This is a genomic window from Colwellia sp. D2M02 (assembly GCF_018860755.1).
GTDB lineage: Bacteria > Pseudomonadota > Gammaproteobacteria > Enterobacterales > Alteromonadaceae > Colwellia > Colwellia asteriadis.
Window position 1 is genome coordinate 57,672 of sequence record NZ_JAHKPW010000078.1, and the last position, 43,897, is coordinate 101,568.

At 36.2% G+C, this 43,897-nt stretch carries 35 protein-coding genes and 1 tRNA gene (1 of these 36 running past the window's edge); 17 read left to right on the forward strand and 19 right to left on the reverse strand.

All coding sequences use genetic code 11. The annotated features are described in order from the left end of the window. The 4 genes from KO495_RS15365 to KO495_RS15380 all read right to left on the reverse strand — a co-directional run. On the reverse strand, positions 1-887 hold the 5' portion of the coding sequence (locus tag KO495_RS15365; protein ID WP_215981294.1) for a TIGR03087 family PEP-CTERM/XrtA system glycosyltransferase. Its footprint begins 376 nt before the window's first position; the window shows 887 of its 1,263 coding nt (coding positions 1-887); its start codon is at positions 885-887; its stop codon lies off the left edge, out of view. A gap of 5 nt (positions 888-892) precedes the next feature. Then, positions 893-1,939 (reverse strand): FemAB family XrtA/PEP-CTERM system-associated protein, encoded by a 1,047-nt coding sequence (locus tag KO495_RS15370; protein WP_215981295.1) that lies wholly within the window; start codon positions 1,937-1,939, stop codon positions 893-895. A gap of 74 nt (positions 1,940-2,013) precedes the next feature. Then, the gene (locus KO495_RS15375) at positions 2,014-2,880 is read right to left on the reverse strand and encodes an XrtA system polysaccharide deacetylase (protein ID WP_215981296.1); all 867 of its coding nucleotides are present in this window, start codon (positions 2,878-2,880) and stop codon (positions 2,014-2,016) included. Between the two features lie 4 nt (positions 2,881-2,884). Then, positions 2,885-4,288 (reverse strand): TIGR03013 family XrtA/PEP-CTERM system glycosyltransferase, encoded by a 1,404-nt coding sequence (locus KO495_RS15380; RefSeq protein ID WP_215981297.1) that lies wholly within the window; start codon positions 4,286-4,288, stop codon positions 2,885-2,887. 199 nt (positions 4,289-4,487) lie between these two features. Here KO495_RS15380 and KO495_RS15385 point away from each other — a divergent pair, with 199 nt between their 5' ends. The 5 genes from KO495_RS15385 (at position 4,488) to KO495_RS15405 (ending at position 10,299) form a co-directional block, all read left to right on the forward strand. Then, on the forward strand, positions 4,488-5,123 hold the full coding sequence (locus KO495_RS15385) for an XrtA/PEP-CTERM system exopolysaccharide export protein (protein WP_215981298.1): 636 nt from the start codon (positions 4,488-4,490) through the stop codon (positions 5,121-5,123). A gap of 93 nt (positions 5,124-5,216) precedes the next feature. Beyond that, positions 5,217-6,803 carry an XrtA system polysaccharide chain length determinant gene (locus KO495_RS15390; protein ID WP_215981299.1) on the forward strand — a complete coding sequence of 529 codons (1,587 nt, stop codon included), beginning with the start codon at positions 5,217-5,219 and terminating at the stop codon, positions 6,801-6,803. 2 nt (positions 6,804-6,805) lie between these two features. Next, positions 6,806-7,687, forward strand: a complete 882-nt coding sequence (locus KO495_RS15395; RefSeq protein WP_215981300.1) for an XrtA-associated tyrosine autokinase — start codon at positions 6,806-6,808, stop codon at positions 7,685-7,687. Continuing rightward, positions 7,647-9,254 carry a TIGR03016 family PEP-CTERM system-associated outer membrane protein gene (locus tag KO495_RS15400; protein WP_215981301.1) on the forward strand — a complete coding sequence of 536 codons (1,608 nt, stop codon included), beginning with the start codon at positions 7,647-7,649 and terminating at the stop codon, positions 9,252-9,254. Before KO495_RS15395 ends, KO495_RS15400 begins: the two co-directional genes overlap by 41 nt. Before the next feature lies 1 nt (position 9,255). After that, positions 9,256-10,299, forward strand: coding sequence for an XrtA/PEP-CTERM system-associated ATPase (locus KO495_RS15405; RefSeq protein ID WP_215981302.1), 1,044 nt, complete (start codon positions 9,256-9,258; stop codon positions 10,297-10,299). A gap of 70 nt (positions 10,300-10,369) precedes the next feature. Here KO495_RS15405 and prsR read toward each other — a convergent pair whose 3' ends face one another. From prsR to KO495_RS15425, 4 genes are read right to left on the reverse strand one after another with little or no spacing between them, the layout of a single operon-like run. Beyond that, positions 10,370-11,719, reverse strand: a complete 1,350-nt coding sequence (gene prsR, locus KO495_RS15410; RefSeq protein WP_215981303.1) for a PEP-CTERM-box response regulator transcription factor — start codon at positions 11,717-11,719, stop codon at positions 10,370-10,372. 23 nt (positions 11,720-11,742) lie between these two features. Then, on the reverse strand, positions 11,743-13,773 hold the full coding sequence (gene prsK, locus KO495_RS15415; RefSeq protein ID WP_215981304.1) for an XrtA/PEP-CTERM system histidine kinase PrsK: 2,031 nt from the start codon (positions 13,771-13,773) through the stop codon (positions 11,743-11,745). 41 nt (positions 13,774-13,814) lie between these two features. Continuing rightward, positions 13,815-16,868, reverse strand: coding sequence for an efflux RND transporter permease subunit (locus KO495_RS15420; RefSeq protein ID WP_215981305.1), 3,054 nt, complete (start codon positions 16,866-16,868; stop codon positions 13,815-13,817). A 6-nt stretch (positions 16,869-16,874) separates the two neighbouring features. Next, positions 16,875-17,933 carry an efflux RND transporter periplasmic adaptor subunit gene (locus KO495_RS15425; protein WP_215981306.1) on the reverse strand — a complete coding sequence of 353 codons (1,059 nt, stop codon included), beginning with the start codon at positions 17,931-17,933 and terminating at the stop codon, positions 16,875-16,877. A 264-nt stretch (positions 17,934-18,197) separates the two neighbouring features. Here KO495_RS15425 and KO495_RS15430 point away from each other — a divergent pair. Both KO495_RS15430 and KO495_RS15435 read left to right on the forward strand, forming a co-directional pair. Continuing rightward, positions 18,198-18,274 (forward strand) — tRNA-Arg (locus tag KO495_RS15430). 206 nt (positions 18,275-18,480) lie between these two features. Beyond that, complete coding sequence (locus KO495_RS15435; protein WP_215981307.1) at positions 18,481-20,580, forward strand: TonB-dependent siderophore receptor; 2,100 nt, start codon at positions 18,481-18,483, stop codon at positions 20,578-20,580. A 101-nt stretch (positions 20,581-20,681) separates the two neighbouring features. Here the strand turns inward: KO495_RS15435 and KO495_RS15440 are convergent, their stop codons facing one another. The 10 genes from KO495_RS15440 to rpmH form a co-directional block, all read right to left on the reverse strand. After that, positions 20,682-21,596, reverse strand: coding sequence for a ParB/RepB/Spo0J family partition protein (locus KO495_RS15440; RefSeq protein WP_215981308.1), 915 nt, complete (start codon positions 21,594-21,596; stop codon positions 20,682-20,684). Positions 21,597-21,610: 14 nt separating this feature from the next. Further along, entirely contained in the window at positions 21,611-22,417 is an 807-nt protein-coding gene (locus KO495_RS15445) for a ParA family protein (RefSeq protein WP_215981309.1), read from the reverse strand. A 35-nt stretch (positions 22,418-22,452) separates the two neighbouring features. Then, positions 22,453-23,082 (reverse strand): 16S rRNA (guanine(527)-N(7))-methyltransferase RsmG, encoded by a 630-nt coding sequence (rsmG, locus tag KO495_RS15450; RefSeq protein ID WP_215981310.1) that lies wholly within the window; start codon positions 23,080-23,082, stop codon positions 22,453-22,455. Positions 23,083-23,128: 46 nt separating this feature from the next. After that, positions 23,129-25,018 carry a tRNA uridine-5-carboxymethylaminomethyl(34) synthesis enzyme MnmG gene (mnmG, locus tag KO495_RS15455; protein ID WP_215981311.1) on the reverse strand — a complete coding sequence of 630 codons (1,890 nt, stop codon included), beginning with the start codon at positions 25,016-25,018 and terminating at the stop codon, positions 23,129-23,131. A gap of 431 nt (positions 25,019-25,449) precedes the next feature. Then, positions 25,450-25,917, reverse strand: coding sequence for a flavodoxin domain-containing protein (locus KO495_RS15460; RefSeq protein ID WP_215981312.1), 468 nt, complete (start codon positions 25,915-25,917; stop codon positions 25,450-25,452). A 190-nt stretch (positions 25,918-26,107) separates the two neighbouring features. Beyond that, a complete protein-coding gene (gene mnmE, locus KO495_RS15465) occupies positions 26,108-27,511 on the reverse strand; it encodes a tRNA uridine-5-carboxymethylaminomethyl(34) synthesis GTPase MnmE (protein WP_215981313.1) in 1,404 nt (467 codons plus the stop codon). Between the two features lie 130 nt (positions 27,512-27,641). Next, complete coding sequence (gene yidC, locus KO495_RS15470) at positions 27,642-29,276, reverse strand: membrane protein insertase YidC (RefSeq protein WP_215981314.1); 1,635 nt, start codon at positions 29,274-29,276, stop codon at positions 27,642-27,644. Positions 29,277-29,280: 4 nt separating this feature from the next. Then, positions 29,281-29,529, reverse strand: a complete 249-nt coding sequence (gene yidD / locus KO495_RS15475) for a membrane protein insertion efficiency factor YidD (protein ID WP_215981315.1) — start codon at positions 29,527-29,529, stop codon at positions 29,281-29,283. Beyond that, on the reverse strand, positions 29,496-29,882 hold the full coding sequence (gene rnpA, locus KO495_RS15480; RefSeq protein WP_215981316.1) for a ribonuclease P protein component: 387 nt from the start codon (positions 29,880-29,882) through the stop codon (positions 29,496-29,498). The genes yidD and rnpA overlap by 34 nt, the downstream gene beginning before the upstream one ends. A 42-nt stretch (positions 29,883-29,924) precedes the next feature. Beyond that, positions 29,925-30,059, reverse strand: coding sequence for a 50S ribosomal protein L34 (gene rpmH / locus KO495_RS15485; protein ID WP_068547039.1), 135 nt, complete (start codon positions 30,057-30,059; stop codon positions 29,925-29,927). A 431-nt stretch (positions 30,060-30,490) separates the two neighbouring features. Between rpmH and dnaA the strand changes: the two genes are divergently transcribed. The 10 genes from dnaA to KO495_RS15535 all read left to right on the forward strand — a co-directional run bounded on the left by dnaA (position 30,491) and on the right by KO495_RS15535 (position 42,763). Continuing rightward, on the forward strand, positions 30,491-31,882 hold the full coding sequence (dnaA, locus tag KO495_RS15490) for a chromosomal replication initiator protein DnaA (RefSeq protein ID WP_215981317.1): 1,392 nt from the start codon (positions 30,491-30,493) through the stop codon (positions 31,880-31,882). Between the two features lie 32 nt (positions 31,883-31,914). Beyond that, positions 31,915-33,018, forward strand: a complete 1,104-nt coding sequence (gene dnaN / locus KO495_RS15495) for a DNA polymerase III subunit beta (RefSeq protein WP_215981318.1) — start codon at positions 31,915-31,917, stop codon at positions 33,016-33,018. A 26-nt stretch (positions 33,019-33,044) separates the two neighbouring features. Further along, on the forward strand, positions 33,045-34,154 hold the full coding sequence (gene recF / locus KO495_RS15500) for a DNA replication/repair protein RecF (protein WP_215981319.1): 1,110 nt from the start codon (positions 33,045-33,047) through the stop codon (positions 34,152-34,154). A gap of 72 nt (positions 34,155-34,226) precedes the next feature. Further along, entirely contained in the window at positions 34,227-36,671 is a 2,445-nt protein-coding gene (gyrB, locus tag KO495_RS15505) for a DNA topoisomerase (ATP-hydrolyzing) subunit B (RefSeq protein WP_215981320.1), read from the forward strand. 159 nt (positions 36,672-36,830) lie between these two features. Next, positions 36,831-37,751: a glycine--tRNA ligase subunit alpha gene (gene glyQ, locus KO495_RS15510; RefSeq protein WP_215981321.1), complete on the forward strand. Its 921-nt coding sequence runs from the start codon at positions 36,831-36,833 to the stop codon at positions 37,749-37,751. Continuing rightward, a complete protein-coding gene (gene glyS / locus KO495_RS15515) occupies positions 37,751-39,817 on the forward strand; it encodes a glycine--tRNA ligase subunit beta (protein WP_215981322.1) in 2,067 nt (688 codons plus the stop codon). The genes glyQ and glyS overlap by 1 nt, the downstream gene beginning before the upstream one ends. Before the next feature lie 182 nt (positions 39,818-39,999). Next, complete coding sequence (locus tag KO495_RS15520) at positions 40,000-40,332, forward strand: TraR/DksA family transcriptional regulator (RefSeq protein WP_215981323.1); 333 nt, start codon at positions 40,000-40,002, stop codon at positions 40,330-40,332. A 67-nt stretch (positions 40,333-40,399) separates the two neighbouring features. Continuing rightward, positions 40,400-40,651, forward strand: a complete 252-nt coding sequence (locus tag KO495_RS15525) for a YdcH family protein (protein ID WP_215981324.1) — start codon at positions 40,400-40,402, stop codon at positions 40,649-40,651. Positions 40,652-40,919: 268 nt separating this feature from the next. Next, entirely contained in the window at positions 40,920-41,519 is a 600-nt protein-coding gene (locus KO495_RS15530) for an SH3 domain-containing protein (RefSeq protein WP_215981325.1), read from the forward strand. Between the two features lie 119 nt (positions 41,520-41,638). Next, the gene (locus KO495_RS15535) at positions 41,639-42,763 is read left to right on the forward strand and encodes an acyltransferase (protein WP_215981326.1); all 1,125 of its coding nucleotides are present in this window, start codon (positions 41,639-41,641) and stop codon (positions 42,761-42,763) included. Between the two features lie 46 nt (positions 42,764-42,809). On the opposite strand, the gene lepB is transcribed toward KO495_RS15535, so the two are convergent. Further along, entirely contained in the window at positions 42,810-43,523 is a 714-nt protein-coding gene (gene lepB / locus KO495_RS15540) for a signal peptidase I (protein ID WP_215981327.1), read from the reverse strand. Positions 43,524-43,897 lie beyond the last annotated feature (374 nt).

Below are 43,897 nucleotides of genomic sequence, written 5' to 3' on the forward strand. Positions count from 1 at the left end.
AACACTTCACTGCTTGGGTTACCGCCAACAATACAAAAGATAGCTTGTGGGTTTTTAGCAATAATAAACGGCCAAACGTACTTAACAAACCACAATACTGCATCGACATTCGCCCAGTAATCCATAGCGCCCGTGAAACTAATAAATGGTACGGTAGGTACTGGGCTTTCTGCTGAGAAGTCTGCTTGTGGATCGAAAAAGTCAATATCGACACCATTTAGCACCCCATGTACTGACTTTTGCAGTGCTATCGGTTGTCGTGCGCTAAATAATGCTGCTTCATCGGGAGAAACAAACAAACTGTGAGAAAATTCAGCGCATATTTCATCTTCAACTTGTGCTAATAAACGATATTCACGGTTAAAAAACCACTTAGCGACACCTTGTTTTTTCTGTGCATATTGACGCCACTTATCTGAATCAACATCAACAAAGTCAATCACACGCTCTAACGCACTATAACGACTTTCTTGGCAATATTGCGCCATAGAGGAAGAGTATACAAAAACCTTTGCTATTTTATGCTCAGCGACTATTGCAGAGGTCCACTGCGCCATACGTTTATCATAATAGTAAGGGAGTGTTATGGGCTTGCCAGTAAAAAAGCCTGATAAGCCTTTTATTTTCGAAAAGGTTTTATTTTGATCAAGATGAAAGACAGAAGCACAATATTTATTGAGTCCATCAACATATTGCTTATCGAAAGGATCATCAATAAAACAACCTAAGTGAATGGCATAAGTTTCACTCAGCTTCTTTAAAATATTAAACGAGCGAATTTTATCGCCCTTGTTTGGTGGAAACGGAATACGGTGGCAAAGAAACAATAATGGCTCTTTGACTGAAACCTTATTATTAGTGGAATGAGGTTGCGATTCGTTACTCATCACTATTAGCCCAAATACTTAGATAAAAATGGGCCAATAAACTGACTAACTTTTAAAGGTAGTTTTTGCCACAACTGAATAAACAATTTATATTTTGGGTTGTTAGGACTTAAATTAGGTAGCTCTTGTGCGTTAACTAAGTGGTAATAGTAGTACAGTGACTTAGGCTCCATCCCCCAGTTTTTCTTATACTTAAAAGGGCCGCTATCATTTTTACTTCGACCAAAATCATACCAACGATAACCTTTCTCACTGGCATTACACATTACTTGGTAATACATGAAGTCAGCGCTTTTTAAACCACGAGCACTGTCATTACCACCACCGTAATAAGGTAATACTTGCTCATTAAAGTAAAAATTCATTACCGCACTCGATAATTGATTATTTTTATCTTTAATCACAGCAATATCGATAGCCTCACCAAAAACATCAATAATATGAGTGAAAAAACTCTTACTAAATATTGGTGTACCTAAATTACGATAGCTAGTAGATAATAACTCATAGAAATCTGCTAAATTTTCATGGCCTGATGATAGCGAAAAGTTAAGCTCATTTTTTAATGAGTGACGAATAACTGCACGTTGTTTCTTTTTAATATTCGCTAATATTTGCTCATTATCTTCAGCAAGTTCACAACCAAAAGTGCTATGCGCTTGTTTCAATAACAGATCGGAGTCTTGTTTTTCTTGGTATCTAAGTTCAAGATAATCAACCGATAGCTTATCGGCTAACTGGCAAGCTTCTTTTTCTAACGCTCGCACAATTTCAGGAGAGTCAGCAATTGCACCACCATAAACACAAAAAGGTGTTGAAATAAGTGCATGACCAAATAATTTACTTTTAACTTCAACTAAAGGTAAAACGCCACAAATAACGCCTTCTGTTTCAACATACAAAAAATAGCACGGATGATTAAAACTTTGTTCTATGACTTTTTTCCAGCCACTTAAATGAAAAAAACTTCCTTGCGGATTATTTTTAACGTAAGCATCCCAAGCGCAAGCTTGATCAGAAGTAAGGGTTTTTATTTGGCTGTTAATATTCAAGTTTCCATTCTCTATTTTTAACTGATAGTTATTCGATTAAACGATCATTACGACATATAAGTACGTTTGCTCAGCTACTTGCCCAAGTAAACACTTTTCATAGTGTCCCATTGGTAATCTTCTAATAAGCGCGCCACTTTGCCTTCCATACGAGACAGGTTGATATAGTGACGTAGTTTAGACTTCATTGAGGCACTCGTAATACGTGGCTGGTCTGGATCAATTTCCCACGGGTGAAAATAAAAGCTATAGGGCTGTTGCTCATTTGCTAAATAGTTATTTATACGTTTTTTCGATAACCAATAAGGATACAAGCGAAAATAACCACCGCCACCAATACCAGTATTTTGTTCATTTTTTCGTACTGTTGGAACGGGGATCTCTGAAATACCCTCTGGACGATTATATATAAACCTTGGCCATTCAGGCACACCATATAGATCATGCTCAATCGGGTAAGTACTTGAGCTATACTCAAAGCCTAAATCAGCCAGTATTTGATAGACCCAAGTATTAGTGTCATTAAATGAAAAGCTTGGTGCGCGATAACCAATGATGGCTTGCCCTGCAGCGTCTTCTAAAAGCTGCTTACTTTTCGCAACATCATCTTTAAATTGTTGTGGGTTCATTTCAGTCGCGCGCTGATGAGCATAACCGTGGCTTGCTAATTCATGACCTTCATTAACGATTGCTTTAATTAGTTCAGGGCAACGTTCAGCCACCCAACCTAAGGTGAAAAAGGTACACTTGGCATTTTTTTCAGCAAATAACTCTAACAACCTAAATGTGTTTTTTTCAACACGTAGTTCTAAGTTTTTCCAGTCTGATTTTTGAATGTTATTTTCAAAAGCAGAAACATGAAAATAGTCTTCGACATCGACTGTCATTACTTGTTTTTGAGGCACGTTTAACGTATCTACAATATTACTATTAGACTGCATGTACTTAACGCCCCTTGCCAAACAAGACTACTTCAACGGTACGAATTAAAATAAGTAAGTCTAATAGAAAGCTACGATGCTTAATGTAATACAAATCGTATTTTAATTTTTCAAGTGAGTCGTTCTCAGTTGCACCATACGGGTACTTCAACTGTGCCCAACCAGTTAAGCCAGGCTTAACATTATGACGCTCGTTATAATAAGGAATGTTTTTAATCAGTTGTTGCACGAATTCTGGACGCTCAGGTCTTGGACCAACAAACCCCATATCCCCACGCAATACATTATAAATTTGAGGTAGTTCATCTATTCTATACTTACGTAAATAATTACCTACTTTAGTAATACGGTTATCATTTTCGCTAGCCATTTGCGCACCATTTTTTTCAGCGTCTAAACGCATACTGCGAAATTTAATAATATTGAATGGTTCGCCATCTAAACCAACACGCTCTTGACGATAAAAAACAGGAACATGCATTCCCTCTGTTAGTTTAATTATGATGACCGTAAGCAGCATAATAGGCCAGGTCACTAATAATAAACCTAACGCCATAAAAGCATTAAACACCCAATCTAAGGTGTTGCGCAGATGATTGTTAGAAGCAAAGCCATTTGAATAGATAACCCAACTAGGGTAAATCAGGTTAACCGCTATTTGACCGGTTTCACGCTCAATAAAGTCTAATATTTCGGTAATTTCAATACCGCGAATTTTACATGCAAACAATTCATCAACAGGTAAGTTATTACGTCGCTCATCGCTAGCAACAACAATTTCATCAATTTCATGCTCAAGCGCATAACTCACTAATGAACCATCAAGTGTTATACGTGTTTCTTCTCTAATGCCTTCCTCAGAATCACCTTCCATAACAATAAAGCCATGAACGGTGAAGTCTTGTCTATCGACATCTCGGCGCATTCTCTTTTCAATAATTGAAGCTCGCTGTCCTGCACCAACCACTAAGATTCGGCGCTTGCCAAAACCAAAAAAATCTATTTTAAACGTTAAATAACGAAATGAGCTAACAAGCACGACACTAAATAATGAGGCGATAGCAATTACTTCAATAGGTAAATGATATGCTCCGTAAAATGGGTTGATTAATGTTGCAGCAAAAAATCCTACGGCTACACACATTAGCATCCTACGAAATATGCCACGAAAGCTCTCTCTTAATTTAGAGTTGTAAAGTCCTAAGGCTAAAGAACTTAATTGATTAATTAACGCAAAAATAATGGCGTACAATAATAAAAGACCGTTAGGTATATTATTATGTTCAACTAACCCTAACCACTCATTAAAATAAAGTGCTAAAAATAATGCGCTAACAAACAGTATTTGTTCGATGATAATTAGTGACTTACTTCCGGCGGATAAATCTCGAAATTTTGAACTAGACATGATCGGTCTGATTCCCTCTAACTAATGACTACAGCGTAACCATTTACCGATTAAAAACGACGCTTATTCTAACAAAATAATAACCAATGTTAATTGTTTATTTACATTGGTTAATTTAAATTGCTAAAAATAGCAAAAATGCCATACAATTAGGCTTTGAATAAAAAATAAATTTAACGTCAAAATGAAGGTATTAACCATGGATATACGTTTTACCGAAACAGCCAAAGTTTTCTTGGTGCTTATTACTGCTGCTTTATTTAGCGGCTGTAGTTCAAATACGCTACCTACCGCAACCGTACAGCCCTCAACTACTACAGATATTAATTCATACAAATATTTAATTGGTGCCGGTGATGTGCTTAATATTTTTGTCTGGCGTAACCCCGAAGTTTCAGGCTCTTTTGTTGTCAGACCTGATGGTATGATTACCACCTCATTGGTTGAAGACATTAAAGTCGCAGGAAAAACCCCCACAGAACTAGCTCGTTCAATAGAAGAAACTCTTGCAACTTATCTACGTGACCCGATAGTAACGGTAACCGTTCAAAGCTTTGTTGGCCCTTTTAGCGAACAAATACGTGTTATAGGTGAAGCAGCACAACCCCAAGCAATTAATTACACTCAGAATATGTCTTTACTTGACGTTATGATTCAAGTGGGTGGTTTAACTGAATTTGCTGACGGTAATGATGCCGTATTAATTCGTGTAGAGAATGGTAAGCAAAAACAATACGAAATAATGATTGACGATTTACTGAGAGACGGCGAAATTAGCGCCAATGTTGATATGTTACCTGGTGACATAATTATTATACCTGAAGCGTGGTTTTAATCATTTAGTAACCATCTACAAGCAAGCCTAGCAGAAAGACCCAAGGGTTTTCTGCTATTTATCATATAAAAAACATGGAGTTAAACGTTAGGAATGCAAGAAGTATTTGAAGACATTATTGATTATCTTAAGGGTATATGGCTAAAACGTCGTTATATTATTATTGCGACTTGGCTTATATGTCCTGTTGGCTGGTACTTAGTATCAATAATGCCCAATGTTTATAAATCTGAAGCTCGTGTTTATGTAGATACTCAATCGCTACTACGCCCTTTATTAAAAGGACTCACTGTTGAAACCAATCCAAACATCCAAATTAACTTAATGGTAAAAACCTTATTAAGCCGACCTAATTTAGAGCGAATTGCTCGTATGACTGATCTTGACGTACAAGCCAATACCCCTGAAGAGTTTGAAATTATTATTAAAGGATTAAAAGAAAAAATTAAAATTTCAAGTGGTGGTCGAGAGAACATTTATACTTTATCTATTCAGCATAAAGATCCTGAGATGGCTAAAAACATTGTACAGTCCGCACTAACTGTTTTTATTGAAAATACGCTGGGTGATACTCGTAACGATTCTGACAGTGCTCAAAAATTCTTAGATGCGCAAATTAAAGACCGTAAAAATGAGTTATTAGCAAGAGATGCGCGTTTAACTAACTTCAAACAAAGAAATAGTGACGTTTTACCGGGTCAATCAGGCGGTTATTACAATAAACTCAATAGCAGTAAAGAACAGCTAAAAGCAATAAACCTGGAAATATTAGAAAAAAAGACCCAGCTCGAATCTGCAAAACTACAGTTATCACAATCTGTTAATACTAAAACGACCGAAGGTAATGAAATCAAATCAGAAACCTCAATACAAACTACCTTTGATGATCGTATTAGTGAACTAGAAACTCAACTTGACGGTTTATCTTTACGCTATACCGACAAACACCCCGATGTAGTTGAAGTGACTCGTAGTCTTACTCATTTAAAAAAACAACGCTCGGATGAAATTAAAAAATATCTTGAACTACGTTCAGGTGATGACGGTACATTAAACCGATTAAGTACCAACCCTGTTATTCAAGAAGTGCAAATTCAAATCAATACCTTAGAAAACCAAATTGCCTCTTTAAATGTTAGAGCAAGTGACTATCACCAACAGGTTATTGATCTTGAGGGAAAAATACACACCCTACCTGAAGTAGAAGCTAAATTTAAAGAATTAACACGCGATTACGAACTTAAAAATAAAGAGTACTTACAGTTAATATCACGACGTGCCACGGCACAACTAGCCCAAGAAGCTAATGAAACCACGGATAAAATTCAATTTAAAGTGATAGACCCACCGCGAGCAGCAACCAAACCCTCAGGTCCTGCGCGATTTGTATTATTTGGCGTTGTCACCGTATTAGGTTTAGGTACTGGTGTTGCTTTATCATTTTTAATGAGCCAATTATCTCCTGTGGCAACCTCGGTAACTCAACTAGCTAAAGTCACTGGTGTGCCTATCTTTGGTGTTGTATCAGCAAATGCAAATCTGGGTTTACAAAACTGGAATAGAAAAAAGACCTTCATATTTATCGCCTCAAACATCATGTTACTGTTAGTGTTAAGTGCTTTTATTAGTTATTTTTTATTTCCTGACGCCATTCAAGCACCACTTAAAAGGATTTTTTAGCCATGAGTACTATTGAAAAAGCCTTGGCTAAACAAAAACAAGCTGAGCAATCAAATAATATTAACGACACTAAAGATAATAACGCAATAGAAGAAACTGTTGTGGTATCACCACAAACCGTCGCCAGCGAAAACATAGTAAAGAAAGACAAAATTATACTAAATGGTGAGCGCTTAAATGAACGCGGCTTTATTTATAGTGCGAATAGTACCCACCATATCCAAGAAGAGTTTCGCCATATAAAGCGTAAATTAATCAATAATGCCTTTGGTCTTGCAGCAAAAACATTAAACCATAGCAACCTCATTATGGTTAGCAGCTCAAGCCCCAATGAAGGTAAAACCTATATAGCTATTAACTTGGCGCTTAGTATTGCTTTAGAACAAGATAAAACCGTGTTGTTAGTAGATGCGGATGTATTACGCCCAAGTCTTCATAGAGAATTAGAGTTTGAAAGCAAAAAAGGGTTGTTAGAGTATTTACTTGCCGAGGTAACATCGTTATCAGATATTATTTATAGTACCAATATTGATAACCTAAAACTTATTCCAGCAGGTAAACCTCATCATTTAACCAATGAATTATTAGCCAGTGAACGTATGGCTAAGCTAGCAAAAGAGTTAGCTGAACGTTACCCAGATCGTATCGTTATTTTTGATTGCCCACCTATTATCGGTGTAACAGAAACACCAGTTTTATCTGACTTAGTTGGACAAGCTATTGTTGTTGTTGAAGAGTCTAAAACTAAAGTTGATGACGTGAAAAATGCAGTTTCACAGCTCAATAAAGATATAGCTGTTGGCATAGTGATGAACAAAACACTCAGGTCTAAAAAGGATGTCTATGGCTATTACGGTTATGGCTACGGTAGAAAAAATAAATAAAGTGGCAAAAAAACCAGCGCTTTTAGCTGCTTGCTTTATCTTATCACCAACAACACTAGCTGGAGAGTGGACTTTTGTTCCATCTTTAGGCTTCACTGAGACCTTTAGTGATAATGTAGAACTAACCAAGCAAGAGCAAACATCAAGCTTTGTTAGCCAGTTGATTTTTGGCTTTGATGCTAATTTTCAATCTAAAGATGCTTTAATTTCATTTTCAGGCACAGAAACCCTAGCGGCATACAGTCATAACAGTGATTTAAATGATGACTTTCAAACCATGCAGCTTGAAGGTTTATTTTCACTATGGTCATCAGGCCCTCAGCTTATTATTAGCTCAGACATTAGTAATGTAAGTCAGAGTAATAGCAATAACAGCCTTGCTGATTTAGTGTCTGGCGATACCGTACAACGACAGATCCATAGTGCAGGTTTGCAGTATAATATTCAAAATAGTCATCATATTCTAGATTCATCAATAATCTACAGCGTAACAGAATCTGAAGATAATATAGGTGATAGTAACGGGTATACTGCGATACTAAATAGTAAAAACGGTAACGCAGCTAGGGCTATTTTTTGGCAAATTACTGGCAATTTCTCTAACCTTAAAAATAATAGCTTACAGGGTGAGAACTATAGTTTAGAAAGTAAATTAGGGGCAATAACCTCTTGGCGACTTAATCCTTTTATTCGCTATTATAATGAAAGGATTACAGGAAACATTCCAGCTACCAACCCTGACACTACGCCATCATGGGGCCCAGGTGTTCAGTGGTTAGCGACCAAGAACTTTACGTTAGATGTTTCATACAACTACGTACAAGAAGGCAATGATAATAGTGATGACTATCTTGCAGCAAACGTTGATTGGCAGCCTTCCGCTAGAACTTCATTAAAAGCTGGCTACAATCAGCGCTTTTTTGGCGATTCATATAACTTTGAATTAACACATCAAACTAAACGCCTAAAGAACCTTATTTACTATACTGAAACTATTGAAATATTTGACCGATACTCTTATCAAGAAGAAAAGTCAGGCGATTTTTGGTGTCTATCACCAGTTTCACAAGATACAGCATCAAGCAACTGCTTACCCGCAGCACAACCACCTAGTGATACTACTAATTATCAGTTAGTGGCATTCAACAATTTAGTGCCTGTTGAAAATAATGAATTTACTTTAAATAAGCGCTTACTTTGGACGTCAACACTAAACCTTTCACGTACTTCATTTAAATTTACCGCCTCAACGAGAGAAAGAGAAGCGTTAAGTACGCATATTATTGATGACTATATAACAGCTGACTTTAAAATATCTCGTAAAACTAGCGCGAGAAGTGCATTAGACTTTCTAGTGAGCTACAGTGAAAATACTTTCGATAAAAATAACCCTAATGGCAGCCGACAAAAAGATATTTATAAGTCGATATCAACGACTTATTCTCGAGAGTTAGCTTCATCATTAAGTGCTTTCTTTACCTTAAGATTTCTAGATAGGGAGTCATCGGTCATTGATAGAACCTATAATGAAGTCAGAGCCTCTATCAATATAACAAAAGATTTTTAATATGTATGAAAGTTACTATGGCTTTACTGAACGACCATTTCAATTAAGCCCAGATCCTCGATTTTTCTTTGCGACAAGCCACCACCAAAGAGCGTTATCGTATTTACAATATGGTCTAGATCAAGGGGAGGGCTTTATTGTTATAACTGGCCCTATAGGTACGGGTAAAACCACTATAGCACGTAATTTATTAGCTAACCTTGGTGATGAAAATATTGTTGCTGCACAATTAGTTACAACTAAATTATCTCCTGAAGAACTGCTTGAATTGGTCGCATCAGAGTTTAAAATTAATGTTAAAAGTAATAATAAAGCTGATATTTTACAAGCGATTGAAAACTTTTTAATTACGCTCAACAAGCAAGGAAAACGCGCTTTACTCTTAGTTGATGAAGCACAAAACTTACCTGCTGAGACCGTTGAAGAGCTGCGTATGTTATCTAACTTTCAATTAGATAATAAACCACTTATTCAAAGTTTTCTGTTAGGGCAAGAGGAGCTAAAGGGAATTATTTCGGCACCAGATATGGAGCAGTTTAGACAACGAATTATTGCTTCAGCTCACTTAAAGCCCTTAGATGTAGATGAAGTTAAAAATTATATTAATCATAGATTACAACAAGCTAACTGTAATAAAGAAGCGCTTTTTTCTGATGATGCTTTTCAATTGATTTTTGAGAAAACTCTGGGTGTACCACGAAAAATTAATATTTTTGTCGATCGCTTATTACTATTTGGCTTTTTAGAAGAATTAAACACGATTAGCTGCGCCGCAATTAATGAAGTTGCCGAAGAAATGTCAGTTGAATTAACAGGCTCTTTAAACGGTAACCAAAATGAGGCTTTTGATAATAATACCACAACGCCAGTGGTTGTTAACTCAAGTGAAAACGTTGAACATATTAAAAATGTTTTACGTGAAGTCGAAGAAATATTAGAAACGACTATTCAAGAAAAAGTAAAAATGACACGCTATATAGATAAATTACTTAAGCAAAAAAGTAAGCAATACGCTGAATTACAAACAAAAGAGTCAGAAAGCTAAACACTTTCTGACCCAAAAACTTGCTATTTTTTCTATCGGATAAAAAGGGAATTTATATTCCCTTAATTAACTATACGTTAATCGCTATTCCATACTTTTCAATAAGCGAATAAAGAGTAGGGCGTGTAATACCTAAAAGCTCTGACGCTTTTGACATATTCCCCTCAGTTAATGCATAAGCTTTTTGAATTGCTATCGTTTCAGCCTGCTCACGCACTGTTCGTAAATTCAATGATAATTCATATTCAGCATTTTCTTTATCAAAAAAGCCTAAATCAAAGGCTGTTACTTGATTTGTAGTGCTCATAATTACCGCTGATTTAACTTTATTTTGTAACTCACGGATATTACCTGGCCAACGATGGCTTTTTAGTCCGTACATGGCATCATTAGCAAACGATTTAACATTTCTTTTATATTCAGCTGCATATTGCTGTAAGAAAAAGTTAGCTAAAATAAGTACGTCTTCATCTCTGTCACGCAACGGCGGAATATTTAGTGTTATCTCTGTTATACGATAAAACAAATCTTCTCTGAATGTTTTATTAGCGACCATTTCTTCTAAGTTTTGGTTAGTAGCGCAAACAACACGAACATCAACCGGGATTTCTTTTCTACCGCCTAAGCGCTCTATTACTTTTTCTTGTAAGAAACGTAAGAGCTTTGCTTGCAGCTGATAAGGCATATCGCCAATTTCATCTAAAAATAGTGTACCGCCTTGAGCACATTCTATTTTACCTAATGTGGTTTTATGAGCACCGGTAAAAGCGCCTTTTTCAAAACCAAAGAGCTCACTTTCTAATAAGTTTTCAGGAATAGAGGCACAGTTAATGGCAACAAAAGGACTTTTGCTACGGTTGCTAACACTGTGAATTGCTTTCGCGGTCACTTCTTTACCCGTACCACTTTCACCTAGCAATAGCGCTGTAATCTCTGTAGGCGCAATTCTTTGCACCATAACACGTAAACGGTCTATGCTCTCACTACTACCAATAATACCGCTCTCACAGCCCGCTACAGACTTCATGCTGCGGTTATCACTTTCTATGGTAGATAAACTAAAGGCTCTTGAAACAATAACATTGATAATATCGGAATCTACAGGCTTTTGATAAAAATCATACGCGCCCATTTCAATGGCCTTTAATGCATTAGTACGGTCATCATTACCCGTAATAACAATCACTTTAGTATGTGGCGCTATTTCTAATATTTCTTTAAGTGCTGCTAACCCTTCACTGGCATTAGCAGCATCAGGTGGTAGACCTAAATCTAAAGTAACTACCTTAGGCTCATGGCGTCTTACTGCAGCAATAGTGCTTTGTCTTGAGTCAGCTAATACAACCTCGTAATCTGCTAAGCTCCACTTTAGTTGCTTTTGAATACCTATATCATCATCAACAATCAATAACTTTTCCATTGCGACGCTACTTCCTTTGTCTATTAATCTTTTGTTATTGTCGGGATATTTAACGTAAAAATAGTCCCTTTATTTTCAAAACTAGTGACTTGCATATTACCGCCAATACTTTCAATAAATTGCTTGGCTTCGTATACACCAATTCCCATACCTGCATTACCTTTAGTGGTATCAAATGGTTTAAATAGTCTTTGTTTAATAAAATCAGCTGACATACCACAACCATTATCAATAATGGCAATATGCAGGTTTCCTTCTATTATTTCTGTGTTTATTTTAACCCAGCCATTTTCATTTGTCGCTTCTTGTGCGTTTTGTAGTAAATGATTCAATACCGATGAAAATGTCTCTAGGTCTATTTCTATCGTACTATCAATTAGTGTTTCTATAGATACATTAGGTAGTTGAATATTACGCTGTGAAATAACTTGGCGGATAACCTCCGCAATATTTATTTTTTTCTTTTCAGATTCAGCAACTTGTTTATTTCTTAATTGATTAAGAACTTTATCAAGTCGCTCGTTTGCTGATTCAATGGTTTCAAAAACGTCATCAATAAATGCTGGATTATTACGGTGACGTATAGCGTTACTGTTAATCAATCCGAGTTGTGCTTGGATATTCTTTAAATCATGTACCAAAAAAGCAGACATACGATTAAAAGCATCAAACTGCTTAGACTCGGCAATGCGTGCATTAGCCTCATTTAACGATAAATAGTTACTTAATTGTTTAGATAAGGCGAATAATAAATCTCGATCTTCAAAGTTTAATAACCCTTGGTCTTCTGGCATCGCGAGTAAAAAGAACCCATAAACCTCTTTTTTCATAAAAATAGGAATAATAATATCAATGTTTTGAGAGTTAAATTGTTCGTAGTCTATTGATAAACCTGGGTAGCTTTTTTCAACAATAGCAAGTTCTCGGACATCAATAATCCAGCCGTGTTGCTGACAAAAATCATCTACCTCTGTTAAGTAATGTAATTGTGCCGCAAGTGTATAATGATATTGATACTGACATTCATAATTTCCTTTCGCTATTTTTTTTACTAGCGCACCTTGATGAATATTCAATGAAGAGCAAATAATTTGCGTCGCGGTTTGATAAAAATCATCACTAGCGCCTATTTCAAGCTGTTCTATCGACTTTAACCACTCTGCGCGATAGTCATATTTGTTAGCAAAAAAGTGTTTAGTAATAAATACTTTAACTTCTCTTCTTAGTTTTTCTGTTATTAATAATGCCGCTAAAACTGAGCCGCCCAAAATAATAAAAGCAATACTGATTACTTCACCCCAAGCACCACCAACATAGTTAATAACATAACCAGCTAATGCTAATAACAGTAAATAAATTCCTGAAATTAATAGCATAGAGCTATAAAAAACCACTTCTCTTGAAACAAAAACATTAACCGACCAGTCTTTAATACGTCGGGTACTTATCAGAATAAGCGGCATGCCTATCGCTATGATAAAGCCTCGCGCATACCAATAAGAAAAGTCGAGTTGATTAACCATTGCCGCTTGTGCAAATAACACAAAATCAAATACAGTGATCATGCCAAGCGCTATCACTAAAGACCAAAGCGCCCACTTAACTTTAACGTCAGCATTACGATAGAGTTGCTCTAACAACACCAATAGCCATAAATTCAGTAATAAAAATAATGAAAATAAGTATTTAGTACTATCGGGAACATATAACGCCATTCCCCAACAACCCAGTGATAATACAGCCCAAATAAGTAAATATTGTTTAACTTTTTTATTACTAACCAGCGCTTTAACATTTTGTAAATTTTCTTGGGTACTTAATATTAATACCGACCAAGCCGCTAATTTAAAGGTTTCAATAGCAAGTACAAAAATTAATGAATAAGACCCTAAGGAGTGAAATGCAGCCATTAAGGTTGAAAATAACGTAAGCACTGCAGTGAATAGTATTAGTCGGCCAGATAAGGCTTTATTACCTGCCGCCAGCAATAATAAAATAAAAATAAGATAAGCACAGGCCGCGAGAAAATAACCTGATGTGCCAATAACTTCCATGAAAACTCCCTAGGTACTACTAATAAACACACAACCGATGTTTAGTAATCCTTTAAATTTGTATTTTTTGTGAAAACGTCAGTCAATATAGGAACGAGTATAAAGCTAGATAACGCCGAAATAAAAAGCCCTGAAATTAATACTACGCCTAGAGGTTGCCATAATACACCACCCAATAGCGTTAACGGTATTAATCCACCAATGGTTGTTAATGTGGTTAGTAAAATAGGGGTAAAACGGGTTGAGCTTGCTTGTAGTATGGCTGATTTTTTATCAAGCCCTGAACGTAAATTAGTATTACTGCAATCAATTAAAATAATCGCATTATTGACCACAATACCAAATAAACTAATTAAGCCAACAAATGCCATCATCGAAAAAGACAGCCCCGTAATATATAAACCAATAATAGAGCCTGCCATGGCAAATGGAATAGAGCTAAAAATAATAATGGGCTGTAAAATAGATTTAAATTGCAGTACTAATACCGCAAATATGCCAATAGCGGTAATTAGCATTATTTGCGTTAAACCGGCAAAGTTTTTTTGTCTTGATTCTTCCTCACCTCCTAAAGTGTAATGCATACCCAGCGGTAAGTTATATTGTTCTAAATAATCAACTAACTGCTGTGTTAACACTCCAACAGAGTGTCCGGTTGCCACATCGGCAGAAACTTTAGCCATACGTAATTTTTGATAATGAAAAAAATCGCTACCTGCTTTTTTAAGTTCAAGAGTAGCTAACTGCTCTAACGGTATGGCAACCCCTTGATTATTGATTATTTCAACCGCCGATAAACCATTAATATCAGGATTATTTCGGCGAACCACTATAGGGTAGTCTTCACCGTTAACATCATTAAACATTCCAATTTGTGTACCCGACAATATTGTTTTTATTGATGTGTCTAAACGGTGAATATTAACGCCGCTTAAGGCAGCTTGTTGGTAGTTAATGTCTAAAACAAGCTCGGTATTTGCCATACCAATAGGGTTGTCTATATTCACCACCCCTTGAGTTTGTCGCATTTTATTTTCTAAATCGTTAGCCACTTGTGCTAAGTCAGTAAGGGATTCACTCAATAAACGAATGGCAATCACTTGATCGGTAACAGGGCCTTGAGTGAATTCTTTTACGGTTATTTCAGCTTGTTGCCAATGATTAAAATCTTCGCGTAGTTTACTGACTAATTGGTTCACCTCATCAGTATCATAATGAGTTAGTGTTACTAACGCTTGACCTAAACGAGCCATACCACGCTTAGGCACTTCGTTGTAATAAATACGCGGGTTAGAGTTGCCTATATTCAACGCCACTTTATCAACCAAAGTAAATTGCTTCATATGAGCACTGACTTGCTGCATAACCTCATTAGTGTATTGAAGCGATGAGTTTTCTGGGGTCATGACATTAATTTGCAACATCGGCTTTTCAGCCTTAGGAAATAAACTGACACCCACTTTGCCAAATAAAGACAACATAATAACTAAACAAATAAGGCTAGCAACAATCACTAAAAAGCGTTGATTAATTAGCTTACTTAAGAAACTTACGTAACTACCATGAGCAAAGCGATTAACGTAATGCTGTAAAGTTTTAAACCCTTTATCTTCAACGTTTTTTGACTGATAAGCGAGTAATTTACTTGAGAGCAATGGTGTTATCGTTAAAGCAACAAGTAACGAAGCAAAAAGCACTAAAACAACCGTTACTGGCATAGAACGAATAAAGTCTCCGGTATTACTTTGAATCATTAACATAGGTAAAAAAGCCAGCATAGTGGTAATCGTTCCGCTTGAAATAGCCCAAGCCACCTTACTTGTACCTTTAGCCGCTGCTTGCTTGATATTTTTTTCTGATTTTTTCTCTTGGTGAATACTCTCTGTAACCACTATGGCGTTATCGACTAACAAACCTAACGCAATAATAAGCCCGACAATAGACATTTGCTGCAAGCCGTAACCACTAAAATCTAACCAACCAATAGCAATAAGAAAAGAAACTGGAATAGCGGTGATAACCACTAAAGACTCTCTCACTCCTAAAAAGAGTAATGCTAATATCCCAACAATCACTAAACCCTGAACTAAATTACTAAAAAAACCATTAACCCGAGTATTTACACTGTCAGCTTGTTGAAATACTTTTGTCAGTTCTACTCCTGCTGGTAAGGTTTCTTTAAAGCGCTGTAACTCAGTATCTATGGCTTTAGTTAGTGAAAATATATTGGTTTTCTCTCGTTGCTCCACAGTAATAAAAATAACTGGCTTATCATCAAAATACGCTAAGTAATCAGGCTCTGCATCAGCAAAACTCACCTTAGCTATATCCGTTACTCTAACTACGCCATATTCGCCGCTTGTAATCACTGTTTTTTCAATATCAGCAAGTTCAATGAAGTTACCGCTAGCCTTAACGTTAAAGCGTCGTATATTGGCATCAACGAACCCTGGAGTAATATTAAGTGCACGCCCCTCTAAAAGTTGATTAACATCACTTATAGCTAAACCATATTGCTTTAAAGCAGCCAAATTAATATCAACCGCAATAATTTGTCTTGGATAGCCCCAAATATCAGCCTTACGAACACTGGCAATAGTTTCAAGACGCTTTTCAAGTAGTTTGGCCTGAAACTCCATGGTTTTATAGTCAACAGGATCTGTCCATAACGCCAACTGCATAATAGCGACACCACTTGGGGTAATTTTTACTACGCGTAATTGAGCAATACCGCTAGGTAAGGTTGGACGTACGGTTGATACAGCTTGTTTTACTTTATTAAAAGCCGCTTCAGAGTTGGTACCATGTAAAAAATCGATTGTGATCCGTGCAGCCCCGTCATGTATTTTTGATTCTATTTTTTTAATGTTTTCAATATCGTTAATTTCTTGCTCAAGGGGAGTTACTACAAGCGTTTCAATATCGCTAGGTGACGCTCCAGGGTAAACCACTTCAATAATACTTACGGGTAAATCAAATTGTGGATCTTCAGAGCGAGGCATATTTAAATAAGAAACCACACCGACAAGCACTAAAAGTAGGGCAATGGTTAACGTAAACTGTGCGTTTTTTATCGCTAAAGTAGGCAGTCTCATTATAAATTACTCATGGCTTGCCGAAGTGTTGGTTGTAATACTTTCAGTTGCAGAATCATTAAGTAATTTTTGCCAGCCATTAGTTACCACAAATAAGGGTAGGGAGCTTGCTTGGGCTGCTAAGTAAATATAATCATTACTTAATTTAATAATTTTAAAAGCTTGAGTATAGTGGTTTGGCGAAGATTCATTTTGATTATCATTGTTAACCAGTGTTATTAATGCATTCCCTTCATCATCAGTACTGTTTAACGCAGCAATAGGTAAGCGGTAAGTATAATATTCACTCTTAGTATTTATCATTACATCAACAAACTGACCCACAGCAACTTTTGTAGCATCAATATCGGGTAATAGTACTTCTAAAGTAAATAATTGACTGCTTTGATCAGCAATCACCGGAATTTTACTGATGAAGCCCGTAACTTTTCCATAAGGAGTTAAGTTGACAGTAACCTTTTGATTAAGTGTCACCATACCTATCTCATTGGTAGTTACCGTCACTCTAGCAACTAAGTTATCGGTTAATGCTGCTAATTGTAATGCTGTCTGACTTGGATTTTGTAACTCACCTAACTCAGTAAAACGCCTTAAAACAACACCATTAAAAGGTGCAATAAGCTGTGCTTTAGTTAAATTATATTGCGCAACTTTATAGCGAGCGCGAGTAGTTTCAACCGCGGTTTTAGCGTTATCGAGTGCTTGTTGTGAGCTAAGCTTTTTTGCTAAGAGTAATTCTGTGCGCTGCACATTTTGTTTTGCTTGTAATAAACTTGCGTAAGTAGAGTTTTTTTCTGCTATTAACTCAAAAGCATCTAGTTCTGCCAATATTTGTCCTGCAGAAAAGCGATCCCCTTCATCAACATTTAATTCTTCTAAGAAACCACTGGTTTTAAATGAAAGGTTCAACGTTCTTTTAAATGCTAATTTACCTGTACGGTTAATTTCATAAATAAAAGGCTCCGCTTTTATTGCGTTAACTTTATAAGATTGGGCATGACTAATATTTGAAAAAAAACAATATATCAATAGACTACAAGTAAGATAACCAAGAAATTTTTTCATAATTCACATAAGACCAACAGGTTCAATAGCGTACCCATAACTTTAGGCAGTTTTAACTATAATACCAAGCCCATAACGTACATTATTGCGACAAATAATTGAATATCGAGAGGTTATAGTAAAGCAAGTGAAAGAAAGTAGGGCAAATATATTTATCTTAGCTAGACAAATTTATCGGTAGGTTATAGTATTTGCGCCGCTTGCGGTAATAAGCGTTATATCGGTGATTTAAGTATTATTCGCTGCAAGTAATATTCTCAATAAGCACCCTTAGCTCAGCTGGATAGAGCGTCGCCCTCCGGAGGCGAAGGCCACAGGTTCGACTCCTGTAGGGTGCGCCATAATCTCTTTTTCATACCAGCATATCCCAATTTAATACCTTATCACTTAGCATGAAAAGAGTTTAAGTATTAAACCCTTTCTTCTACAATTCACACCTACAAAACACAAAGAATAATGATAATCAATCTTATTTACACAGTTGCTTTTGTTCCTATATAATATCGCCAATTATTTTAAGCCGTAATATTATTAATTAAGGGTAATCATGAAATTTAAGCTCCATTTTGCACTTTCTTCGCTCGTGTTGGCTATGGGTTTTCCTGCCTATGGGCAAGAATCATCACAAGAAGAAAATATTAAAAAAAATGATGAGAAAATAGAGAGCATTTCAATTGTTGGTGTACGTCAAAATCGTGTAAGTAAAGGCGCTACAGGGTTAACAATGGAGCTTAACGAAACACCACAATCGATTAGCGTTATAAGCTCTGAACAAATTGAAAACTTTGCTGCTAATAGCATTAATGATGTTATGAAGATGGCAACAGGTATTACCGTTGAGCAAGGTGAAACTAACCGTACTCGTTATACTGCTCGCGGTTTTGATATTAAAAGCACTCAAATAGATGGTATTGGCTTACCTAATGATTGGGGTCTTGTAACTGGCGTTATGGAAAGTTACGGCTATGAAGAAGTAGAAGTTATTCGTGGCGCTAATGGGCAATTAACCGGGGTAGGTAATGCCGCAGGTACCATTAATTATGTACGTAAACGTCCAACTAATGAAAATGAAGGGGAGGTTGCTCTAACACTGGGTTCAGATGCACTTAAACGCTTACAAGCCGATTATTCATTATTTCTAACAGAAAGTGGCAGTTGGGCTGCGCGAGTTGTTGCTGTTTTAGAAGATTCTGAATCATACCTTGATGGTTTAGAAGATGACCATGCCTACCTATCTGTTGTTGTTGATGGTCAAGTTACTGACAATTCAACAGTAACTTTTGGGGCTTCATATCAAGATGCAAATAGTGATGGCGTTATGTGGGGTGGTTTACCTTTAGCGTATGCTGATGGAACACAAGGTGATTATGATGTAAGCACGAGTCCAACTCAAGACTGGACAATATGGGATACAGAAAATATAAGCGCGTTTGTTGAGTATTCTTATATCTTCGATAATGACTGGGAAATAAAAACAACGTACAACAGACAAGAGTCTGACAGCTATAGTAAATTATTTTACGTGGCTGGCTTAGACAATAGTGAAAGCAATAGGGTGACAAGAAACTCTGTTGGTAGCTACGATGGTGAATTTAGCGCTAACTTATTTGATTTAACAACAAAAGGACAATATGAGTTATTTAATCAAACACATGAGTTAATGTTTGGCACAAGCATATCAAAAAGTAACGATCTCTCTTTTAATAACCCATACGATAAAACAACAACACCTGCTTACGGTATTAATCCTGTTTTCCCTTATCCATTAGATTTAACTCCCGAACCAATATGGCAAGAACAAGTTGAAACTGCAAACTTAGACGTAACTTTACTACGTATTTTTGGTTCAACTAAATTAAATATTAATGATGATTTATTTGTTATCGCAGGTTTCAATGCCATTGATTATACCCGAGAAGGTTACAATTCAGGTGGCTCCGTTGATAATGAAGAGAGTGAGATTAGTCCTTATCTTGCAGCAACTTACTCAATTACTGAAGATATTAATGCATATATCAGTTATTCAGATATTTATGAACCACAAGACCGATATGACTATAACTTTCAGTATTTAGACCCTAGTAAAGGCGTTAACTATGAAATTGGTATAAAGAGCCAGTGGTTAGATGATGCTGTACTTACTAGCTTTGCTCTTTTCAGTGCTAAGCAAGATAATATTGCAGTAAGAGCCGGAATAAATGACTTAGGTAAGATTTATTATGAAGGTACTACAATGAAGTCAGAAGGGGTAGAGCTAGAAGTAATAGGTTCATTAACTGAAAATATTAATGCTACTTTTGCCTATACATATATGGATATAGAAGATGCCGAAGGCGAAAACACAAGTGCATGGGAGCCAAAAAATTCCGTTAAATTCTCGCTAGATTACACGTTGCCTACAATGCCTGAATTAATGGTGGGTTTAGGTGGTAGATGGCAATCAAAAACCGAAAATGCAACCGGTGTGGTAAAACAAGGTTCATATTTACTTGTTAATGCATTTGCTCGCTGGAATGTCTCAAAAAGTTTTGCAATTCAAGCAAATATTGACAACATCACTGATGAAAAATATATCACTAGTTTAAAAAATGTTGGCTTCTATGGCGCTCCAATTAACGGCAGCGTTAAAGCAACTTACAGCTTTTAATTATTTCTAGTTTTAGTAAGTAAAAAGACCTATAAAATCTATTATAGGTCTTTTAAAATTAGTTATTGATTATAAACAGGTTAAATACATGTTATTTTTGACTAGTTTATTTTTTCAAGTATCTCTTCTAACTTAGCTAAATTAGCGTAAGAAATAACAAGTTTCCCTTTACCTTTTTTATTATGACTTATCGCAACTTTAGCACCTAACTTACTCGCTAAATTTTCTTCAAATTCAATGGTTTTTCTATCTTTTTCAACCACTTCTTTAGCTGCTGTTGGGTTTTGAATTTGTTTAATTAAATTTTCAGTTTCTCTAACTGTTAACTCTTTAGTTGCAACTGTTTGCGCCGTAGTGGTTTGTATTTCACCTTCAAGTGCTAGTAAAGCACGAGCATGACCCATTTCAATATCGCCATTTTCTAAAAATTTTTTTACTTCATCATTTAAATTGTTCAGGCGTAGTAAGTTAGAAACCGTTGTACGTGATTTACCAACGGCGGTAGCAACTTCTTGATGCGTTAAATCAAACTCATTTAATAAACGATTCAAGGCAATCGCTTCTTCCATTGCGTTTAAGTCTTCACGTTGAATATTCTCAATTAACGCAATAGCAACGGCTGATTCGTCAGGTACGTCTTTCACCAAGCAAGGTACAATGGCTAGTTGCGCTAACTTTGCTGCACGCCAACGACGTTCACCGGCAATAATTTCAAATTGATCATCAGCAATAGCACGTACAACAATTGGTTGAATAATACCTTGTGCTTTAATTGATAAAGACAGCTCTTCAAGAGCATCATCCGACATATCTCGTCGTGGTTGATACTTACCTGGTGCTAAGCTATCAATCGCTAATTGTCGTAGTTCATTTTCTACGATTGGCGTCGCTGAATTTTCTTCTACATTATTTTCAGTATTAGTGCTGTTTTTTTCTGATGGCGCAGGTGCTGTTGATAAAAGCGCGTCTAATCCGCGACCTAAACGACTTCCACCTTTTCGTTTTACTGAACTCATAATTTTCCTTTGCGCTAGTTAACAGCGGGTTGTGCTGTTGCTTGATCTTTTTTGGCTTGTTCACTTTTACGTATAATTTCACCGGCAAGGGCTAAATATGCTTTAGCGCCCGTAGATGATTTATCGTAATACATAGCAGGTGCACCAAAACTTGGTGCTTCTGCTAAACGGACATTACGCGGAATAACGGTACGATAAACTTTATCACCAAAATGACGTTTTAATTGCTCTGATACATCATTCGCTAAACGATTACGAGGATCGTACATCGTTCTTAATATACCTTCTATATGCAGCTTATCATTGACGACAGCCGTTAATTTACTAATGGTGTCCATAAGTGCTGTTAACCCTTCCAATGCATAATATTCGCACTGCATAGGTACTAATACTGAATCTGCTGCAGTCATCGCATTAACCGTAAGCATATTAAGTGAAGGAGGACAGTCAATAATAATAAAGTCGTAATAGTCTTTTACTGGGGCTAGCGCTACTTTCAGTCGCTGCTCACGGGCAAAAACTTCCATAAGTTTAATTTCTGCCGCAGTAACATCAGTATTGGCTGAAATGAGATGATATAAACCAGAGGTTTCTTCTACCATCACTTCTTGCACACTTTTTTCTTCAACTAATAATTCATAACAGGTGGCATGAACTTCATATTTATCAACGCCACTTGCCATAGTAGCATTGCCTTGAGGATCTAAATCAATTAAAAGTACTTTGCGCTTAGTCGCTGCTAAGGATGCTGCTAAATTAACCGCGGTTGTTGTTTTGCCAACACCGCCTTTTTGGTTTGCAACCGCTATTATTTTTCCCACAAGCGCCTCTATAATTTATGCTTTAATTGTTATTTTTACGCTAGTTTTTTTAGTTCGAGTACATGTCTTTCACCAGTTAAGTCAGGTACATGTATTTCGTAACTTTTAACTAACTCAATATTATCAGGTAATTGCGTAATTTCATCGTGAGGATATTGTCCTTTTAAGGCAAAGAATCGTCCTTGTTCACAAGCAATAAGATGCTTACACCAGCTTACCATATCATTTAAGGAAGAAAAGGCTCTACTAAGTACGCCATCAAATGGTATTTCTGGCTGATATTCTTCAACTCTAGATTTTACGGGGGTTACATTAGCGAGTTTAAGTTGAAAAACAACCTGTCTTAAAAAGGTTATACGCTTACCTAAGCTGTCTAACAATACAAAGTTTTTTTCAGGAAATAAAATAGCTAAAGGTATCCCTGGTAAGCCAGGCCCTGTACCAACGTCAATAAAGTTATCGCCTTGCAATACTTCACCAACCATTAGGCTATCCATAATATGTTTAACAACCATATCGCTAGGATTACGTACAGAAGTTAAATTATAAGCTTTATTCCATTTGTGGAGTAACTCTACATATTGAATAAGTAAGTTAATTTGTTCTGTTGATACTGACAGTGTGGTTCTACTAATCAGCGTTTCTAGTTGTTCTGTTAACGTCATATTATATTAGACGAACTGCCAGTGCAGTTCGCCCCTACCTTTGCTATTACGCTAATTTACGTAATAGACCGTGTTTTTTTAAGTAGACTAATAATAACGAAATTGCTGCCGGAGTAATACCAGAAATTCGCGATGCTTTACCAATAGTTTCAGGTCGAGCATCTTGAAGTTTTGCAACAACTTCATTTGAAAGGCCTGATATTTGTTGATAATTAAAATTATGCGGGATCATAGTGTCTTCATTGCGCTGTTTTTTAGCGATTTCATCAAGCTGACGATCAATATAACCTGCGTATTTAATTTGAATTTCTATTTGTTCTGATGCTTGTGTATCTTCAATCGCTGGGCCTAAACCTTCAATTTTAACTAAGTCGTTATAACGTACTTCAGGGCGGCGAATAAGATCTTCAATACTCGCTTCTTTACTCATAGGTGTTTTTAATAACTCATTAATTTGATCAACATTATGATGATCTTTTTGTACCCATGTTGAACGTAAACGTTGTAGTTCTAATTCAATATTTTCCATTTTTTCATTAAAACGTTGCCAGCGAGCATCATCAACTAAACCAACTTCACGACCTTTTTCGGTTAAGCGAATATCAGCATTGTCTTCACGCAGTAATAAACGGTATTCTGCACGTGAAGTAAACATACGATAAGGTTCTTTGGTTCCTAATGTTGCTAAGTCATCAATTAGAACGCCCATATAGGCTTGATCTCGTCCTAATAAAAACTCATCTCGCTCTTTTACGCGGTTAGCTGCATTGGTGGCTGCAATAAGCCCTTGAGCTCCAGCTTCTTCATAACCGGTTGTGCCGTTAATTTGTCCTGCAAAATAAAGATTTTCAACAAACTTGCTTTCTAAACTTTGTTTTAAGTCACGAGGATCAAAGTAATCGTATTCAATGGCATAGCCAGGACGAGTAATAAAAGCGTTTTCAAAACCTTTGATTGAGCGCACTAAGTTCATTTGAACATCAAAAGGTAAACTCGTTGAAATACCATTAGGATAAACTTCGTGAGTGGTTAAGCCTTCAGGCTCAACAAATATTTGATGTGAATCTTTATCGGCAAAGCGCGTTATTTTGTCTTCTATTGAAGGGCAGTAACGAGGTCCAACGCCTTCAATAACACCGGTATACATTGGTGATCTATCTAAGCCATCTCGAATATGTTGATGGGTTTGCTCGTTGGTGTGCGTGATATAACAAGATATTTGTTGTGGGTGATCTTTTTGAGAACCCATAAATGAAAATACAGGTCTAGGATCATCACCTGGTTGTTCTTCCATTACTGAAAAATCTAATGATCTTGCATCAAGTCTTGGTGGAGTACCTGTTTTTAATCGATCCATTCTAAATGGCATGTCACGCATTTTAGTGGCTAAGTTAATACTTGCAGGATCACCAGCTCGACCACCTTGATAGTTGTTTAAGCCAATATGTATTTGGCCTGAAAGGAAAGTACCTACGGTAAGAACAACAGTTTTTGCTTTAAATTTTAAACCCATTTGGGTTGATACACCAACAACGCGATCATTCTCTAAGATCAAATCATCACAAGGCTGTTGAAATATAGTTAAATTTTCTTGATTTTCTAATGCGTTACGTACAAACGATCGATATAAAATACGATCAGCTTGAGCACGGGTAGCACGAACCGCTGGGCCTTTACTGGCATTTAATGTTCTAAATTGAATAGCGCTATGATCAATTGCCGTAGCCATTAAACCACCTAAAGCGTCTATTTCTTTAACTAAATGGCCTTTACCAATGCCACCAATGGCTGGATTACATGACATTTGTCCAAGGGTGTCAATGTTATGGGTCAGTAGTAAGGTTTTACAGCCCATACGTGCTGCTGCTAACGAGGCTTCTGTGCCTGCATGTCCACCGCCAACAACAATGACGTCATAAGACTCTTGATACCACATAAAATAAAAATCCTGCTTGGCTAAACTTGGCTTAAAAACTAAAGCACTTAAAAATTAAGGAGACACATTTTACCGTTTTTTTCTCTCTAGGGATACGATCAAATACGTAAAAAAAGATCGGGGTAGATCTTTAATATATAAAAGAGATCTTTATAGAGATCTTATTGTTATTTACTATTAAGATCCTTTATTTCTGTGGGTAAGTGATATTTTCCTTTATATATTAATAGTTAAGAGATCACTTAATGTTGTGATCAAACCTTGATCAGTTGGCAAATAAGCTCTGATCAAAAGGGATACTTATACACAGGGTGATATTTTTTTTATTTCATACACTGAATAATAATAGAAAAATAACTGCTTGATCACAGTTTTATCCACAATAGCTATTTTTTAGATCGTAAATTGTTAGTAAGTTATGTGTAACTGATCTAAAGTTGATCGCTATTTTGCTTTATCCACTGTTGCGCAAGATCTTCTGGATCTATATCTAAAGACATATCTAACTCTTTAATTGCTACTATTTCTTTACAACCTATTGATTTCAATTGATTTGTTATGTTTTTAGCGGCGTAGCAAAAGGTATCGTAGTTTGAGTCTCCGATCCCAATAGTTAAAAACTTAACGGTGGATAGATCTTGATCACATTCTTTAAGATCACTAACAAATTGAACAATATTGTCAGGAAAGTCGCCGGCTCCATGAGTGGAGGTACAAATGATCCAAATGTTATTTTCGTTGTTTTTTTCAGCAAAAGTTTCTGAAATTATGGTGTTTAGATCAGGTTTTAGGTGAACATTAACGTGATGATCTAGTGCGTTTAATGTTTCTTCACATGCTTCGGCAACGTATTCACTAGTACCTAACATACTACCAACAATGATTTGAATTGAGCTCATAATAAGGGTCTTTGAGTAATAATAATTGCAGCTATTGTATTACTTAAAGGGTGATAAACAAGCGGGTTATTTAACTTTTTATGAAGAGCATTGTTAAGAGGGAAGCCCTGAATTTAGTTTAATTCAGGGCGAGTTTTATAGTTTAAGCGTTTTATTGAAGGGGGGGTTGGCTAACTAACTCAAGCTCAGGTTATTTACCAATACAGAACGATGAAAATATTTTTCCTAACAAATCATCGCTGGTGAATTCACCGGTAATTTGATCAAGTTCTTGTTGGCAAATTCTTAACTCTTCAGCAAGTATTTCACCAGCAACATAAGATTCTAATTGTTCTAACCCGGTAAGTAAGTGTTGATGTGTGTTGTCTAAAGCGGCTAAATGACGTCTTCTGGCCATAAAGCTGCCTTCTACGCTACCTTGGTAACCCATGATTGCTTTTAAGTGCTCTTTTAGGCTATCTACGCCATCACCTGTTTTGGCTGATAAAGTGATAACAGTATGATCTTTATTATCACTATCGGTGAACTGCTGAAAGCCAGTATCATTGTTATTCACGTCGGCTTTATTGCGAATTAACGTTAAGCCAATATTTTCAGGGAGTAATTCAAAAAACTCAGGGTAGTAGTTTTTAATATCTTGCTCGTCTTCAACGACACTATGGTTTTCACTGCCATCTACCATTAATAAAACACGGTCAGCTTGCTTAATTTCTTGCCAAGCGCGCTCTATACCTATTTGCTCTACTTTATCGTCACTATCACGTAAACCTGCGGTATCAATAATATGCAATGGCATACCGTCAATATGTATTTGTTCAGCGAGTACATCGCGAGTAGTACCTGCAATGTCGGTAACTATGGCGCTTTCTTTGCCACTTAAGGCATTTAATAAACTTGATTTACCTGCATTAGGTTTACCGGCAATAACTACTCGCATACCTTCACGAATAATACTGCCTTGTTGCGCTTGCTTACGTACTTTTTCAACATTACTAATAATGTTTTTTAAATCTGTTACTATTTTTTTATCAGCTAAAAAGTCAATTTCTTCTTCGGGAAAATCAATAGCAGCTTCAACATACATTCGTAAATGAATGATACTTTCTACCATGTCATTTACTAATTTTGAAAATTCACCTTGCAGTGAGTTTAGCGCTGAACGGGCTGCTTGCTCTGAGCTTGAATTAATTAAATCTGCAATTGCTTCTGCTTGTGTAAGGTCTAGTTTGTCATTTAAAAACGCCTGTTCACTAAACTCACCTGGCTTTGCCATTTTTATTTTAGGTAGGCTTAATATTGCTTTTAACAGCATATCTAATACTACTGGGCCACCGTGACCTTGAAACTCGATAACATCTTCACCGGTAAATGAGTTTGGCCCTTTAAAGAATAAAGCGATACCTTGGTCTAGTACTTGTTGGTTTTCATCTAAAAAGGGCAGGTACTCAGCCTTTCTTATTTCAGGAATTTTGCCTAATACGGCTTGTGCTACGTTTTTGGCTTCTGGGCCTGAAACGCGAATAATACCAACACCACCACGTCCTGGTGCGGTTGCTTGTGCTGCAATTGTACTTTGCTTTGAAATAGAGGTCATGGGCTGCTTAGTGTGATTTAAGTAATCGAATTATTTATATTTTACTATAAAAAATCCAAATAGAAAAAGGCGACCATTTTATACAAATGGTCGCCTTTAATATCAGCAATTAGATTGGGCTATAAAGTAGCTATTTTGCGTTAGCTAATTTTTTATCTTCAATGCCTTTAAATATAATCTTCATCTGAACAATAGAAACTACGTTACTGATTAACCAGTACAGTACTAAACCAGACGGGAACCAAGCCATAAATATTGAGAATACTACAGGCATGTATTGCATTATTTTTTGTTGCATTGGATCTTGAATAGTCATCGGTTGCATTTTTTGCATAACGTACATACTTACACCCATTAAAATAGGTAGTACAAAGTATGGATCCATTGCTGATAAATCTTGAATCCAAAATACAAATGGTGCGTGACGTAATTCAACACTTTCTAAAAATACCCAGTAAAGCGCTAAGAAAATTGGCATTTGTAATAATAATGGCAAACAACCACCGGCTGGGTTTACTTTTTCTTTGCGGTACATTTCCATTGTGGCTTGTGACATTTTTTGTCTGTCATCACCAAAACGCTCTTTTAATTGCGCCATTTTAGGTGCTAAGTCGCGCATTTTAGCCATTGAAGTATATTGCGCTTTGGTTAATGGGTACATCACACCTTTAACAATTAAGGTAATGATGATAATTGCCACACCCCAGTTAACCACAAAACTTTGTATAGTTAATAGTAACCAGAACAATGGCTTACTGATCATAAATAAGAAGCCGTAATCAATTGTTAAGCCTAAATTTTCAGCAATATCGTCAAGTACATATTGGTCTTTAGGGCCCACATAAAAAATAGCTGAAGTTGTTTCTTCTTGACCGGCGTCAATTGTGATTGCAGGAGATTTGAAGCCAACTACAGCTTCATGGCTGTTACTGTATGTTGTATATAATTCGTTAGTGCTTGCAGCATTAGGTACCCAAGCAGATACAAAATAATGTTCAAGCATAGCAACCCAACCACCAGTAGTAGCTTTGTTTAGGTTGGCTTCTTGAATATCGTCAAAATCATATTTTTCATAACGGTCTTCAGTTGTAGAGAATGCAGCACCACGGTAAGTAGGTAACATCATGCTAGCTGCTTCAGAAACTATAGTAGATTGTTTTAGCTGACCATACATCTGAACTGATACGCTATTTGCAGTATTGTTAGTGACAATATAATCAACATCTATGCGGTAGCTGTTTTCTTTAAAAGTAAAACGTTTGATAACAAATAAACCATTATCATCTTGAAATGCTAAATCAACGCTTAAACTATCATCAGTTAATTCATAATTGCTTTGCGCACTTGTATAAATAGGGCGACCTTTAACCACTCGGTCAACACCATTAGCACCTGTTAAACCACTTTGCGCAATATATTTACGATCACCATTTTGCATAAGCGTATATGGAATACCATTACCTTGCTCGGTGTCGTATTTATTTAGCTTAACTTCAACAATGTCACCACCTTGACTATTAATTTTTACAGTAAAGGCATCAGTAGCAACTGTAATTAATTTGGCACTTACCGCCAAAGGTTGAGTAATATTATCTAGCGTACTTGATGATTCAGGCACAAAATCAGCACTTGCATCAGTATTGTTTTGTTCTTGACTGACCGTTACAGGCTGGGGAGCAGGAGCTCTTTCTGCTTGCCACTGACTAAATAGTAAGTAGGTAACAACCATAAGCGCAATAAAAAGTAGACTGCGTTGGGATTCCATAAAATTACTTCTCTTTTTTTTGGGTTGGCACGGGATCATCGCCCCCTGCGTTAAGTGGATGACATCTTAATATACGTTTAGCTGCTAACCAACAACCTTTTAATACTCCAAAGCGATTAACTGCTTCAATAGCATAGGTAGAGCAGGTTGGTTGAAACCGACAATTAGAGCCTAATAATGGGCTAATAAAGCGTTGATAGCCTCTTATAATGGTTATTATTAGTTTTTGTGGCGTTGAATTATTTTTCGCCATATTTTTTCTAATTCTTGGTTAATAGCTTTATTGTCAAGCTGATCAATACCAGATTTTACCATAACGACTATATCGATATCAGGTAAATTATGCTGATTAAGGCGAAAGCTTTCTCTGATTTGTCGTTTAATTCTATTTCGTTGCACAGCAAGTTTTACACGTTTTTTAGCAATAGCTAATCCTAAACGATTATTTGCCGTAGAATTATTATCAACAATTGAGGGAGTTTTTTTAGACTTTGTTATTAACAAAGTAAAGTGGCGAGAGCCAAAGCGAGTAGGTTCAGAAAATACCGCTTGAAAATGACCGGGAGTCAACAAACGTGACTCCCGATTAAATTTATAAGTAACCATAGTTAGGCTACCTTATTATCAAGTCTTGAAAACAAGAAGTGATTAAGCACTAAGCTTAGCACGGCCTTTTGCACGGCGACGAGCAATTACAGCACGGCCATTTTTAGTTGCCATGCGAGCACGGAATCCGTGGTTACGCTTACGCTTTAGTACGCTAGGTTGAAATGTTCTTTTCATTACGCTAATCCGTCGGTTGTTGTTGCCCTGGCAAAACAGCCGTTTGAGCACACAGGTCTAAAAAAAGAGGGCGAATATTAAAGCTTTCTTGACTATTTGTCAATCGTTTATACAACCTATTTTAACGATGATCCTCATTTTATTTTAAGGATCTTAGCTTATTTGGTACTATATCCACAGTTTTATCACACTACTGTTTTATTAACGTAATAACTATTCTCATAACAAGGTTAAAAAGTCATCATCACTATTGATTTTTCCTTTGATATTTACAAGCATATTTTTTATTTTAAGTTGTTGTTATATATTGACTTGTTTGTTTTTGTATTTAATAAATAAAGAAATATCAAAAGTCAATATTGCACTTGTGGATAACTCCATAGATAATAGCGAAAGATAATAAAAATATTTGTTTACCTTTGGAGTTCTGGTTGGATCTTTCACCTTGGCAACGTTGCCTATCTGTTTTACAAGAAGAGTTGCCTGCTCAACAATTTAGTATGTGGATCCGCCCATTACAGTGCGTTATTGATGAAAACATCATGACATTATATGCACCTAATCGTTTTGTGCTTGACTGGGTTAGAGACAAATATGTAAATCGTATCAATGAGTTACTTACCATAAACGAAAGTTCTAATCCTTTATTACTTCGTTTTGATGTTGGTAGTAAACCTATAGATCAAAGCAGTGTTGGTGCGAGTAGTAGCCCTGCTAATTATTCAAATAATACTAATGAAGCGCTTTTTGCTCCTAAAGTCACTTCAGAAAAACCTTCAGAGCCTGAAAGTAATATTCCTAAAAAAACCAATGTTCGTGTTAATTATACTTTTGATAATTTTGTTGAAGGTAAATCAAACCAACTTGCGCGTGCTGCTGCTTCTCAAGTGGCCGATAATCCTGGTGCCGCTTATAACCCATTATTTATTTATGGTGGAACGGGCTTAGGTAAAACCCATTTATTACATGCCGTAGGTAATGGAATACTACTCAATAAACCTAATGCTAAAATTGCCTACATGCATTCTGAGCGCTTTGTTCAAGATATGGTGCGTGCGTTACAAAATAATGCGATGGAAAAATTTAAGCAATATTATCGTAGTGTTGATGCATTACTTATTGATGATATTCAATTTTTTGCTGGTAAAGAACGAACTCAAGAAGAGTTTTTTCACACTTTTAATGCCTTATTAGAAGGTAATCAACAAGTGATCCTAACCAGTGATCGTTATCCTAAAGAAATTGACGGTGTTGATGATCGTTTAAAATCTCGCTTTGGCTGGGGTTTAACCTTAGCGATAGAGCCTCCAGAGTTAGAAACACGTGTTGCCATTCTTAAGCGTAAAGCGCAAGAAAGCAGTATTAACTTAGCCGATGAAGTCGCCTTCTTTATTGCTAAGCGTTTACGATCAAATGTTCGTGAACTTGAAGGTGCTTTAAACCGCGTTATTGCAAATGCTAATTTTACTGGTCGTGCTATTACCATAGATTTTGTTAGAGAAGCACTTCGAGATCTTTTAGCGCTACAAGATAAGCTGGTGACTATTGATAATATTCAACGCACTGTTGCTGAATATTATAAAATAAAAGTGGCTGACTTATTATCTAAGCGAAGAAACCGATCTGTTGCTAGACCTAGACAGATAGCAATGGCATTATCTAAAGAATTAACAAACCATAGCTTGCCAGAAATTGGCGATGCTTTTGGCGGTAGAGATCATACTACTGTATTACATGCTTGTCGTAAGGTAAAATCATTGCGAGAAGAGACGCATGATATTAAAGAAGATTATTCAAACTTAATCAGAACGCTTTCGTCATAATAATAAAACTTAATACTTACATAGGTATAAAAATGAAGTTTTCACTTAATAGGGAATTGTTACTAAAACCATTATTATTGGTTTCAGGTGCTGTCGAGCGCAAGAGTACATTACCAATTCTAGGTAATATTCTTTTTGAAGTAAGTGGTCAATCACTTACCTTAACCGCTACAGATTTAGAGCTTGAAATGGTGTCATCTGCCATAATTGATAACCAAGGCGAAGATGGAAAAGTAACTATTCCGGCGAGAAAATTGCTTGATATATGTAAGAGCTTACCTGAAAACTCAGAGATAACTTTTTCAGCCAGTGAAGATACTATTAAGTTATCTTCAGGGCGTAGTCGTTACTCTCTTTCAACATTACCAGCGAACGATTTCCCAAATATAGAGCAATGGCAGGGTGATGTTGAATTTAAATTATTCAAATCTGAATTACTTCGCTTAATAGAAAGTACCCATTTCTCAATGGCCAACCAAGATGTTCGTTACTATTTAAATGGTATGTCGATAGAAAGTGAGGGTAATGAAATACGCTCTGTTGCTACAGATGGTCACCGTTTAGCTATTTGTAAAATAAGTAATGATTCGTTAGCGTTGCCAACGAGACAAGTTATTGTACCGCGTAAGGGTATTTTAGAAATTATCCGACTGTTGTCTCCGGTTGAAGAAGAAGTACAAGTATTTTTAGGTTCAAATCATATTCGCATTATTGATCAAGAATTTTCATTTACTAGTAAATTGGTTGATGGCCGTTTTCCTGATTACCGCAGAGTATTACCGCGTAATGGTGACAAAGTATTTGAAACGAATAAAGACCAGCTAAGACAAGTGTTATCACGCGCATCTATTTTATCTAATGAAAAATTTAAAGGTGTACGTCTTAACTTTAGTCATTCATTACTTAAAATTACTGCAAACAACCCAGAGCAAGAACAAGCTGAAGAAGAAATTGAAATCAACTTCCCATATGATGATTTAGAAATAGGTTTTAATGTTAGCTATGTACTTGATGTATTAAGTGCAATAAAAGATGAAAGTGTTAAATTTACGCTAGCAGATGCTAATAGCAGTGTCATTATTGAAGGTAGTAATTCAGGTGAGGCATTATATGTAGTTATGCCTATGCGCTTGTAATTAGTTTATAGTAGCCATAGCATTAGATGAGTGTAGCTAAATTAATAGTACAAAATTTTCGTAATTTAGCTACCAAGTCAATAAGCCTACACCCAGAATTAAACTTCATTCTAGGAGATAATGGCAGCGGTAAAAGTAGTTTATTAGAAGCTATTTTTTTTATTGGTCATGGCAAGTCATTCAGAACCAGTAAAATAGAACATTTAGCGTGTTACAATGAAGATGCTTTTACCGTAAGTGTTAAAGATAACAATGACTTACAGTTAGGTTTGAGTAAGGATATACGCTTAGGCATAACGAATATTAAGATTAATGGCGACAGACATACGCGATTATCTGATTTAGCTAGTAATATAGCCGTGCAAATCATTACACCTGAAAGCTTTAAGTTGTTTTTTGGTGGTCCTAAAGAACGTAGACGTTTTATTGATTTAGGGATGTTTCACGTGAAACAGGACTTTTCTCATCAATGGCGAGAGTTTTCACGGGTACTTAAACAGCGTAATGCGTGTATAAGATCAGGTACAGATAAAGCAATACTGTCTTATTGGTCTACTGTTTTTTGTGAGCTCTCTGTTAAAGTTGCTCATGTGAGACAGACTTATGTAGAGAGCCTTATTAAAGAGTTACGAGTTTGGTTAGCGTTATTATTACCAGAGCTTGTTGATTTAGTTAATGTGCAATATCTACAAGGGTGGCCACAAGCAAAAGAACTATCTGAAGTATTAGATAAAAATTTTGAGCGTGAAAAAAGCTATGGTTATAGCTTATATGGTGCACATAAGTTTGATGTTAAATTTCTCTTAGGGAAGCAAGTTATAGATACTCAGCTTTCAAGAGGACAACAAAAGTTGTTTTTACTGGCGTTAACTTTTGCTCAAGCAAAATTAATTTCACGAGTTAATCGAGTAAAACCAATTTTATTAATTGATGATATTGGCGCAGAGTTAGATGTTAATTCTCGTTTATCATTGGCTAAAGCAATTAATCATTTAGATTGCCAAGTTATAATTACGGCAATAGAGGAAAATGTTTTAGCTCCTTTTATATCGTTATTTGAAGAAAATTCAGGTAGCAATAAAGAGGATAAATATAAAATGTTTCACGTGAAACAGGGTGATGTTGTTGAAAAATAAAATGCATTTTGCAGGTACATTTAGCAAATACCAATTTAGAACTAAAAAGCAATGAGTGAATAGGCTAAAACTATGACAGTAGAAAATGATTATGGCTCGTCCAGTATTAAAGTACTAAAAGGACTTGATGCAGTACGAAAAAGACCAGGCATGTATATTGGTGACACAGATGATGGCACCGGTTTACATCATATGGTTTTTGAAGTACTAGATAACTCAATTGATGAGGCATTAGCTGGTCACTGTAAAGATATAATAGTAACCATTCATCTTGATGGTTCAGTATCTGTTAAAGATGATGGCCGTGGTATTCCAACTGAAATTCATGAAGAAGAAGGTGTTTCAGCTGCAGAAGTTATCATGACAGTATTACATGCTGGTGGTAAATTTGGTGGTGAAGACTCAGGCTATAAAGTTTCAGGTGGTTTACATGGTGTTGGTATTTCTGTTGTAAATGCATTAAGTGAAAAACTGAAGCTAAATATCAGACGTGACGGCAAACTATACGAACAGTTTTATAATATGGGTGAACCAGTTTCACCATTAACGGCTGTAGGTGAAAGTGAAAACACCGGAACAGAAGTTCGTTTTTGGCCAAGTAGTGAAACCTTTACTGACGTATTATTTCATTACGATATTTTAGTTAAAAGAATTCGTGAACTATCATTCTTAAACTCGGGCATTTCTATTCGTTTAATTGACCAACGTGAAGAAGGCCGAGAAGACCACTTCCATTATGACGGTGGTATTCAAGCGTTTGTTGATTATTTAAATACCAATAAAACGGCCGTAAATGATGAAATATTCTATTTTGATCTAGCACGTGAAGATGGCATCGTCGTTGAAGTTGCAATGCAGTGGAATGATGGTTTCCAAGAAAATATATTTTGTTTTACTAATAACATCCCGCAAAAGGATGGTGGTACCCATTTAAGTGGCTTTAGAACAGCATTAACTAGAACCTTAAATTCTTATATGACCAAAGAAGGTTTAAATAAGTCTAAAAAAGGTGGTAATACTGAAACTAATGCGACGGGTGATGATGCTCGTGAAGGCTTAACTGCAGTTATTTCAGTTAAAGTTCCAGACCCTAAATTCTCTTCACAAACTAAAGATAAGCTAGTTTCTTCAGAAGTTAAAACAGCTGTTGAGCAAGCAATGGGTGAGAAGTTAGGTGAATACTTATTAGAAAACCCTGCTATTGCTCGTACTATTATTATGAAAATAGTTGATGCAGCAAGAGCACGTGAAGCGGCTCGTAAAGCTCGTGAAATGACTCGTCGTAAAGGTGTTTTAGATATTGCTGGCTTACCAGGTAAGTTAGCTGATTGTCAGGAAAAAGATCCTGCACTTTCTGAAATATATATTGTGGAAGGGGACTCTGCTGGTGGTTCAGCCAAGCAGGGACGAAATCGTAAAAACCAAGCAATATTACCATTGAAAGGTAAAATTCTTAACGTTGAAAAAGCACGTTTTGATAAAATGATATCATCACAAGAGGTTGGTACTTTAATTACCGCGCTAGGTTGTGGTATTGGTCGAGATGAGTATGACCCTGAAAAACTACGTTATCATAGTATTATCATCATGACCGATGCTGATGTCGATGGTTCTCATATTCGTACTCTATTACTGACATTTTTCTATCGCCAAATGCCAGAAATTATGGAACGTGGTCATATCTATATTGCACAGCCACCACTTTATAAAGTTAAAAAAGGTAAGCAAGAGCGTTATATAAAAGACGACGAAGCATTAACTGAATACTTAACTACCTTAGCATTAGATAGTGCATCTATACATGTTAATGAACAAGCACCAGCTATTTCTGGTGTCGGTTTAGAGCAATTAGTTAAACAGTACCGTGCTACCATGGAAACTATTAAACGTATATCAAGACAAATCCCAGCAGATATTCTTGAGAAAATGGTTTATAGCAATATTATCAATAAAGATGATTTTAATGATAAAGCTAAAGTAGAAGAGTGGACTCATAGTTTGATTTCTCAACTTGAAAACCAAGATGGTAATGGCTCTATTTATACCGTAACTGTTGAACTCGATCCTGAACGTAATATTTATTACCCTAAATTTAATGTGCGTAAACATGGTATCGATACGCCTTATAGTTGTGGTTATGATTTTATTGAGTCAAAAGAGTTCGTATCAATTCAATCACTGAATGAATCTATAAATGGCTTAATGGAAGATGGCGCGTATGTAAAACGTGGTGAAAAAACTACTCCGGCATCAAGCTTTGAAGACGCATTAGAATGGTTAATGGCAGAGTCAAAACGTGGCCAATATATCCAACGTTATAAAGGGTTAGGTGAGATGAACCCTGAGCAACTTTGGGAAACAACTATGGACCCTGAAACTCGCCGCATGCTACAAGTGACTATTGAAGATGCTATTGCTGCTGATCAGTTATTCACAACCCTTATGGGTGATCATGTAGAGCCGCGAAGAAACTTTATTGAAGATAACGCATTACGTGTTTCTAACTTAGATGTTTAATCTAAAATAAATAAAGTTTAATATGCCCGGTCATCGTATCGGGCGTTTTTTTAAGTACAATTTGATAATGTTATCGATTAGATTAAATACTCTAGTAACGCTATAATCGATAACATTCTGTGATGAAAACAACTTTAGATAAAAGTGAATTTAAAAACCATGACAACTTACAACAGTAAAACTTTTCAAGGCCTAATCTTGCAGCTGCAAGACTATTGGTCACGTCAAGGTTGTGTAATAGTACAGCCATTAGACCTAGAAGTAGGGGCTGGTACTTTCCACCCAATGACTTTCTTACGTTCAATTGGACCTGAGCCAATGAGCAGTGCTTATGTACAACCATGTCGTCGTCCTACTGATGGTCGTTATGGTGAAAACCCAAATCGCTTGCAGCACTATTATCAATTTCAAGTAATGCTAAAACCATCACCAAAAAATATCCAAGAGCTTTACCTAAACTCATTAAAAGAGCTAGGTATAGACCCTTTAGTGCATGATATTCGTTTTGTTGAAGATAACTGGGAATCGCCAACATTAGGTGCTTGGGGTTTAGGTTGGGAAATTTGGCTTAACGGCATGGAAATCACGCAGTTTACTTATTTCCAACAGGTAGGTGGTTTAGAGTGTACGCCTGTAACTGGCGAAATTACTTACGGCTTAGAGCGTTTAGCTATGTACATTCAAAATGTAGATAGTATTTATGACTTAGTGTGGACAGACGGCCCATTAGGTACCGTTTATTATCGTGATATTTTCCACCAAAATGAAGTTGAACAATCAACTTATAACTTTGAGCATGCTGATGTTGATGCTTTATTTAAGCAATTTGATCAATGTGAAAAAGACAGCGAAAAATTAATTGAGGCAAACTTACCATTACCGGCATATGAGCAAGTAATGAAAGCCTCTCATGCCTTTAACTTACTTGATGCGCGTCATGCCATTTCCGTAACAGAACGCCAACGTTATATTTTACGTGTACGTACTTTATCTAAAGCTTGTGCGCAGGCTTATTATGCAAAACGTGAAGAACTTGGTTTCCCTTTATGCAAAGACAGCTCAACGAAAGGAGAGAAATAATGACCACAGAAACACTCCTTATTGAACTTGGTACTGAAGAATTACCACCAAAGTCACTTAAAACTTTAGCTACAGCATTTTATGACGGCATTAAAACCCAGTTAGACAGTAGTGACTTGAGCTATAGTGAAATTAAATGGTTTGCTACACCACGTCGATTAGCTGTTCAAGTTATTGATTTGGTTACTAAGCAGCAAGATAAAATCGTAGAAAAACGTGGTCCAGCAGTAAATGTAGCATTTGACGATGCAGGTAATGCCAGTAAAGCGGCACAAGGTTGGGCACGTTCAAACGGTATTACGGTAGAAGAAGCAGAACGTTTAACTACTGATAAAGGCGAGTGGTTGCTTTACCGCGCAACCGTTGCTGGTAAAAGCGTTGAAGAGCTTATTCCTGACATGGTAACAACAGCGCTAAACAAACTACCTATTGCTAAACCAATGCGTTGGGGTAATGAGCGTATTCAATTTATTCGTCCTGTGCATACATTAACTATGCTATTTGGCCGTAATATTATTGCCGGTGAAGCGCTTGGTGTTAGCTCAAGCAATCAATTACAAGGTCATAGATTTCATAGTGAAGGTTTAGTAACACTTGAACATGCTAATGACTATCAAGCGGTATTAAAGTCAGCACACGTAGTTGTCGACTTTGGTGAGCGCCAAGCACAAATTGTTAAACAAATTGAAGCAGCAGCACAAAATATTGGTGCCGTAGCATTAATTGATGAAGAGTTACTTAATGAAGTAACGGCTTTAGTTGAGTGGCCTGTAACATTAGTTGGTACATTTGATGAAGATTTTTTAAATGTACCAGCTGAACCGTTAATTTACTCAATGAAAGATCACCAAAAGTATTTTCCTGTAACGGATAAAGCGGGTGAGCTAGTTAACAAATTTATTTTTGTTGCCAACATTGAATCAAAAGAGCCTAACGCGGTTATCTTTGGTAATGAAAAAGTTATTCGTCCGCGTTTAGCTGATGCAGAGTTTTTCTTTAAAACGGATAAAAAGCAAAGTTTAGAGTCAAGACTAGCCAGCTTAGAATCCGTGCTTTTCCAAAAGCAATTAGGCACACTAAAAGCAAAGTCTGAACGTATAGCATCACTGAGCCAATACATTGCCGAGCAATTAAGTGAAAACTCAGCAGATGCTTACCGAGCAGGTTTGTTGAGTAAAACAGATTTAATGTCTGAAATGGTATTAGAATTCCCACAAGTGCAGGGCACTATGGGTAAGTACTATGCACTACACGATGGTGAAAATAACAACATAGCACAAGCATTAGAAGATCAATATCGCCCACGTTTTGCTGGTGACAGCTTACCAGAAGCTAATATTGGTTGTGCAGTTGCCATTAGTGACAAAATAGACAGCCTTGTTGGTATCTTTGGCATTAATCAGCCACCTAAGGGCGATAAAGACCCATTTGCGCTACGAAGAGCAGCAATTGGTTGTATACGTATCATTATTGAAAAACAGCTTGATTTAGACCTGTTATCGCTTATTAACAAGAGTATCGAACTTTTCGGTGACAAGTTAGTAAACAATAACACGGCTAACGATGTGCTTGACTTCATCATGGGTCGTTTCCGTGCTTTCTATCAAGAGCAAGGTATTAGTGTTGACGTTATTCAAGCTGTACTCGCTAAAAAGCCAAGTGCACCACTTGATTTTGAAAAACGTATCAAAGCGGTAACTTACTTTGGTGAACTTGCTGAAGCAGCAACATTAGCCGCAGCCAATAAACGTGTAGGTAATATCTTAGCGAAATTTGACGGTGAGCTATATCAAGTATTTAATCTTGAATTAGCAAGTGAGCAAGCAGAACGCGATTTAGCAGATGTTTACCAAAAAATAAGTTTAAAAGTAGCGCCATTAATGGCAGATAAAAACTATCAGGCCGCACTAACTGAACTAGCAGCATTAAAAGCACCTATCGATACCTTCTTCGATAATGTTATGGTGATGAGTGATGATGAAGCAGTTAAAATTAACCGCTTAACCTTACTTAACGAAATTAGAAATAGCTTCTTTGCTATTGCCGATATTTCAGTGCTCCAGTAGCATAACCGTTAAATAAACTGAAAAGGTCATGGCAACATGGCCTTTTTTTATGCCTGAAGAAAAGTGAGGAAATAAGCTATCAGATGGTTTATTTGTTGAGCTAGATCAACAACTCAATTAACCAAAGGCGTACAGTGTTTATAGAGCAAAAATAACACGACATAGATGTTAGTGAGGTAACTATGAGCACTGAAGAAATTATTACTACCAAAGCGGTAGCTAAATTACTCAATGAGAAGAAAGCGCAGTTAAGTAAACGCATTAGTGCTATTGAGGCTGATTTTCATAAAGGACGTTCACAAGACTTTTCAGAGCAAGCGACCGAAACAGAAAATGACGATGTTTTAGATGAAATTCATCATGAAGCAAAAGCTGAACTTAAGCTTATTAACGATACACTCAGTAGAATAGAACAGGGACTTTATGGCCAGTGTAGCCAATGCGAAGAGGCAATTAATCCAGATAGGTTAAATGCCATACCTTATACAACAACTTGTATTCACTGTGCGGTATAAGTAAAAACGCGAGTAATAAATTTAAAAAGAACACTGAGAAAATAAAAAGAATGATTAGGAGAAAAACATGACATTAGAAAAACACGATTTACACCACGAGTTTCCAGAGTTTACTGACGAAATTCATCACCTTAAAATGAACGACAATCACTTTGCGCGTTTATTTGCCGAGTATCATGATATTGATCAAGAAGTTCACCGTATCGAGCAGGGTGTTGAAAATACAAGTGATGAATATTTAGAAGGTAAGAAAAAAGAGCGCTTAAACTTAAAAGACAACCTTTTTATTATGCTAAAAAAAGCACAAGTAACGGCATAAATTAGCAAAAATTATATTAACCTTAACTCGGTTATATTAGGCTCGCTAGTGACTACAGTGTCATTAGCGGGCCTTTTTGTTGCCTTGATGTAAGTCGAAAAGAGAAAGGGTAACTGATTCGATAACTCATTGAACTCATGGTAACAATCGAGTAGTGTCAAGGAGGTATAAACCTAAACATAGGTGTTCTCATGTTAAGGGCGTGTGTTTTCAACCTAATAAGTATTTAGATATTCCATCCATGACCTTTATTTTTAACGGAGTAAAAATGATCAAAGTTATTGTTTTATTTTTATATTTAATTTCACTTCAAGCTTTTTCAAACGAGTTAAAGTTGGGGTGGAATTATGTAAAAGTAGATAAATTAAATGTAAGGGAGTCACCAAGTTCTCATTCTAAAATCGTGGGAACTAAGATATTTAGGCAAATGGTGATAATTGAAGAGTTTCGTGGCGATTGGGCTAGGATAGCTGATTATACAAATAGCACTGAAGTCTTTTCGGAATGGATCTTTAGCGACTTTGTTACCTCAAAACAACCAGAACGGCTGAAATCAAAATATGAAAACAATATGATTAATGAACATATTATTCGAACTTATAGCGATCTAGGGAAATATTTTTTAGTTTATATAGAAAAAACTGAAAATACATTTATTACGATTCATCAAAGAATAGGTAAAAATAACTCTGGTTATACTAAAACAGAAATTAACTGTGCTAATAAGCAATATAGGGTGCTTGACTATACGGAAAGACATATAGAATACTTTGAGTTCGCAAAGGACAAACCCAGTAAATGGACAAAAATTGTTTTTGGTTCAAGTAAAAGTGACCTTGTTACCTATGTTTGCGATACAAGAGGTTAATAAACGTATAAAAACAGTTGATTGTGCTTCTTTTTAGCCAACTATAACTTAACCGCTTAATATGGCGTTATAAGATAAGCCACACAGATCGTGCACCTGATAAGTTTTAAGGTTATTAAATGGAATTGAAAAGCGCTGTAAGGTTTTCTGAATTAGATTGGTTACGGGTGATATTGATTTTTGCCGTATTCCTTCACCATGTCTGTATGCCTTTTAATGGCGATAATTGGCACATTATGAATAACGACTCGAGTAAGCTACTCGATGATATTATGGTGTACTTTGAACAGTTTAGACTACCAATACTGTTTTTCATTTCAGGTGTCGGCTCTGTCATTTTGCTAGCTAAAGTCACGGTAGTGAAATTTATTAAGGATAAATTTTTAAGGTTATTTATTCCTCTTCTGGTTAGCTCTTTAGTAGTGATCCCTCCACAAATTTATATTGAAAATATTGCTGAGATGCAATCATGTTGGCAAGAATACCCAGCACTTGCCTTAAAATTTGAAACTAATCACCTTTGGTTTATAGAGTACCTTTTTGTATTTTTCTTACTTGCTATCCCATTAAATAAACTGTTTAACTCGCCTGTAGGTACATTAATAGTTAATTTTGTACAAACATTAGCAAAACACAACGTAGGTCTGTACCTACTGGTAATATTGTTAATAATCATAAAAGTGTATTTTTCGTTAACGTTTCCAGGTGACGATAACAAGATAGAAAACCTATCTTCTTCAGCTTTCTATTTTTTCTTCTTTATTGCCGGTATGCTTTTTGTCCGCAGTAAGGTTATCTGGCAAGCAATATATGAACAACGATTTTATAATTTAATGTTATTAGTATTTAGTACGGTACTTTTTTACTCGTATTACTATTCTCCTGACTTGAGTGAATATTTGTCATTGAATATGCGCTGGTCTATTTGGTGGCTGGTTTGTTGCTTAGTTGCATGGTCTGCTTTTTTAACTATTTTAGGTTATGCGCAGTCGTACTTTACCCAAACACCGAGATGGTTAAGCCTAAGTAATGAGTTGATTTACCCTTTTTACATTTTTCATCAAACTGTGATTGTGGTGATAGGCTATTACGTTATCGCATGGCAAGCACCAATATTGTTAAAGCTTATTGTTCTTTTTGTTTTGTCGCTTTTAGTCACCAGCGGAATTTGTTGGTTTATGATTAAACCATCAAATACTTTAAGGTTTCTGTTTGGTTTAAAAGCTAAAAATAGTATTGTGTAAGTGGCTTATAATAAGCGACTTACACAGAGTTTTTTAACCGCTTACACTACAGGTACAGGCTTTGAAAGAAGCGTTCTTTTTTAGGTAAGTAGTAATTGTCGTAATCAACAGAAAAAGCAATTGCGGTGGCTTTACCTTTTAATTCTTCTCGCGGTACAAAACCATAAACACGTGAGTCTGCACTATGTCTGCGATTGTCACCCAGTACTAAATAATGCCCTTGAGGAACAATAACTGGGCCAAAACTACTTAATTGGTTGCTAGCATTATTATCAATTTTAATTTGATGTGTTATATCCACTAAATTTTCATTAAGTAACGTTACCGCGTTTTGAGTATGATTGTTTTGTGAACTATTGCTGTCTAAATTATTGTTTTGAGTACTTCGCTGATATGTTTGCGCAATACCGTTGATATACAGCACTTCATTTTTCATGGCGATAGTATCGCCAGGTAAACCAACTACTCGTTTAATTAGTCGCATATTAGCGGCTTTTGACTCAAAAACAATAATCTCACCGTGTTTAGGCTCACCAGTATTTAACAATGACACGTTGCTAAAGGGCAGCCGTAAATCATAAGCCATTTTATTCACGACAATACGATCTCCTTCTTCAATGGTGGGTTGCATTGAGCCCGTAGGTACTGTGTACCAATCAGCAAAAGCACTTCTAAATACAGACATTAATAGAATAAACAAAAATAGTTGTTTATTGTTTTGATAAAACTGACGCAGTGAAAAATTTTTAATAAATCTCATTAATTTAACTCCATTTTATTAACTAACCAGAACTTGAGGTAAAAGTCGGTGACTTGTGATGTATTAATTATGGCAGTGATTAAAATGGAAAGTTCCGTCAGTACATATTCACTTACAAATTGCAGAATATATTATGTAGTAAATATCAGTATTGCTTAGGGGCTATTGACCTTTCGTGGTTAAATTTTGTTCGAGATAAAAGCGTTTTAATCACGGCGGACAGTGTGTTGCCTAGTCATTCTAAGCAAATACTGTTCAACAAAAATCTGCAAAAACAATCTCGAAAGAGCAACAGCCCCTCGCGCCATAACACATGATGTAAGCTAATGCGCTTCCCCTAGTATGGCTTTTCATTTAACACAACGCGATATTAC

Bases quoted from the DNA above. Each gene is read 5' to 3' on its own strand.
- KO495_RS15420 (WP_215981305.1), bottom strand. From the start codon at position 16,868: ATGAGACTGCCTACTTTAGCGATAAAAAACGCACAGTTTACGTTAACC.
- glyQ (WP_215981321.1), top strand. From the start codon at position 36,831: ATGACAACTTACAACAGTAAAACTTTTCAAGGCCTAATCTTGCAGCTG.
- glyS (WP_215981322.1), top strand. From the start codon at position 37,751: ATGACCACAGAAACACTCCTTATTGAACTTGGTACTGAAGAATTACCA.
- mnmE (WP_215981313.1), bottom strand. From the start codon at position 27,511: ATGACCTCTATTTCAAAGCAAAGTACAATTGCAGCACAAGCAACCGCA.
- KO495_RS15460 (WP_215981312.1), bottom strand. From the start codon at position 25,917: ATGAGCTCAATTCAAATCATTGTTGGTAGTATGTTAGGTACTAGTGAA.
- yidC (WP_215981314.1), bottom strand. From the start codon at position 29,276: ATGGAATCCCAACGCAGTCTACTTTTTATTGCGCTTATGGTTGTTACC.
- KO495_RS15395 (WP_215981300.1), top strand. From the start codon at position 6,806: ATGAGTACTATTGAAAAAGCCTTGGCTAAACAAAAACAAGCTGAGCAA.
- KO495_RS15385 (WP_215981298.1), top strand. From the start codon at position 4,488: ATGGATATACGTTTTACCGAAACAGCCAAAGTTTTCTTGGTGCTTATT.
- KO495_RS15405 (WP_215981302.1), top strand. From the start codon at position 9,256: ATGTATGAAAGTTACTATGGCTTTACTGAACGACCATTTCAATTAAGC.
- rnpA (WP_215981316.1), bottom strand. From the start codon at position 29,882: ATGGTTACTTATAAATTTAATCGGGAGTCACGTTTGTTGACTCCCGGT.
- KO495_RS15440 (WP_215981308.1), bottom strand. From the start codon at position 21,596: ATGAGTTCAGTAAAACGAAAAGGTGGAAGTCGTTTAGGTCGCGGATTA.
- KO495_RS15375 (WP_215981296.1), bottom strand. From the start codon at position 2,880: ATGCAGTCTAATAGTAATATTGTAGATACGTTAAACGTGCCTCAAAAA.
- dnaN (WP_215981318.1), top strand. From the start codon at position 31,915: ATGAAGTTTTCACTTAATAGGGAATTGTTACTAAAACCATTATTATTG.
- yidD (WP_215981315.1), bottom strand. From the start codon at position 29,529: ATGGCGAAAAATAATTCAACGCCACAAAAACTAATAATAACCATTATA.
- KO495_RS15525 (WP_215981324.1), top strand. From the start codon at position 40,400: ATGACATTAGAAAAACACGATTTACACCACGAGTTTCCAGAGTTTACT.
- KO495_RS15425 (WP_215981306.1), bottom strand. From the start codon at position 17,933: ATGAAAAAATTTCTTGGTTATCTTACTTGTAGTCTATTGATATATTGT.
- mnmG (WP_215981311.1), bottom strand. From the start codon at position 25,018: ATGTGGTATCAAGAGTCTTATGACGTCATTGTTGTTGGCGGTGGACAT.
- KO495_RS15520 (WP_215981323.1), top strand. From the start codon at position 40,000: ATGAGCACTGAAGAAATTATTACTACCAAAGCGGTAGCTAAATTACTC.
- prsR (WP_215981303.1), bottom strand. From the start codon at position 11,719: ATGGAAAAGTTATTGATTGTTGATGATGATATAGGTATTCAAAAGCAA.
- gyrB (WP_215981320.1), top strand. From the start codon at position 34,227: ATGACAGTAGAAAATGATTATGGCTCGTCCAGTATTAAAGTACTAAAA.
- KO495_RS15535 (WP_215981326.1), top strand. From the start codon at position 41,639: ATGGAATTGAAAAGCGCTGTAAGGTTTTCTGAATTAGATTGGTTACGG.
- KO495_RS15435 (WP_215981307.1), top strand. From the start codon at position 18,481: ATGAAATTTAAGCTCCATTTTGCACTTTCTTCGCTCGTGTTGGCTATG.
- KO495_RS15390 (WP_215981299.1), top strand. From the start codon at position 5,217: ATGCAAGAAGTATTTGAAGACATTATTGATTATCTTAAGGGTATATGG.
- KO495_RS15400 (WP_215981301.1), top strand. From the start codon at position 7,647: ATGGCTATTACGGTTATGGCTACGGTAGAAAAAATAAATAAAGTGGCA.
- KO495_RS15380 (WP_215981297.1), bottom strand. From the start codon at position 4,288: ATGTCTAGTTCAAAATTTCGAGATTTATCCGCCGGAAGTAAGTCACTA.
- rpmH (WP_068547039.1), bottom strand. From the start codon at position 30,059: ATGAAAAGAACATTTCAACCTAGCGTACTAAAGCGTAAGCGTAACCAC.
- prsK (WP_215981304.1), bottom strand. From the start codon at position 13,773: ATGGAAGTTATTGGCACATCAGGTTATTTTCTCGCGGCCTGTGCTTAT.
- KO495_RS15530 (WP_215981325.1), top strand. From the start codon at position 40,920: ATGATCAAAGTTATTGTTTTATTTTTATATTTAATTTCACTTCAAGCT.
- recF (WP_215981319.1), top strand. From the start codon at position 33,045: ATGAGTGTAGCTAAATTAATAGTACAAAATTTTCGTAATTTAGCTACC.
- rsmG (WP_215981310.1), bottom strand. From the start codon at position 23,082: ATGACGTTAACAGAACAACTAGAAACGCTGATTAGTAGAACCACACTG.
- lepB (WP_215981327.1), bottom strand. From the start codon at position 43,523: ATGAGATTTATTAAAAATTTTTCACTGCGTCAGTTTTATCAAAACAAT.